Below are 57,671 nucleotides of genomic sequence, written 5' to 3' on the forward strand. Positions count from 1 at the left end.
GCCGCCGAACGGGTCGCTGCCGCCGCTGCCCGCCGACTGGATCGCGGAGTTGATGCCGATCACGTTGCCGGAGGCGTCCATCAGCGGACCGCCGGAGTTGCCCGGGTTGATCGAGGCGTCGGTCTGCAGGGCGCTCATGTACGAGGCGTTGGTGCCGCCGCCGTCGCTGGAGGCGACCGGGCGGTCCTTGGCGCTGACGATGCCGGTGGTGACCGTGCCGGAGAGGCCGTACGGGGCGCCGATGGCGATCGTCGCGTCGCCGACGGCCACGTTGGCGGACTTGCCGAGCGGGAGCGGGGTGAGCTTGGCGTCGTCGGGGTTCTTGAGCTTTATGACGGCGACGTCGTAGCCCTGGGCGCGGCCCACGACCTCGGCGGCGTACTTCTTGCCGTCGGAGAACGTCACCGTGAGCTTGCCGCCGTCCGCGGCGCTCGCCACGACGTGGTTGTTGGTGAGGATGTGGCCCTGCTTGTCGTACACGAAGCCGGTGCCCGTGCCGCCCTCGCCGCCCGCGCCCTGCGCGTCTATGGTCACGACGCTGGGCAGCGCGCGCTGGGCGATGCCGGAGACCGAGGTCGGCTTGCGGTTCAGCGCCTGGGGGTCGCCGGAGGCCGAGACGGTCGTGGAGGCCGTGTCGTCCTGGCCTGCGGCCCAGTAGCCGATGCCGCCGCCGACGCCGCCCGCGACCAGCGCTGCCACCAGTACGGCGGCGATCAGGCCGCCGCGGCGGCGGGGCTTGCCGGCGGGCGGACCGGCCGGGGCACCCCAGCCGCCACCGCCGTACGGGGGCTGCGGCGGGCCGCCCCAGCCGCCCGCGCCGCCACCGTACGGAGCGCCACCGCCGTGCGGTCCGCCGTCACCGGGCGGGACGGGGGGAAAGGCCGCGGTGTGCTGTGGGTCCTGCGACCAGCCGGAGGAGGAAGAGGAGCCGCCGCCCTGCGGACCGGTGCCGGGGCCGGAGCCGCCGCCCTGCGGGCCGGAACCGGAACCGGCGCCCAGCATCGGCTGCACCCCGGCGTCCACGCCGGCGCCCTCGGGCGGCAGAGCGCCAGCGGACGCATCGGCGCTCGGCAGCTGCTTGGTCGCGGGGGCGGACCCGGCCGCCGGCGCAAAGGCCGGCAGAGGTGGTGCGTCCTGCGGCGTGTGCGGAGCCGGCGCGCCGGACGCACGCTCGGCCGAATCCTGCGGCGTATGCGGAGCCGGCGCGCCCGACGCAGGCGCGTCCGCCCCCTGCGCCGTACGCGGAGCCGACCCGCCCGACGCAGGCACAGCCGACCCCTGCGGCGTATGCGGAGCCGGCGCCCCGGACGCAGGTGCGGCCGACCCCTGGGCCCCGGCGGGTGCCTGCGGCTCCGCCTCCGGCGGGACGGCGGCGCCCTCGTTCTCGGTGCTCACAGCTCTCTCCTCAGCTTCCTGACCATTCCGGCCTGATGACAGGGCCGGCATGTTCGAGCGATGCGTGGCGTATCGGCTTGACGGTGACATGTCGGCGTGACGTTATACGGGAGTGTCCGGTTCAAGCCTTTCCCACGGGGCGTCAGGGCACCGTAAGCCGAGGCTGTGACCTTGTCTGCATCCTTTATCCCGGACATTTGCGGCGCATCCCCGGGGAATGCTCCGGGTGCCGACCGGACGGCTTGTCACCGCGCGATGGCACGATAACTCGGTGACCACTGCGCGCTCGGTAGAAGGTGTCCACCCCGACCCGCCCGCCATTTCCGTCGTCGCACACCGCGGGGCCTCCGAGGATGCCCCGGAACACACTCTGGCCGCGTACCGCAAGGCCATCGAGGACGGCGCGGACGCCCTGGAATGCGACGTCCGGCTGACCGCTGACGGCCACCTCGTGTGCGTGCACGACCGCCGGATCAACCGCACCTCCAACGGGCGCGGCGCCGTATCCGCCCTGGAGCTGTCCGATCTGGCCGCGCTGGACTTCGGCTCCTGGAAGGACGATGCGGCCGGCGAGGCGCCGGACGGCCGCCATCCGGAGCTGGGCAGCGATCACGAAGCCGCGGGCGATACGGAACGTACGTCCGTACTGACCCTGGAGCGGCTGCTGGAACTGGTCGCCGACGCCGACCGCCGGGTGGAGCTGGCCATCGAGACCAAGCACCCGTCGCGGTGGGCGGGGCAGGTCGAGGAGCGGCTGGTCGAGCTGCTGGAGCGGTTCGGGCACACCAAGCCGCCGGCCGGCACTCCGTCCGCCGTCCGCGTCATGAGCTTCTCGGCCCGCTCGCTGCAGCGCGTACGGGCCGCGGCCCCGGCCGTGCCCACCGTGTACCTCATGCAGTTCATCATCCCTCGGTACCGGGAGGGGCGGCTGCCTCCGGGGGTACAGATCGCCGGGCCGAGCATCCGGATACTGCGCGCGCACCCCGATTACGTGGCCAAGGCGCACCATGCGGGGCACGAGGTGCATGTGTGGACGGTGAACGAGGAGGCGGACGTCGCCCTCTGCCGCGAGCTGGGTGTGGACGCAATCATTACGAATCGCCCCAGGGAGGTGAGGAAGCTACTGAATCTGACTTAAGGGGCGAGGGCTGATAAAGGGTGGCCCGGGGAAGCCCGCGGAATTCCCGCGTGGGCATATCGGCCGTTCATTGTTCACAGGGAGTGCACCGGCGCATTCAGAACGTGTCTGATCGTCCCGAGTGCGTCACCGGACACGGATTGGCCGGTTTCCGGTCCATCCCAATGGGGCATTCATCCCGTGGCGTGGGGCAAAGGAGGTCTCGGGGGTGGCGTTGGTGGTGGCACAGGAGGTGCCGACGTCGTCGACCATGGCCGTACCCCATGGTCCTGCGGGCGTGGGCTCGGCCAGGCGGCGTATGCGCGATGAGCTGCTGACAAGTGGAGTTCAGGACACGGTCGTCGACGACGCCGTACTCATTCTTTCCGAACTGCTCAGCAATTCCTGCAGACATGCGCGTCCGATATGCGCGGACGGCTCACCGGATGGCGAAGGCAATGCGGTCCGGGCCGCCTGGCGCATCGACGCGCGGGGCCAGTTGACCGTTTCGGTCACCGACGGCGGTGGCCCGACCCGACCACTTCCGGCCACTCCCTCGGTCACCGCACGCGGCGGCAGAGGGCTGGCCATCATCCGCTCGCTCGCCAAGGACTGGGGCGTACGGGACGGGCACGGCGAGGTCACGGTCTGGGCGACGCTGTCGCTGCACGACGCGTTCGCGACCCGCATGGAGCTGGCGGCCGGTCTCCCGGCCGAGCTGACGAAGGCCCTGGCGGACCTGGACGAGCCGGCATAGCGCGCCGCCGCGCGCAGCGCTCGGGGCCCGTGGCGCGGCGCCCGGCGTCAAGGCCGGGCCAGGACGCGGTACATGCCCTAGGCTCGCGCCGATACGCGTCGGAACGACCAGGAGAACCCCTCGCCATGGGCAAGAAGCGCCGTCCCCAGACCAAGGCCGCCACACCGCAGATCACGGACGGCGAGGTGCCGGTCGTCGGCGCCCGCGAGCCCTGTCCCTGCGGGTCCGGCCGCCGTTACAAGGCATGCCACGGACGGGCCGCGGCGCACGCGGTGACCGAGCTGGTGCGGCGCCCCTTCGAAGGACTGCCGGGCGAGTGCGACTGGGTGGCGCTGCGCGAGCTGGTACCGGCCGCCACGGCCGCGCTGTCCCTGAAGGGCGGCCTGCCCGAGGGCGTGCCCTCGGTGACGCTGGCGACCGTACTGCCGATGGCCTGGCCCGCGCTGCGCCGCGACGACGGTTCGGTACTGCTCGGCCTGCAGAACGACACCGCGTCCGGTGACCTCAGCCGCGACCTCGCCGACACGCTCCGGCGCGCGCTGGCCGCCGATCCGGGCACCCCGGTCGCGGCGGGCCGGGCCCCCGCCGACGGCCCGCGCCTGCAGGACCTGCTGGACCAGGACGCGGCCTTCGAGCCCACCGTGCACACCGGCTTCGAGTTCTGGATCGAGGACGCCGAGAACGCTACGCCCGAGGTCGCCGCCTCCCTGGAGCGGGCCAACGCGGCCGCCCTCCCGACCGCCCGGCTGGCCGGACTCCCGGGCGCGTACTGGTGCGACGCGGGCGAGAAGAACCACCTGCGCTGGGTGATGGACCACCCCGAGGAGCAGCTGCTGGACGCGCTCGCCCGGCTGCACGCCGCGGACGCCTCCTCGCTGGGCGAGGGCACCCGGCTGGTCGGTTCGTTCCGGGCGCACGGCCTGGTCGTACCGGTCTGGGACCTGCCGACGGACCTGACTGCCGAGGAGATCACCAAGCCGGCCACGGAGTTCGGCGAGCGGCTGGCGGAGGCGCTCGCCTCGAACGCGCCCCTCACGCCCGCCGAGCGCCGGGCGCGCGGCGGGCTCACCAACCGTCAGGTGACGCTGAGCTGACAGTAACCACGCCTGAAACGTTTGTGGTGACTCCGGTCACACCGACCGTACTCACCGGTAAATAAGCGTCCGGAATTTCGCGATCGAATTTGCGAACGGCCGATCTCTTGTTACCGTTCTAGGAGCCCGGTCGCTGGTGCATCCCCCGTCGCCAGCGACCGGGCGCTTCCATGTCCGGACCCGGTCCGGCTTCGGACCCCAGGCTCGCTCAGCGGGCCGAACCCGCTCCGGGCGGCGCGGAGTTGCTCCCCGCCCGCAGCAGCAGCCGATCACTCCGTACGTCCGCGACCTCCGCGACCGCCGCGTACGGCGCGCGCCCCCGCACGGTCGCCCCGGACGGCGTCGCACACGTACCCGGCTCGTCCGCCGCCGACAGCGCGCAGTGCGTCTGTACGGTCCGGCCGTCCGGCCGCATCAGGGTCAGCGCCGCGCGCAGCGGGCCGCCCGACGTGTTGCGGTAGTACAGGACGCCCCTCGTGCGGCCGCCCTCGGACACCACGCAGGTCTGCGCCCGGATGCCGTGCGGCGAGGAGAGTTCGGGACCGCAGCGGGCGGCGCGGCCGTTGCCCGCGTCCGCGCCGAGTCCGAGCCCGAGCCCGAGGTCCCTCAGCAGGGCGCCGGGCCTGTCGCCGTCCGGTGCCACGCCGTTCCTCGCCATGGCGCTGTGCCGTGCGCCGTCCTGGGCGGGCCCCTGACGGCCGGGCAGCGGGGCGTCCTGGGCCGAGCCCCGAGGGGAGCCCGGCGGCAGCTCAGCGGCCTGCCCGGCGGTGGTCCGGTCGGCAGTACGCCCGGCGGCCTCGCCGCGGGACTGCGACGACGCGGACGGCTTCGCCCCGGGCGACGGTTCGCCGGGCTCCGAGGGGCCGGCGATGGCGGCGGCCAGCGGCAGGGTGAGGGCGAGCGCGATGGTGCTCGCGAGCGCGATCATGCGGACGTTCGACTCGCGAACCATGGGACCCACCTGCGGTTGAGAGCGCGCGGGCCGCCCCGGTGGCCGGGGGACCGCGCACGGGCTCTGGAGAGGCCTCCGGGAGGTCCGGTGGGCCTCCGCCACGTACACGGAGGGCCGCCGGGCACCCCGAACGGCTGGACGGTGGGCCGAACATACCGAGGACGGGGCGCCCTTCCGGGGGCCTCGCACCCGTTTCCCGGGAATGGACGCCTCGCTCACACCCGTACGAGTGAATCTTCCGCGTGCCGTGCCATCCGTGAGAGGGGCGAGTGGGCGATGCCGGGCGACTGAAACGGTTCTGTCGCGCGGCGCCCGAAAACCGTTCTGTGGGGGGTGTGGGAGCGGGCGTGCGGTCAGTACGCGAGCCGGCTGCCGCCGCCCGGGGCGCCGGCGCTCGCTTCCACCAGCGCATCCACCACCGTGGCGACGTCCGGGAGCCAGGGTGCGCCGGAGCGCTTCGCGGAGGCGCGCGCGGTCGGCAGGCGCTCCCAACGCACCTTGCCCGCGCCGGTCTGCGACGGCGGCAGGACGACATAGCCGCCCTCTCCGTGGAAGCGCAGCGAGCTGGGCACCAGGTCCTGCGCGTACAGCAGTTCGCCCAGCTCCGGGAGGGAGTACGGCGCGACCAGCAGCGTCCAGCGGGTCGGGGTCGCCACGACCGGGCCGACCGCCACGCCCGTACGGTCCAGCTCGGCGAGCGCCCGGGCGCCCGCCACCGCCGGCAGGCTCACGGCGCAGGGCGCCTTGCCGCCCGTGGCCAGTACGACCGGCGCGTCCGGGCGGTTCGTCCACCACCAGCGCACCATCCGCGCGTCGGTCGTGGCGGCCAGCAGGCCGGGGTCGAAGGGATGCGCTCCGGGCACCGCACAGTCCGGGTCGGGGCAGCCGCAGGGTCGCTGCTGCTGCGCACCACGGGCGGCCTTGCCGCCCGAACGCAGGCCGACGCCGGGGAGCACGGGCCAGTGCCACTCGGTGGCGCACTGGAGCGCCGCACCGAGCAGTGCCGATCGTCCGCCGCGCCGGAGCTGGAACTTGCGTCGCCTTCCGAGGATCTCGCGCATGAGCGCTCGTTCCTTTCCGTAAACGCCGAGGGCCATGTCCATCGCACTACATGCCGGTTCATGCCGCTGTGTCGGTGCGCCGCCGCGCCGAGCGCGGGTCACACCACGTCACGTGGATCAGTCGTCACTGCGCGTACAAGGCAGCGCATCACGCCGTACGCCGAGCGTGGAACATGGCGGGGGGTGGCGCGCGCATGGCGCTTGCTGTCCTGTGGTGCAATCCCGCCACGTGGGGGTGCGGCCCGGTCGTCACCGCGTAAGACGCCCGCGCCCTTCGGAGAGTTCCGGCACGGCCCCAACTGGCCCCGCACCTATCCGAGTACGTACCCCCATGGTGGAGATGACGCGCTGTTGATCGCCGTCAGTCGACCGCAAATTGACCTTCTAGGGGCTATTTTTCGGCCAACCTGTTCGCCACACTGACACCACAATCCTCACCAGGGCAATGCTGGACACGCAACAACGGGGCGTGTACATGTGGATCCCATTAATAGCGGAGCAGCATGACATGGGGGTTTGCGATGCTATTGAGCGTAAACAACTGGCGGGCAAATCAGACAAATGCCCGCACAAAACCACTGCGAACCTCCCCGGACGACGCCGCCACCTCGGATGACGCCCGGCTCGACGTAAGCCGCCGGCCATGACAACCCCCCACGTCCCGAAAGTGGCTGGAATCGAACCCACTCTTCCGGCCCCGGCGCACACTGCGGCCCCTGCGGCCCCGGAAACCCGCCCGTTCGCTCAACTCGCCGCCGCCCATGAGCGGCTGGCCGCCCGCTTCTCCGACCTCACCGCTCTCCACGACCTCACCGGTCGGCTGGCCCGTACGGACACCCTTGAGTCGGCGCTCCACGAAGTACTGCGGGCCGGTGCCGCCCTCATCGGCGCCCGCCGCGGCCTGGTCACCCTCGAACCACCCGACGGCCTCGGCCCCGAGACCACCGTCGGCCTGGGCCTCGGCCCCGCGGACATCGGCCACCTGGAGACCGTCCCGCGCCGCGCGACGCCGCTGGGGCGGCTGCTCGACGGGGTGCGGGGGGCTTCCGGCGGGGGCACGGGTGCCGGCGCGGACGCGGGTGCGGGCTCGGGCGTAGGCGCAGGCGCGGGTGCCGGCGCAGAGGGAAGTACGGACGCGGGCGCGGCCATGGCCCCGGACGCGGGTGTTGCCGGGCAACCGCTGCCCAGTGGAAGTACCGGTCTCCCCACCGAACTCGTGCAGCCCGATCTCGCCGGCGATCCCGGGCTCGACCCCCGGTTGCGCGAGGTCGCCGCCCGTCTCGGGTACGCGGCGAGCTACGCGGTACCGCTGATCAGCGACCCGCCGGGCGACGGCCCCGAAGGGAACGAGCGAGCCGGCCGCCCCCTCGGGGCCGCGGTCTGGCTCTACGACGAGCCCGCCGAGCCCAGCGAACGCGGACGCCGCCTCCTCGCCGTGTACCGCGCCTACGCCACCCAGCACGTCTCCCGCCTGATCGAGCTGCACCGCAGGCGCCACTCCGAGCAGACCCTGCGCACCGAGATGCTGCCCGCGCGGCTGCCGCGGGCGCCCGGCATCCGGCTCGCCGTACGGCACGCCGCCGGACCGCACGGCGGCGGCGACTGGTACGACGCGCTGCCGCTCCCGGACGGTGCGCTGAGCCTGTCCGTCGGCTCCGTCACCGGCTCCGGGCCGAGCGCGGTCGCCGCGATGGGGCGGCTGCGGGCCGCGCTGCGCGCGTACGCGGTCATGGAGGGCGAGGATCCGGTCGCGGTCCTCTCCGACCTCGAACTGCTGCTGCGGCTCACCGAGCCGGCGCGCAGCGCGACCGCGCTGTTCGCGTTCGTCGAGCCGCCGGTGGCCGATCCGCTCGGCGGGCCGGCGGCCCACAAGATCGTGCTGGCCGGTGCGGGCCACTGCCCGCCGCTCATCATCGGCGAGCAGCGCACGGAGTTCGTCGAGACCTCGCTGTCCGCGCCGCTGGGCATGCTCGCGTGCTGGGAGGCGCCGAGCGTGGAGCTCGAACCGCTGCCAGGAGAGACGCTTCTGCTGTACAGCGACGGGCTGCTGCACCGCACCGGGGAACCGGTGGACCGCGCCTTCTCCCGGCTGCACGCCGCGGCGGCCGCCCTGCCGAAGTCCGTACGCCAGGACCCGGAGGTCCTCGTCGACCATCTCGTCCGGGCGGTGCTGCCCCAGGGTCTGGCGGACGAGGGCTCGCCGGAGGACGTGGTGGTGCTGGCGGTGCGCTTCGGGGGGTGAGCCCGACGGGCCCCGTAAGCGCGCCGGGTCGAAGGTCATCCGCTCCCGGGCCGGAGTGCCTGACAGGTCACGGCTTCCCGCCCCTGGACCGCTTTCCGCTCGCACATACGATGGAAAGGTCCAAAAACGACGAGGAGGCACCGTGGCCGACGAGCTCACTCCGGAGACCCCGGACGAGGACGAGCAGCCGATCAAGCAGCGCAAGAACGGCCTTTACCCGGGCGTTTCCGACGAGCTCGCCGACAACATGAAGTCCGGCTGGGCCGACACGGAACTGCGCGACCTGGAGCCCATCGAGCAGGCCGCCAACGCCGCCGAGCGGCGCGCCGCGCTCTCCCGCCGGTTCCCCGGCGAGCGCCTGGTGATCCCCGCGGGCAACCTCAAGACGCGGTCGAACGACACCGAGTACTCCTTCCGCGCCGCGACCGAGTACGTCTACCTCACCGGTGACCAGACCGACGACAGCGTCCTCGTCCTGGAGCCGCACGGGGAGACCCACCGAGCAACGCTGTACCGCCTCCCCCGCTCCGACCGCGAGAACGGCGAGTTCTGGCTCAACGGCATGGGCGAGCTGTGGGTCGGCCGCCGGCACAGCCTCACCGAGGCCGAGCTGCTGTACGGCATGCCCTGCAAGGACGTGCGGGAGCTGGCCGACGCGCTGCGCGAGGCCACCGGGCCGGTCCGCGTCGTCCGCGGCCACGACGCCGGCATCGAAGCGGCGCTGACCGACAAGGTCACCGCCGAGCGCGACGAAGAGCTGCGCGTGTACCTCTCCGAGGCGCGCGTCGTGAAGGACGACTTCGAGATCGGCGAGCTGCAGAAGGCCGTCGACTCGACCGTCCGCGGCTTCGAGGACGTCGTGAAGGTCCTCGACAAGGCCGAGGCGACCAGCGAGCGCTACATCGAGGGAACGTTCTTCCTCCGCGCCCGCGTCGAGGGCAACGACGTCGGCTACGGCTCGATCTGCGCCGCGGGCCCGCACGCCTGCACGCTGCACTGGGTACGCAACAACGGCGAGGTCCGCTCCGGCGACCTGCTGCTCCTGGACGCCGGCGTGGAGACGAACAGCCTCTACACGGCCGACGTCACCCGCACGCTGCCGATCAACGGCCGCTACTCCGACCTGCAGCGCAAGATCTACGACGCGGTGTACGCGGCGCAGGAGGCCGGCATCGCGGCCGTGAAGCCGGGGGCTTCGTTCCGCGACTTCCACGACGCCGCGCAGCGCGTGCTCACCGAGCACCTGGTGGAGTGGGGCCTGGTCGAGGGCCCGGTCGAGCGCGTACTGGAGCTGGGCCTGCAGCGCCGGTGGACGCTGCACGGCACGGGTCACATGCTCGGCCTGGACGTCCACGACTGCGCCGCCGCGCGCACCGAGGCGTACGTCAACGGCACGCTGGAGCCGGGCATGGTCCTGACCGTCGAGCCCGGGCTGTACTTCCAGGCCGACGACCTGACCGTGCCGGAGGAGTACCGCGGCATCGGCGTCCGCATCGAGGACGACATCCTCGTGACCGAGGACGGCAACCGAAACCTTTCGGCGGCGCTTCCTCGCCGGTCGGACGAGGTCGAGGAGTGGATGGCGCGGGTCAAGGGCTGACTTGCGCGTGAAGGGCTGAGCTGAGCCGGTGGCTGACAGGCCGTCGGCCGGCGCACTCACGGGTGGGCGTTCTCCTGAACGCCCACCCGTTGTGCTTGCCCGGTTTGGGCTTCGCCGGTACGGGCTTCGCCGGTACGGGCTTCGCCGGTACGCCCGCTACAGGGCTACGCGTCGCTGCGGACGTACGCGCCCGCCTTCGCCGCCGTGTACGTGGCATGCGTGGCCGACTCCACGAGCTCCAGGTCCACCGGTCGGCGCACGAGCAGCATCCGGTAGTAGAACGGCGCGCCGAGGGCGCCGACGACGGCCTCCGCGTCCGTCCCGGGCGGCAGCTCGCCGCGGTCCACCGCGCGCCGCACCATGACGCCGGCCACGTCCAGGCGGTCGTCGAAGAACTCCCGCAGCACTTCCTCCGCGCGCGGGTCGCGGGCCGCGGCGGAGACCACCGCTTCGATCATGGCCCGGTTGCGCGCGTCCTCGTAGAACGCGCCGATACCGCGGGCCAGTGTGCGCAGGTCGCCGCAGAGGGTGCCGGTGTCCGGTACGGGGATGGCCGCCGCGCTGCGCTCCGTGAGCAGCGCGCAGACCAGGCCCTCCATGGAGCGCCAGCGCCGGTAGATCGTCGCCTGGTGCACGCCCGACCGCTGCGCCACGCCCTCCATCGTGAGCGCGGCGAACCCCTTGTCCCCCAGTTCGTCGAAGACGGCGCCGAGCACGGCGGTACGCGTACGTGCGGTACGGCCCCCGGGGCGGGCCCGGCCCGGGGGGTGCTGCGCTGTGCTCATGAAGGCACTCCGGATTGCCAGCGATCGATCACAACAAGTATTGTCCAGACCGCTAACGCGAGTCACTTCGCGTTTAGCGGCGATGCGCCCTGAGGCGCGCCCACCGGGGGACGCCGAGCACGGGGGACTCGGCATGGGGGCGCGCCCGGGCGCCTTGCGCTTACGCGCCCCGGAAGCGAGCGAGGTCGGCCTCGGCCTCCAAGGTCCACGGGTGTTCAGGTCCGAGTTGTTGCTTCCGTCCTTCTACGACAGCCGCCATTTGCTCGACGGCTTCCGCCTTGTGACCAAGTGCGTTGAGCGTCTGCGCGAGCAACGATCGAGCGGCCAACGTGATGGGATAGGTAGGGCCGAAGCTTTTGTCGTGCGCGGCCAGAGCCTCGTAGGCCAGCGGCAACGCTTCAGACGGCCTCCCCGAAAAGGTCAGTGCGTTGGCGCAGTTCAGCTGAGCAATCAGCGTGATCTCGTGACTCGCTCCGAGCGTGTTCCGGCAGTCCGCAATAAGCGTCCGTCCGCCCAAAGCTTCCCGTGCCAGGGCCGGCCCGACCGGCATATCCAGCAGACACGTCCTGGCTAGAAGCGTCAACGGATGCATCGACCCGAGTTCCGCTGTACAGCCTTGCACTGCCTGGCGCACCAGTGTGACGGCCTCAGGCGATCTGTTCAGCTGCCAGAGTGGGCGTGACAATGCCAGACAGGTCTCCCACCGCACCTCGCCCTGCGGACAGTCAGTGAGCGTCTGCTGTAGGACAGCTTCCGACTCCTCGAATCGGCCCAGCCGGAACAGAGCCCGTCCGGTACGTTGCCGGAGTCGCAGCATAACTAGATCGTCTTTGCCGAGCCGCTTCTCTCCCAGTTCCAGGGCGTCTGCGGCCACTTTCAGGGCTGATGTGTACTCACCGCGGCGGTGCAGAATCAGAACCAGCCGCAGCAAACACTCGGCGACGACTTCGACCGTCGACTGGCTGATGTCCGGCCAGCCCACAGCTCTCCGCAGTAGGGCAACTGCGTGCGGGACCAGCAGGCTCGCATGTGGGTCTTTAGCGATACGTTGCGGCGTCTCTGGCAGGGCGTTCAGGAGTTGCTGACCACTTGCTGCAACGAGTGCTTCCTGTTGATCGACTGGCGTCCCGCGGGAGACGCTGTTCAGCAGCACTCCGTGGGTACGCAGACACTTCACTCTTCCAGGTATCAACTCCGTTAGCGAGTGATCGAGCAAACCGCGCAGGGCCACCTCGACGCGGCGGGGCTGAAGCCTGTCTCTCATGGAAACGCCGGACAATAATGAGACAGGCAACGGATCACCCGCCCAGCAAGCCAGCAGCCGCAGCAGTGTGACGGACTCCGGAAGTCCCTGGGCCACCAGGGCATTCAAGGAGAACTGCCATGTACTACTAACCAGATGGCGGGAGTCGCCGGTTCCCGCGGCCGGCGCCCCCTGGTCTAGAAGCTCTATCGGGTCGACGCCCTCGCCGCCGTCGAGGTTGCGGCCGTACTGAGCCATCGTCCAGGGGTCGATGACCTGGTGGGCGAGGAAGCCGCCCGCGAGGGTGAGGGCCAGGGGCAGTCGGCCGAGGCGGTCGGCCACCTCGGCGGCCTCCTCTTCCGTACCGGCCTCGGGGGCGAGGTCGCACAGGACGCGGGCCGCGTCCTCACGGGGGAGCACGCCCAGCTGCAACAGCTCCGCGCCCGGCCACCAGTGGCGGGCTGCCTGGCGGGTGGTGACCAGGACTGTGCCGCGCGGACTTGTGCGGAGCCAGCCGCCGTCCCGGAGCACCGCGGGGTCGTCGGCGTTGTCCAGGACCAGGAGCCAGGGGCGGTCGGAGTGGTCGAGGTGGTCCCAGACCAGGTCGGCGGCGGCGCGGAGACCGCTGCGGGCCGCCGTGAGCTCGCCTTCGCCTGCGCCTCGGTCCGCTGCTACCGCGAGCATGCCTGTGCGCAGGGAGGCCGTGTCGGAGGCGTTCACCCACAGGCCGATGCGGCCTGCCTGGGACGTTGCGTACTGGAACAGGGTGTAGGCGACCGCTGTTTTGCCGCAGCCGCCCAGGCCGTGGAGGACGTACACCTGGCTGCCCGGGGAGTCGGGGGCGACGGCGGCACGGAGGCGGGTCATTAGTTCCGTGCGGTCGCGGAGGACGGAGGGGGCGCGGCCTATGGAGGGCCAGCGGACGGAGTCCAGGCCGGACCACTCGCGACCGGCGCTGTCCTGGCCGCCACCGCCGCCGTAGTAGTGGTTCTCGATGATGTGCTGGTCGCCGGAGGCCTGGTAGATACGGCTGTGGCCCTCGGCCCGCGCGTCGTTGCCGCCGTTCGCCGGCCCCGCGCCGCCGTTCGCTGGTCCTCCGCCGCCGTTCACTGCTCCCCCTCCGGCTCTCCCGGCCGCTGTGGCAAGGGAGTTGGGGCCAGACTAGATCACGGCGGGCGGGGGCCGTCAGGACATGTGCAGCAGCGCGCCCTCGCGCCACTTGAGGATCTTGTCGAAGCTGACCACCGCGCCCCGGCGGCCCGTTCGGTTGCGGTAGCGGACCTGGTCGGTGAGGGCCTCGATCAAGAAGAGCCCCCGTCCGTGCTCGGCCTGGGCGGGGGCGGGGGTGTGGCGGCGGGGCACTGCGGGCTCCGTTCGCGGCGAACGGTCGTGGGGACCGGGGCCCGGGGAGCGGTCGTGGGGTCCGGGGGCCGAGGACCGGTCCTGGAAACCGGGGCCGGAGTCCGTGACCTCGATGCGGCAGGTGTCGCCGTCGATGAAGGCCGTGACGCGGTACTCCTCGGCGGCGCCGTCGCCGTGCTCGACGGCGTTCGCGCAGGCTTCGGAGAGGGCGAGCGAGAGGTCGTAACAGACGTCCGGGTCGACGCCCGCGGTCTCCATCGTCCCCAGCAGCAGCCGGCGCGCGAGCGGCACGCTCGCTGCCTCCCGCCGAAGATGGAGGGACCACCAGATGCTCATCGCTCCAGCCTCCTGGCCGCGGCTCGACATATCGATACGTATTGCCGCGCACCATGGTCGGTAAGCGTGGGTTTGACGTGACTCCGCCCATTCGGCGGACGCGGCCATTGAGCGTACCGGTGTAAAAGGCCCGTGGGCGCGCCCCTTCGCGCGCCCCTGCAATTGCGGTAGCCGGACTCCGGCCGATCTCCCGCGGATTCTCCGGGCGCGCGGGGCACTGTCGCGCCGACCGCCCTGGTCACGAGGCATGTGCGCCCCGCATCGGACGACCGTTTGAAACCGCTTACTGTCCGTCTAAGACCGTTTGCATCTTTCTACTGATTGTCGGCGCACGGGCGGTCGGGAACACCCGCGCGAAAGCGTGCGTGGCATCGCCGTCTGGATGCCCGTAGCCACCGCCGGACCGGCCGCTCGGCGGGCCGGCGGAATGTCCGGAATCGGCTACGACCTCTGGACGGGCGCGTGCGCGCGCTCTTCTTCTCCCCTATACCCCGCCGGGTACTGGATACCCCGGTGGGTACTGCCGTTCCTGTCCGGGACCGCCCGCCCTGCCGTATGCGTCCGGTACGCGCAGTGGGATGATGGCGGCCGCCATGCATACTCCCGAGGGGCGCGCCGCGGCCGATCTGCGGTTGCTCAGGGCCGCGGTGTTCACCGCGGCCTGCGTTGCGCTGGCCGCCGCGGGACACATGATCGGTTCCTGCGCCACCGTCCCGCTGTGGACGCTGGGCGCGGGCTGCGTCGGCGTACTGGCCGTCGCCGTCCCCCTCGCCGGCCGCGAACGCACGCTGCCGGGCATCGCCGCCGCCCTCGCCTTCGGACAGCTCGTGCTGCACGCGCTCTTCATGGTCGGACAGCGCGGCATGGCGGTACAGCTGCCTGCAGATGGCGTGCGGGGGCTGAGCGACCGCGCGGCGATCGGCCTCGCCCGCCAGATGACCTGTGGGTTCGGCACGGGGCGGCTGGACGCCGCGGAGGCACGGGAGATCCTCGCGGGGGCCGGGATCGACCCCGGAGCGGCCGGCCACGCGGCGCACGGCATGGCCGGGCATGACATGGCCCTGCACGGTGCGAACAGTGCGACGAGTACCGGATCCGGTACCGGCTCCGGGCTGTCCGCCGCGCTGCACCACTTCGACTTCGGTTCCCTCGTCGGGCTGCTGCCCTCGCTGCCCATGCTCCTCGGGCACCTGCTCGCGGCGCTGGCCGCCGGCTGGCTGCTGCGCCGCGGCGAGGCCGCGCTGTGGCGGCTCGTACGGCTGTCCGCACCGGCCGCGCGGGAGGCCGCGACTGCCGCTACGGCCGTGACGACCACGGTGCTGGGCGCGCTGCGTACCGCGCTGCGCCTCATGTGCGCGCTGTGCGCCGGGCTCCTGGGCGCCGCGGACGGTACCCCGCGCGCTTCCGTTTCGTACGGGCATGACAAAGCCCGGCCCGAAGAGCTCGCGCTCCAGCACAGTGTCGTCAGGCGGGGACCGCCCCGCTTCGCCCTCGCGGCCTGACGTCACGCGCAGCACCAGTACACCCGCAGGGCGGGACCCGGACGCGGTCCGGGCGGGCTGACGTGCCGTCGCCGCACGCGCGCCACCATCAGCCCCTTTCCCTCCTGCCTGAGGAGTGTCCTGCCATGTCGGACCACACCCTGCCGAGCGACAGCCCGGCCGCTGCCCCCTCCCGCCGCCGTACCGTCCTGCGCCGCCTTCCCCTCGTCGGCGGCGCCGCCGCGGGCGCCGTCCTGCTGCTCGCGGGCCCCGCGTTCGCGCACGTCACCATCCAGCCGGGGCAGGCCGCCAAGGGCGACTACGCGACCGTCGACTTCAAGGTCCCCAACGAGCGGGACGACGCCTCGACCGTGAAGGTGGAGGTCGACCTGCCCGCCGACCACCCGCTGGCGTCCGCGATGCCGCAGCCGGTGCCCGGCTGGGACGTGAAGGTCACCAAGGAGAAGCTGGACAAGCCGATCGAGTCGCACGGCGAGAAGCTCACCGAGGCCGTCACGAAGATCACTTGGACCGGCGGGAAGATCGAGCCCGGCCAGTTCCAGCAGTTCCCGGTGTCGATCGGCGCGCTCCCGGAGGACGCCGACCAGCTCGTCTTCAAGGCGCTGCAGACGTACGACAACAAGGAGGTCGTGCGCTGGATCGAGCCCGCGAAGGAGGGCGCGCCGGAGCCCGAGAACCCCGCGCCGGTCCTGAAGCTGGTCGACGCGGGCGCCGCTGAGCAGGGCGGCGGTACGGACACCGCGGGCGCCGAGGATGCCAAGGACGGCGGCGCGGACGCCGGGAAGAGCACGACCACCGCTGCCGACAGCACCGACAACACCGCCCGCGTGCTGGGCGTGGTCGGCATCGTGGTCGGCGTGATCGGTGTCGGCTTCGGCGTCTTCGCCGGTCGCCGCCGCACCAGCTGAACCGGCCGTACTGCCGCACCAGCCGTACTCGGACCGGTCGGCCGGCCCCTGTGCCGGCCGGCACGGCGCACCCGCCCCGGCGAGCCCCGCGAGCCCAGCGGCTCCGGGACGCCAGGGCGGTGCGCCCGGTCGGCACTCACCACGAATACACGGGATATCACTGAGCAATGCGCAGAACACCCAAGCTTGCCGCCGCCGCCCTCGTGGCGGTCGCGGCCCTCACCCTCACGGCCTGCGGCGGCGACGGCGGCGGTGACGAAGGCGCCCCCGCCGCCAGCGTCTCCGGCACCCAGTCGAAGCCGATCGTCACGCTCGACGACGCGATGGAGAAGCCGGATCTCGTCCTCACGGACAGCGACGGCAAGAAGTACGACCTGATCAAGGAGACCAAGGGGCGGCCGACGCTGATCTACTTCGGCTACACCCACTGCCCCGACGCCTGCCCGGCCGTCATGGGCAACATCGACGTGGCCCGCAAGCAGCTGCCGAAGGCGGAGCAGAAGAAGCTGCGGATCGTCTTCGTCACGACCGACCCGAAGCGGGACACCCCGGAGCGGCTGAAGTCCTGGCTGAACGGTTTCGGCGCCGACATCGTCGGCCTGACCGGCGACTTTGCCACCATCCAGGGCGCCGCCTCGGCCGTGAACGTCGGCGTCTCCAAGCCGGTCGAGAAGAAGAACGGCGACATCCTCGTCGACCACGGGCTGCAGGTGCTGATGGCCTCCCCGAAGGACGACAGGATCCACTGGCTCGGCATGAAGGACGCCGGGCCCGAGGACTACGCCCGCGCACTTCCCAAGATCATCAAGGGGCAGAACCCGTGAACCGCCGTACAGCACAACCCGTGAACCGCCGTACATCCGTGAACCGCCGCGCCGCATTCGCCGCCGCGCTCGCCGCCACCGCCGGGCTCGCGCTCGCCGGCTGCGGCGGGGACAGCGCGCCGCAGCTGAAGGTCTCCGGCGCGTACATGCCGCAGCCCGTCATGAAGGACATGGCCGGCGGCTTCCTCGTCATCAAGAACTCCGGGGACACCGCCGACAAGCTGACCTCCGTCACCAGCGACCTCTCCGACGACGTGACGATCCACCGGACCGTCGGCGCCAAGATGGAGCAGGTCAAGTCCCTGGACATCCCCGCGCACGGCGAGCTGAAGCTCTCCCGCGGCGGCAACCACCTGATGTTCATGGCGCTGAAGAAGAAGCCCGAGAACGGCGACAAGGTCTCCGTCGAGCTGCACTTCGGCAAGGCGAAGCCGATCAAGGCAGTACTGCCCGTCAAGGCCACCAACTACGGCCCGCAGCACGCCGGGCACCAGTAGGGGGAGAACCGCCATGCCGCTCACCGTTCCCCGCGCCGTGCCGTACGGCGGCCGCCGCGCCGCGCCCCCGGCCCGGACCGCGGCGCTGCGCCTGCTGGTCCTCGCCGCCGCGCTGCTCGGCGTCCTGCTGGGCGGCGCCGCGCCCGCGTCCGCGCACGCCGCGCTGACCGGCAGCACCCCGGCGCAGGGAGCGGTGCTGCAGAAGGCGCCCGCACAGGTCTCGCTCTCCTTCTCCGAAGGCGTCTCGATGGGCGACGACTCCATCCGGGTGCTGGACCCCAAGGGCAAGCGCGTCGACCGCGGGAAGCTGCTCGACCTGTGCAGCGGCAGCACCGTCAAGTACGGCACGGGGCTGCCGCCCGGCCTCCCCGACGGCACCTACACCGTCGCCTGGCAGGCCGTCTCCGCCGACAGCCACCCGGTCTCCGGCGCGTTCACCTTCTCCGTCGGCGCGCCCTCGAAGTCCGCCGCCGTGGTGCCCCAGCAGGAGGCCGGGGGCGGGCTGGTCGGCGCCCTGTACGGCGTCGCGCGGTACGTCGCGTACGCGGCGTTCGCGCTGCTCGTGGGCGGTGCGTGCTTCGTACTGGCCTGCCGGCCCGAGGCGGCCCGCAGCCGTCCGGTGCAGCGGCTGGTCGTCCTGAGTTGGGCGACGCTCACCGCGTCCACGATCGTGCTGCTCCTGCTGCGCGCCCCGTACACCGGCTCCGGCGATCTCGTCGACGCCTTCGACCTCGGCGCTCTCAAGGAAGTACTGGGGACCAAGCCCGGTGCGGCGCTGGTCTCCCGGCTGTTGCTGCTCGCCGCGGCCGCCCTCTTCATGGCCGTCCTCTTCGGCGCGTACGCCCGGGCCGGCGAGCAGGGCGACGACAAGCGCCGCAAGGACCTCGCCTTCGGGCTGGGCGTCGGCGGGACGGTCGTCGCGGCGGGCCTCGCCGCGACCTGGGCGATGGCCGAGCACGCCTCCACGGGCCTGCAGACCGCCGTCGCGATGCCCGTCGACGTCGTGCACCTGCTGGCCGTGGCCGGCTGGCTCGGCGGCCTGACCGCCCTGCTGGTCTCCCTCTACCGCGACCCGGCCGCCGTCTCGGGGACGGCCGTCCGCCGCTTCTCCCGCCTCGCCTTCGGGGCCGTACTCGCCCTGGTGGCCACCGGGATCTACCAGTCCTGGCGCCAGGTGGGCAGCTGGCGGGCGCTCACCGACACCTCGTACGGGCAGCTGCTGCTGCTCAAGGTCGGACTGGTCGTCGTGCTCGTCGGGGTCGCATGGATGTCGCGGCGGTGGACGGGGCGGCTGGGCGAGGCGGGCGCCGCCGCGGCCCAGGAGGACGCGGAGAAGGCCGTACAGGAGGACGCGCAGGAGGGCGCGCCCGAACCCGTGCCGGTGGCGGCCGAAGCCGCGTCCGAGACGGCGCCCTCCCCCGAGCGCGCCGCGCAGCTCGCCCGGCAGCGGGCCGCCGTCGCCGACGCGCGGCGCAAGCGCGTCCGGGACGCCGATCCGGTGCGGTACGGGCTGCGCCGCTCCGTCCTCGCCGAGAGCTGCGTCGCCGTCGTCCTGCTGGCCGTGACCACGGTGCTCACCACGACCGAACCGGCCCGTACCGAGCAGGCCGTGAAGGATTCGGGCCAGTTCGCCGAGGCGGCGCGGCCGGTCTCCGTGACCATCCCGTTCGACACGCTGGGCCCGGAGGGCAAGGGCACCGCGCGGCTCGACCTCGACCCGGCACGCAGCGGCCAGCCCAACGATCTGCACCTGCGGATCTCGCGGCCGGACGGCGCCGCGCGGGACGTCCCCGAGGTACGGGTGTCGTTCACCTCCAAGGCGAAGAACCTCGGCCCGCTCCAGGCGGCGTTCAAGCACACCGGTACCGGACACTGGACTGCGCGGAACGTCCAGCTGCCGGCCGCGGGCACCTGGCAGCTCTCCCTTGTAGTCCGCACCTCCGACATCGATCAGGTGACCGAGACCAGGAACGTGAAGATCAGCTGATGACCGAGAACGCGACCAGAAACACCAGCACGGCAGCCCGGGCGGACCGTGTTTCACGTGAAACCACCGGCAGCGACTCCACTCCCCCGATGGAGCTCTCCCGCCGCCGCCTCCTCGGTACGGTCGGCGCCGCCGGTGCGGCCGGGCTCGTCGTCGGCGGCGCGGGCGGCGCGTTCGGCGTCTCCGCGGTGCAGGACGACGCGCCCGCGCTCAGTACGCTCGGCGCCACCGAGGTCGCGTTCCGCGCCGACCGCCGGACGCCGCAGGCCGGCATCACCACCCCGATGCAGGCCCGCTGCCACCTCGTCGCCTTCGACCTGGCGCCGGGCGCCGGGCGCAAGGCGGCGGCCGCCCTGATGCGCCGCTGGTCGGCGCTGGCCGAGCAGCTGATGGCCGGGGAGGTGCCCGCCGACGACACCGGCGTGGCGCTGGACGCGGGCCCCGCCTCCCTGAGCGTCACCTTCGGCTTCGGCCACGGCTTCTTCGGCCGTACCGGGCTGACCGCGCGCCGCCCGTTGCAGCTCGACCCGCTGCCGCACTTCTCGGCCGACGCGATCGACCCGAAGCGCAGCAACGGCGACCTGTGGGTCCAGATCGGCGCCGATGACGCGCTGGTCGCCTTCCATGCGCTGCGTACGCTCCAGAAGGAGGCGGGCGACACCGCGCGGCTGCGCTGGCAGATGAACGGCTTCAACCGCAGCCCCGGCGCCACGGCGCACCAAATGACCACGCGCAACCTGATGGGCCAGATCGACGGCACGAACAACCCCAAGCCGTCGGACCCGGACTTCGACGAGCGGATCTTCGTCGGGCGCGACGCGGACCAGCAGTGGATGCGCGGCGGCTCCTACGTGGTCGTGCGCCGCATCCGGATGCTGCTGGACGACTGGGAGAAGAAGTCCCGGGCCGAGCAGGAGAAGGTCATCGGCCGGCGGAAGTCCGACGGCGCGCCGCTGACCGGCGGCGACGAGCACACCCCGATGGACCTCACCAAGAACGGGCCCGACGGCTTTCCCGTCATTCCGGCCGACGCACACGCCCGTATTGCCGCGCCCGAGTCGAACCAGGGTGCGGCGATGCTGCGCCGCCCGTTCTCGTACCACGACGGCTTCCGCGACGACGGCGCCCCGGACGCCGGGCTGCTCTTCATGGCCTGGCAGGCCGACCCGCTGCGCGCCTTCACCCAGATCCAGCGCAAGCTGGACAGGGGGGACGCGCTCTCGCCGTTCCTCCGGCACGAGGCGAGCGGGCTGTACGCGGTACCGGCGCTGGAGCCGTCGGGGTACGTGGGGCAGGCGCTGCTGGAGGGGTGAGGTCCCGCGGCCGCCGCCGGGAGGCCGAGGGGCTCGGGCCCGAGCGGAAGGTGCCGCGCGGGCGAGTACCGTAAAGGTTCCCCAGCCCCCGGGACAGCAGCGAAGCCCGGAGAAGGAGTGCACGGATGTCGGCCAGCCGCTATACGTACCTCGGACCCGCGGGCACCTTCACCGAGGCCGCCCTGCGCACACTGCCCGAGGCGGCGACCCGCGAGCTGGTGCCGATGGTGTCCGTGCCCGCCGCGCTGGACGCCGTCCGCGCGGGCGAGGCGGCCGGCGCGCTGGTGCCGATCGAGAACTCCGTCGAGGGCGGCATCACCACCACCCTCGACGAACTGGCCGCCGGCGGGCACCTGATGATCTACCGCGAGGTGCTGCTGCCGATCGCCTTCGCGCTGCTGGCCCGGCCCGGTACGACGCTCTCGGACGTGAAGACCGTGACCGGGCACCCCGCGGCCCAGGCCCAGGTGCGCAAGTGGCTCGGCGCGCACCTGCCGGAGTCGGTGTGGGAGTCGGCGGCGTCCAACGCGGACGGCGCGCGGCTGGTGCAGGAGGGCCGGTACGACGCGGCGTTCGCCGGTGAGTTCGCGGCCGCCACGTACGGCCTTACGCCGCTGGTCACGGACATCCACGACGCGCAGAACGCGGCGACCCGGTTCGTCCTGGTGGGCAAGCCCGCGCGGCCTGCCGCCCGTACGGGCGCCGACAAGACCTCGGTCGTGCTGTGGCTGCGCGAGAACCACCCCGGTGCGCTGCTGGAGCTGCTGCAGGAGTTCGCCAGCCGCGGGGTCAGCATGATGCGGATCGAGTCCCGGCCGACCGGCGAGGGCATCGGCCAGTACTGCTTCTCCGTGGACTGCGAGGGGCACATCACCGACCGGCGGGTGGGCGAGGTGCTGATGGGGCTGAAGCGGATCTGCCGGGACGTGCGCTTCCTCGGCTCGTACCCGCGCGCGGACGAGGTCACCGCCGAGGTCCGTCCGGAGACCGCCGACGACGCCTTCATGGAGGCGACGGACTGGCTGACCCGGTGCCTGGACGGGCGGGCCTGACCACCGGCCCAGCCCGGCCCGTCGCAGTGGTCCACAGGTTTCCCACAACCCTGTCCACAGAGTTATCCACAGGCGCGGTTCTCGACCTGGGGACAAGTCGATTCCGGGGCGCCGCACAGTCGACAAATCGCCCTACCGACCCCACACCCGTCCACAGGTATGCACAACCGCCCGCCATGGGGCCCGTCAGCATAATTCCTGGGAACAATCCTTTAGGGCGAGGAAATCCCACACGAAAGAGTACCCGAACGGGGTTTCAGCAAGGATTTCTTCGCCCCGGATTCACGGAACGGACCCGGGCTTTCCGACTTCCACAGCGGCAACGCACAGCCTGTGGATAACTTTTGGAAGAGCGCCGGAGCTGTGGACAAGTGGCTGTGCACAGCCCGCCAACTCCCCGCCCGGGCGGGCCCGGACGCCGCTCCAGTACAGCTGCCGGATGCGTCACGGACACCCTCGGAACATCCCGGAAACACCCCCGCGCCACTCCCCCGACAACAACGAACGGCACTCACGACCGGCACTCCGCGGGAATTCTTTCCCGCAATTCCCCGCCTTCCCAGAACACCACAGAAACAACTCTAAACCGGACAAATTGCCCCGGAGCGGAATATCGCGTCGAGCGCCCCGGTCCGGCCCCGGTAGCCTGGTGGGGTGATTGACCTTCGCCTGCTCCGTGAGGACCCCGACCGTGTGCGCGCCTCCCAGCGCGCCCGTGGAGAGGACGTCGCGCTCGTCGACGCGCTGCTCTCCGCCGACGAGCGGCGCAGGACCTCCAGCGTCCGCTTCGACGAGCTGCGTGCCGAGCAGAAGTCGCTCGGCAAGCTCATCCCCAAGGCCACCGGCGACGAGAAGGCCGAGCTGCTGAAGAAGGCCGGCGAGCTCTCCGCCGCCGTCAAGGCCGCCGACGCCGCCCAGGACGAGGCCAAGGAAGAGACCCAGGCGCTGCTCCTGAAGCTGGGCAACTTGGTGCACCCCGACGTCCCCGTCGGCGGCGAGGAGGACTTCACGGTCCTGGAGACGCACGGCACGATCCGCGACTTCGGCGCCGAGGGCTTCGAGCCCAAGGACCACCTGGAGATCGGCGAACTGCTCGGCGCGATCGACGTCGAGCGCGGCGCCAAGGTGTCCGGCTCGCGCTTCTACTACCTGACGGGCATCGGAGCGCTCCTGGAGCTCGCGCTGGTCAACGCCGCGATCGCGCAGGCCACCGAGGCCGGCTTCACGCCGATGCTGACCCCCGCGCTGGTCCGCCCGCGCGCCATGGAGGGCACCGGCTTCCTCGGCCAGGCCGCGGAGAACGTGTACCACCTGGAGAAGGACGACTACTACCTGGTCGGCACCTCCGAGGTCCCGCTCGCCGCGTACCACATGGACGAGATCGTCGACGCGGCCAAGCTGCCGCTGCGGTACGCCGGCTTCTCGCCGTGTTTCCGCCGCGAGGCCGGCACGTACGGCAAGGACACCCGCGGCATCTTCCGGGTGCACCAGTTCGACAAGGTCGAGATGTTCTCGTACGTCGCGCCCGACGACGCCGAGAACGAGCACAAGCGGCTCCTGGACTGGGAGAAGCAGTGGCTCACCGGCCTGGAGCTGCCCTTCCAGGTGATCGACGTCGCCACGGGTGACCTGGGCTCTTCCGCCTCGCGCAAGTTCGACTGCGAGGCGTGGATCCCGACCCAGGGCAAGTACCGCGAGCTGACCTCCGCGTCGAACTGCGACGAGTTCCAGGCCCGCCGCCTGTCCGTACGGATGCGCGACGGCAAGAAGGTGCAGCCGCTGGCCACCCTGAACGGCACGCTGTGCGCCGTACCGCGCACGATCGTGGCGATCTTCGAGAACCACCAGCTGGCGGACGGCTCGGTGCGCGTCCCCGAGATGCTGCGCCCGTACCTGGGCGGCCGGGAGATCCTGGAGCCCGTCGCCAAGTGACCGTCTCCTCCCCCGCGGGGTCCTTCCCGTACAAGCTCGTCGCGACGGACCTCGACGGCACGCTCCTGCGTCCCGACGACACCGTCTCGGCGCGCACCCGTGAGGCGCTCGCCGCGGTCACCGCGGCGGGCGCGGCGCACATCGTCGTCACCGGCCGTGCGGTCCCCTGGACCCGGCACATCCTGGCCGACCTGGACTACCAGGGCCTCGCGGTGTGCGGGCAGGGGTCGCAGGTCTACCACGCGGGGGAGAACCGGCTGCTCACCTCGGTGACGCTGGACCGCCGGCTGGCCGGGCTGGCGGTCGCCAAGATCGAGGCGGAGGTCGGACCGCTGTACCTGGCGGCGAGCCGGGACGGGCTGGACGGCGCCGTAGTGGTGGCGCCGGGCTACCGGGTCCACGAGGGCCCGCTGCCGAACGTCATGATCGACACCCCGGCCGATCTGTGGGCCGACCCGATCAACAAGGTCTACCTCCAGCACCCCGAGCTCTCGGACGACGCGCTCGCCGCGACCGCCCGCGAGGTGGTCGGCGACCTGGTCGGAGTGACCATGGCAGGCCCCGGGATCGTCGAACTGCTCCCGCTCGGCCTGAGCAAGGCCACCGGCCTCTCCCTCGCGGCCCGCAGGCTCGGCGCCAAGGCCGCCGACACCATCGCCTTCGGTGACATGCCGAACGACATCCCGATGTTCGCCTGGGCCGCCCACGGTGTGGCCATGGCCAACGCGCACGACGAGCTGAAGGCCGTCGCCGACGAGATCACCACGTCGAACGAGGACGACGGGATCGCGGCGGTACTGGAGCGCTTCCTGACGGCGTGAGCCGTCCCGAGTTGCCCGCACACAAGCTGTGGGTAACTCCGCCGACCGTCAGTTGTAGGATGACTGGGCAACCGGGGGACTGGAGCTATACGGACTGAGGAGCGGGATGGCGTTGCAGGCCGCGGGTCGGCAGTCACTGGTGGACACCGTGGTCGACGCGCTCCGGGCGCAGCTGAGCGCCGGGGAGTGGAAGGTCGGCGACCGCATTCCCACGGAGCACGCGCTCGCCGAACAGCTTCAGGTGGGGCGGAACACCGTGCGCGAGGCCGTGCGCGTCCTCGTGCACGCCGGGATGCTGCGGTCGCGCCAGGGCGAGGGCACCTTCGTCGTCTCGGCCACCGACCCGGCCGCCGTCATGCGCCGGGTGCAGCGGTCGGGCGTACGGGACGTCCTCGAAGTACGCATCGCGCTGGAGGCCGAGGCCGCCCGTCTCGCGGCCTCGCGGCACGAGCCGGCGGATCTGGACCGGATGCGGGCCGCGCTGGACGCACAGCGGGCGCTGGAGGACGCGGAGGGGCAGCCCCTGCCCGACAGTCTGGAGCAGTACGCCGACCACGACGTGGCCTTCCACCGGGCCGTCGTCGCCGCCGCGCACAACGCCGCGCTGAGCGCCACGTACGAATGGTTCAGCAGTTCCGTGCGCGAGGCGCTCGTATCGGGGCTCGGCGACCGGGACATGCCGCAGATCCTGCACGGCGATCACCACGCCGTCCTGGACGCGATCGCCTCGGGTGACCCGGACGCCGCGGAGGCGGCCGCCCGCACGCTGCTGGACCGGCCGAAACGCGCGGTGGAGGCGCTGCTCGCCGGACGGTGAGCCGTACTGCCTGCCGTGCCCGCTCCGCCGCCCGTACGCGGGCCCCGCACGCCCCACTCGTACCGCACCGCACCCACCGACAGGAGAGCCACCCCACCATGCCCGGGACCAGCCCCGAAGCCCCGCCGACCGCCGGCGCCCCGCCGCGCGACGGAGTGCCGTTGATCGACGCCGAGGAAGACCTGACCCCGGCGCCGCAGCTCGCCGCCGCCCGCCGCCGGCTGCGTACGCATCCCGCGCTGCTCCTCCTGGGCATCGTCCTCGCGTCCCTCAACATGCGGGCCGCGCTCGCGGGCGTTTCGCCGCTGCTCGGCGAGATCGGCGAGCACTTCGGGCTGAACGCGACCACCGGCAGCCTGGTGACCGTGATCCCGCTGGTCTTCATGGGGCTCGGCTCCTACGTGGCACCGAAGCTGGCCGGGCGCTGGGGTACCGAGACCGTCCTGTTCAGCGCGCTGGTACTGCTCTGCGCCGGCATCGTCGTCCGCGTCGCGCCGCCGCTGGTGGCGCTGTTCGCCGGCTGTGCGCTGGTCGGCGGGTCCATAGCCCTGCTCAACGTGCTGATGCCCGGCCTGATCAAGCGGGACTTCCCCGACCGGGCCGCGCCCATGACCGCGCTGTACTCCACGGCGATGATCCTCGGCGCAACCGTTTCGGCGGCCACCTCGGTGCCCCTGGAGAACGCGCTCGGCAGCTGGCAGGGATCGCTGGTCTCCTGGGGGCTGCTCGCCGCGGTGGCCGCGCTCGTGTGGATTCCGCAGGTGGTCCTCGCACGGCGCGGCGCGCGGCACGGGAAGGCCGCCGCGGTCCCGAAGCACAGCGCCGAGTCCGGCCCGAAGCTCAGCCGCTCGCCGCTGGCCTGGCAGGTCACGCTCTTCATGGGCTCGCAGTCGCTGATCGCCTACGTGGCCATCGCCTGGCTGCCCACGCTCTTCACCGACCACGGGATGGACAAGGCGCAGGCCGGACTGGTCTTCGCGTTCAGCACGCTGGTGCAGATGGCCGGTTCGTTCGTGGTGCCCGTACTGGCCGGGCGGATGCGGCGGCAGCGCCTTCTGGCGGCGTGCGTCGCACTGCTGATGGCGCTCGCCTGCACGGGCCTGCTCGTCGCCCCGGTGGCCGGGGCCTGGGTGTGGGCCGCGCTGCTCGGCATCGGGCAGGGCGGCGCGCTGGGCCTGGCGCTGACGATGATGGTGCTGCGGGCCGGCGATCCGCACACCGCCGCACGGCTGTCCGGCATGGCCCAGACGTGGGGCTATCTGCTCGCCGCCGTCGGCCCGTTGGCGCTGGGCGCGGTGCACCAGGCGACGGGCGGCTGGACGCTGCCGGTCACGCTGCTGCTCGTGGTCTGCGCGGCGCTGGTACTGCTGGGGATGGGCGCCGGGCGGGACCGCCGCATCGGAGCCTGAGCTCCGCGTTCCTGTAGGAGAGCGCGCAGCGTCGCTTCGTGCACGGCGCGCGCCAGCCGTGCGCCCCAGAGGGAGCGCGGCCCGGCGAACTCCTCCACGGGCTGCTCCGCTTGCGGTACTCGTGCGGCGACGCACACCGCGTCCGTAGGCGTGCCCGAGGCGTCCAGCCCGTGATCGAGCAGCGCCTGGACCTTCGCTTCGGTCGCTGTCATCACGGAGTTGACCAGAGCGGCGTCGGAGAGGGCCACGGGCAGCCTGACGAGGATGTTGATCGTGCCGGGGCGGTACGGGGCGTCCGCTGTGCCCGGTGTCGTGTCCGCGGTGCCCGGGGCTGTGTCCGCGGCCCAGCCGTGCACGCCCGTTCCCGTCGTGACGAGCGCCTGTGCGCCCCCGTCGTACGCCGACGAGCGGGTTCCCAGGATGTCCGCGGCCGTCATCATGCCGACGCCCGGCCCCGTCGCCCCGGCAGCGGCGGTGATCTCCGCGAGGTGCGCCTGCGGGTCGCGGCGCGTATAACCGTGCGCGACCTGGGCGTTGAGTACCCAGGAGCGGGCTCCGATGCCGCCGCCGAGCACCGCGCTGGAGATCATCCGGTGACCCGGGCCCGGTCGCCACAAGAGGGCGGGAAGGGTCCGGCCGTCCGTGGTGTCGCGGTGCCGCACGGTGCGTACCGGGAGCGGCGGTATGAGCGTGGTCACCCACGCCACCCTACGGTCTGGCCTACCGTGCCCCCATGAGCGATGTGCACGATACGCAGCACTCCGGTGGCCGGCGCCGCACACGCCTCACCCGGAGGGCGCGGCTTCTCCTGATCGGCGGCGCCGCCCTCGTCGTCGCCCTCGTCCTCCTCCTGGTGCTCCTCCCCGGGGACGAGCGGTCGGCGCGGGCCGAGAAGCTCACCCTCCCGGAGGGCCGGCGGGCCTCCCAGACGTATGCCGCCGTCGACAAGGCGCTCCACGTCGCCTCGGGGACCACCGAGAAGGCCGCCAAGAGGGCCGCCACGGCCCGGAATCCGGCGAAGCGGCTGCGCCTCCCGGCCGAGGCGAAGGGCAACCCCGAGGGGTACCTCTACCCGGCGACGTATCCGGTCGACGAGGACACCACCCCGGCGGGCCTGCTGTCCTTCATAGTGAACACCGCGCGCCAGAGGTACGCGGCGGACGGCCTGCCGCCGACGGCCCGCCCCGGGGGCCTGAGCGCGTACGAGACGGTCGTGGTGGCCTCCGTCGTGCAGGCCGAGGCGGACACTCCGCGAGACATGGGCAAGGTCGCCCGGGTCATCCGCAACCGGCTCGCCAAGGGAATGCCGCTCCAGATGGACTCGACGCTCAACTACGGTCTGGGCCGGTCCACTCTGCGCACCAGCCACGCGGACACCCGTACGGACAGCCCGTACAACACCTACCGGCACGAGGGGCTGCCGCCGACGCCGATCGGCAATCCGGGCCAGGACGCGACGCGGGCCGCGATTTCGCCCCCGAAGGGCGACTGGCTGTACTTCGTCACGGTCCGGCCCGGCGACACCCGCTTCACCGCCGACTACGAGGAACACCGCAGGAACGTACGGGAGTTCAACAAGCACCAGGAGGCGAGCAGTTAGCCGGTGCCTACGGGTGCCCCGCTCCGCCGCCCTACTGGGGCTTACTCCTCCCCCGCCAGCGTCAGCGACTTGAGCCGGCGGGCCGCGTACCAGGTCGCCGCGCCGGTGACCGCGACGAGCAGTACGACGGCGGGCACGAGGCCCACGTCCGAGGTGACCGCGCCCTCGGCGCCCGCCTTCTGGGCCAGCGCGAGTGCCCACTGCTGGACGCTGAGGGTGCGCGCCCCGGGGACGAGGTTGCCGAAGACCGCCTCCCAGACCAGCGCGTAGACCAGCCCGATGACGACGGCATGCCGGGTGACCGTGCCGAGGAACAGGAAGAGGGCGCTGTAGGCGACGGAGGCCACCGCGGCGGCGAGCGCGTAGGCGACCGCGAGCTGCTGACTGTTGCCGTTCAGCACGAAGCCCGCGATCAGTACGGGCACGGCGGAGAAGGCGACGCTCACGCCGATCGCGACGAGCAGCTTGGTGAGGATGACCGTCGACCGCCGTACGGGCTTGGACAGGAGGTACACCACCGAGCCGTCGTCGATCTCCGGGCCGATCGCGCCCGTACCGGCGATCACACCGATCAGCGGCACCATCGTGGCCAGCGCGAAACCGCCCAGGACGGTGTTGGCCGTGGTGTCGTCGGCGCCGGTCAGCGCCCGTACGGCGATGGCGATGACGAGCAGCAGAACGGGCAGCGCGAAGAGGATGGCGGCGCGGCGGCGGCCGAGCAGCGCCCGGTAGGTCAGCCGGGCGACGGTGGGATGGACGAGCGATGACATCGCGTCAGGGCTCCTTTCAGGTCGTATGCGACCGCTTCTGTACGGCTTCAGGCCGCTACGAGATAGGAGAAGACCGATTCCAGCGACTCGTCCGAAGGCGAGACGGCGAGGAGCCGGATGCCGTGGTCCCGGGCGACGCGCGGCAACAGGGTGGTGAAGCGGCCGAAGTCGACGGCCTGGATGCGCAGCGCGCCCTCTTCGAGGTCGACCTCGATGCCGGACGTCGAGGGGTCGGCGATCAGCGCGGCGGCCAGCGCCCGGTCGTCGTCGGACCGTACGAGGTAACGGTGCGGCCGGTCCGTCATCAGCCGGCGGATCCGGCGGAAGTCACCGGAGGCGGCGTGCCGGCCGGCCACGATGACCTCGATGTGGGACGCCAACTGCTCGACCTCTTCGAGGATGTGGGAGGAGAACAGCACGGTGCGGCCCTCGTCGCCCATCCGCCGCAGCAGCTCCATCAGCTGCATGCGCTGGCGCGGGTCCATGCCGTTGAACGGCTCGTCGAGCAGCAGCACGGACGGCTCGTGCACCAGCGCGGACGCCATCTTCACGCGCTGCCGCATGCCCTTGCTGTACGTGGAGATGCGGCGGTCCTGGGCGTGCTCCATGTCGACGGTGGCCAGCGCGCGGGCCGCCTCCTTGCGGCCCAGGCCGTGCAGTTCGGCGTTGGCCAGCACGAAGTCGCGCCCCGTGAGGAAGTCGTACATGGCCTCGCGCTCCGGCACGATGCCGATGTCGCGGTAGATCGACTCGTTGCGCCAGACGGTGCGGTCGTCGAGGGTGACGGTGCCGCTGGAGGGCGCCAGGAAGCCGCCCATCATGTTGAGCAGCGTGGACTTGCCCGCGCCATTGGGGCCGAGCAGACCGGTCACCCCGGGGCCGATGGTCATCGTGATGTCGTTCACGGCAACGACATTTCCGAACCAGCGGGAGACATTTTCCATCTTGACCGTAGTCACAGTCCGGCCTTTCGGTAGCGGCGCATCAGTAGGGCCAGCGAGCCGGCGATGAGGCCCAGCACGACGAGGAGGTACACGAATCCGGCGCCCGTGGACGGGCCGATGCCGTTCGGGGCCGCCGAGGTCGCGCCCAGGAAGGCGCTCTGCACGCCGTCGATGAGAGTGATCGGGGAGAACAGCCCCAGCCAGCCGATGACATCGGTGTTGCCCTGGGCGAAGGCGATGCCCTGGATGGCGCTGACCGCGGCGTACGGAATGGTCAGCACGGCGATGACGGCGGCGACCCCGAAGCCGCGGCGCGGCGTGAGCGCGGCGATGACCAGCCCGATCGCGGCGAAGAGCAGCGAGAGCAGGGCCACCGACACCAGGCCCTGGGCGAACCCCTTCGTCTGCTCGGCGAAGTCGAGTTTCGCCAGCAGCGCGCCCGCGTACAGGATCAGCAGCGGCACGGCGGTGAGGAGGAACAGCGCGCCGCTCATCGCGGCGTACTTGGCCGCCACGTAGTCGGCGCGCTCGATCGGCCGCGAGAAGTACAGCGGCACGGTCTTGAAGCGCAGGTCGCGGGAGACGGACTGGGGCGCCTGCGCGGCCAGGAAGAGGCCGATGACCGCCTGCAGATAGACCGCGTAACGGGTGTAGTCCAGCGGCAGGTCGCGCGCCTTGGTGAAGACCGTGACCGCCACGAGGATCGCGGCCGGTACGCACATCACCGCCAGCAGGATCATCGGCAGCACCTTCGTGCGCGCCGAGCGGCCCAGCCCGTAGGCGCCGCGCAGGCTCTGGGAGAAGAGCGAGCGGCGGGCGTACGCGCGTCCCAGCCGGGCGCCGTCGTAGTGGCGATAGCCGATGTCGTGGATCGAGGCGGCGGGGCCCGGGCCGCCCGTGGGGGCGGTGGTGGACTCAGGCATCGGGGGCTCCTGCGGGGGCTGCTTCGGGGGCTGCGGGGCGCGCGGTGGCGTCCGTACGGGCCGGGGCGGCGGCGTGGCCGCTCTCGGGCCCGCTCTCGTGGTCGCTCTCCTGGTCGCGGTCGCGGAAGACCTCCGCGATGCGGTGCCGGCGCTGTTCCATCCGGACCAGGCCGAGGCCGAGCTCCGCGACGGTGTCCCGGACCAGGTCGTACGTCTCCTCGCCGGCGGCCTCGACGTACAGCAGACGGCCGGTCGCGGCCGGGTGCCCTTCGCCGGGGCCGGCCGCGGGGCCGGTCACCGCGCCGGCCGCCGTCAGGGCCTCGCGCAGCGCGCGCAGCCCGTCCGGATGCGCGTCGGTGTCGGTGACCTCGATGGCGAGCGAGGTGGTGGCCTGGGTGAACTCGTCCGTGGCCGAGGAGCGCAGCAGCTTGCCGCCGTCGATGACGACGACGTGGTCGCAGGTGCGCTCCAGCTCACCGAGGAGATGCGAGGTGACCAGTACGGAGATGCCGAAGTCGCGGTGGACGCGGCGGATCAGGCCGAGCATCTCGTCGCGCCCCGCCGGGTCCAGGCCGTTGGTGGGCTCGTCCAGGAAGACCAGCTGGGGGTCGTGGACGAGCGCCTGGGCCAGCTTGACGCGCTGCTTCATGCCGGTGGAGTAGCCCCCGATGGGGCGGTAGCGCTCTTCGTAGAGGCCGACGTGGCGCAGGGTGTCGGCGGTCCGCTCCCGGGCGGCGGTCGGCGGCAGCCCGGACATCCGCGCCATGTGGACGACGAACTCGGTCGCCGAGACGTCCGGTGGCAGGCAGTCGTGCTCGGGCATGTAGCCGACCCGCTCGCGGATGGCGCCGCCTTCGGTGGCCACGTCCAGGCCGAGGACCGCGGCGGTGCCTTCGCTGGCGGGCGACAGGCCCAGCAGGATCTTGATCAGGGTGGACTTTCCGGCGCCGTTGGCACCCACCAGGCCGGTCACGCCGGGGGCGATGTCAACGGAGAGCCGGTCCAGGGCGGTCACCCGCGGGAACCGCTTGCTGAGGCTTTCGGTCGCGATCACAGTCACGCACTCGACGCTAGTGTCGCGCGCCACACCGGGCGTCACCCCAGACGGCTGGATGTCCGTCCGACTCCAGGCGTAGCGCCCCGTAGGGGGTCCTGCGAGGGGCTGAGGGCTCCGGCGGGAAGTTTTCCACAGGCCGACGACGGACCCTTGACGCAGCCGTCGACCATTGTCACATTCATCAGTGTCAAGTTACGCGCACGTACCGCGACGGAACGGTTGGCGATGACCACAGCAGCGACGGCGACCACAGCGGCGGCCAGGGGCCCGGCCGCGGAGCTCGGCGGGTTCAGGGAGGTCCAGCGGCTGGCGTATGCCTGCGCCGAAGCGGTGGCCGCGCAGCTGAAGCCGGGGGTGACCGAGCGGGAGGCGGCCCGCATGCAGCGCCACTGGCTGCGCGAGCGGGGCGTCACGGACTGGTTCCACCTGCCCTTCGCCTGGTTCGGCGATCGCACGGCCTTCGCGAACTTCCGCGTCCCGCTGCAGTTCTTCCCGACGAACCGGGTGCTGGAGCCGGGGATGCCCTTCATCCTCGACATGGCGCCGGTGTACAAAGGCTTTACGGCGGACATCGGGTACTCCGGCTGCCTCGGCCTCAGCCCGCTGCACGACCGGCTGCTGGCCGATCTGGAGGCGCACCGCGAGCTGATCCTGCGCGAGGTGCGCGAGCGTCGCCCGCTGCGCGAGATATACGAGGACGTCGAGCGCCTCATGGTCCGCCAGGGATATGCGAACAGGCACCGCGCGTACCCCTTCGGCGTGATCGCCCACAAGGTCGACCGCGTACGCGAACGCCGTTGGTCGCCCACGCTGTTCGGGTTCGGCACCCAGTCGCTCAAGGGCCTGGCGTCCGACGCACTGCACGGCCACCGCGAGGGCTGGTCCCCGCTGTGGAGCCCGTACCGCTTCTCCGACCATCCCCCGCAGCCCGGGCTGTGGGCGGTCGAACCGCACCTCGGATTCCGGGGCACCGGCGCGAAGTTCGAGGAGATCCTGGTCGTCACCGACTCCCGGGATCCCGAGGAGAGCGCCTTCTGGCTGGACGACGATCTGCCGCATGTGCGGCGCTGGCAGGAGGAGAAGGCGGCGTGAGCAGGGCACGTAGGGAGAGCGGGGAAGCGATCGTGAGCACGGGACTCGGGAGCGCGCGGGAGCGCTGGGTCCGCACGGGCGGCGTGGAGCTGTGCGTGGCGGAGCTGGGCGATCCGTCCCGGCCCACGGTGCTGCTGGTGCACGGCTATCCGGACAGCAAGGAGGTCTGGTCGCGGGTCGCGCCGCTGCTGGCCGAGCGCTTCCATGTGGTGCTGTACGACGTCCGGGGCTGCGGCCGGTCCACGGCGCCGCAGCCGCTGCGCGGCGGGTACACCCTGGAGAAGCTGACCGACGACTTCCTGGCGGTGGCCGACGCCGTCAGCCCGGACCGGCCAGTCCATCTGGTGGGGCACGACTGGGGTTCGGTGCAGTCCTGGGAGTTCGCGACGGTCGAGCGCACGCAGGGCCGGATCGCGTCCTTCACCTCGATGTCCGGCCCGTCCCTGGACCACTTCGGGCACTGGATCAAGAAGCGCATGGTCCGGCCCACCCCGCGCCGCGCGGCCCAGCTGCTGAACCAGGGCGCCAAGTCCTGGTACGTCTACATGCTGCACACCCCGGTGCTGCCCGAGCTGGCCTGGAAGGGCCCGCTGGGCAAGCGCTGGCCGAAGATCCTGGAGCGGGTCGAGAAGGTCCCGGCCGGGGAGTACCCGACCGCGTCCCTGCCCACCGACGCCGCGCACGGCGCCTGGCTGTACCGGGACAACGTCCGCTCCCGGCTGCGCCGCCCGCGCCCGGACGCGTTCGCGCACTGCCCGGTCCAGCTCATCACCCCGACCGGCGACGCCTTCCTGTCGGAGCGGCTGTACGACGAGCTGGAGCAGTGGGTCCCGCAGCTCACCCGCCGCACGCTGCCCGCCAAGCACTGGGTGCCGCGCACCCGCCCGGATCAACTGGCCGCCTGGATCGAGGAGTTCGTCACGGCCAAGGAGGAGGGCGATCCGGCCAAGGAGGCCGCGCCGCGCGGGCGGTACGCGGACCGGTTCGGCGGCAGCCTGGTGCTGGTGACCGGCGCGGCGAGCGGCATCGGGCGGGCCACGGCGTTCGCGTTCGCCGAGGCCGGCGCGCGGGTGGTCGCGGTGGACCGCGATGCCGAGGGGGCGGCCCGTACGGCGGATCTGGCGCGGCTGATCGGAGCGGGCGCCGCCTGGTCGGAGGCGGTGGACGTCAGCGACGAGGCGGCCATGGAGAAGCTCGCCGAGAAGGTCGCCGCCGAGTACGGCACGGTCGACGTCCTGGTGAACAACGCGGGCATCGGCCTGTCCGGCTCGTTCCTGGAGACCACCACCGAGGACTGGAAGAAGGTCCTGGACGTCAATCTCTGGGGCGTCATCCACGGCTGCCGGATATTCGGCAGGCAGATGGCCGAGCGCGGTCAGGGCGGTCACATCGTCAACACCGCCTCGGCCGCCGCGTTCCAGCCCTCCCGGACGCTGCCCGCGTACAGCACGTCCAAGGCGGCGGTGCTGATGCTCAGCGAGTGCCTGCGCGCCGAGCTGGCCGGGCAGGGCATCGGGGTCAGCGCCATCTGCCCCGGCCTGGTGAACACCAACATCACCAGCACGTCGCACGTCGCCGGGGTCTCGGCCGAGGAGGAGCAGCGCCGCCAGTCCAAGGCCGCGCGCCTCTACGGCCTGCGCAACTACCCACCGGAGAAGGTCGCCGACGCCATCCTGCGCGCGGTGGTCCGCAATCAGGCGGTGGTGCCGGTCACCCCCGAGGCGCGCGGCTCCCGCGCCCTGTCCCGCTTCGCACCGCGCGCCCTGCGCGCACTGGCCCGGATCGAGCCGCTGTAGGCAGCGGCACGGCGGTCCGTGCGGGGACGATGCCGGGATGGCGCGAGTCGGCCGGAGCGTTACCGCGCCGCCGCACGCGGTCGTACCATCCCTCGCAGGAAGGGGCACCGCGCAGTACCGCCCTGTACCTCGCGTACTCCCCGGCCGCCCGGGCCGCCGGGGGCACGGCCGGGCGGCGCGGGCCATCTCGTGAGGAGCACCGCATTGACCGAGCAGCACGGCCCCGCGGCCGAGTACCGCATCGAGGAGCTGGCGCACCGGAGCGGCACGACGGTCCGTACGATCCGCGCGTACCAGGACCGTGGGCTGCTGCCCAAGCCGGAGCGCCGGGGCCGGGCGAACGTCTACGCCGACGCACATCTCGCCCGGCTGCGGCAGATCTCGGACCTGCTGGACCGCGGGTACACCCTGGCCAGCATCAAGGATCTGCTGGAGGCATGGGACGCGGGGCGGGGGCTGAGCGGGGTGCTGGGCCTGGTCGCCGAGATCGACGGGCCGTGGACGGACGAGGAGAGCGGCCGGATCTCCCGCGAGGAGCTGAACGCGGCCTTCGGCGGCAGCCCCGACGAGGCGGCGGTGGCCGACGCGGTGGAGCTGGGGGTGCTGGAGCCGGTGCCGGGCAGCCCGGAGGAGTTCCTCGTGCCCAGCCCGCAGGAGCTCGCGGTCGCGGCCGAGCTGCACTCCGCGGGCGTGCCGCTGCCCGCCATCTCGGGACATCTGCGGGAGCTGCGGGTGCAGGTGGAGCACATAGCCTCGCGCTTTCTGGACTTCACCACCGAGCATGTCTTCCACCAGTACTTCGACCACCCGCCGAGCGACGCCGAAGCGGAGGAGGCGGCGGGCCTGGTCCGCAGGCTGCGGCCGCTGGCCCAGCAGACCGTGGACGCCGAACTCGCCCGCGCCATGCGGACGTTGGCGAGCCGCTATCTGCGCCATCAGCTGCACAGCGAGGCCCCGGAGCGGCAGGCCGCGGCCGAGCAGGTGGCGTTGCCGGCCGCCACGGTGCAGTCCGTCCGCGACCTCGTCGGCCCGGCGGGCGTCGCGGCCTTCGTCGCCGCGGCCACCGACCGCGAGGTGAGCGCCCGCCGGATGGACTCCTTGGTCACGCACGCCGACCGCACGGGACCCGACAGGCCGGCGAGTGCGAGTGACCGATGAGAGGGTCCGTCCGTTTCACGTGAAACATCCGGCGCGCGGAGATACCTCCGCAGGTCTCCCCTAGAGCCCCGGCGCTCCCCACACCGGGAACCAGCGGCTCAGATCCTTCTCCACGGTCAGGTCGTCACCGAGCAGGGACCGTACTTGGAGTTCGAGCGGGTTGTCGCGCTTCTCGCCGGAGCCGGAGAGCGGGGCGAAGGGGTAGAACGTGCCGCGCTTGTAGAGGTAGACGAGGGCCAGCGAGCGGCCCCGCTCGTCGCGGAAGCCGATCAGTGAGCAGAGCAGCTGCGGCCCGAAGCCGCCCTCCTGGAGCGCGGTGTTGACCGCGTGCAGGTCGTTGACCAGGCCCGCGGTGTCCTCCGCGGCATGCCGGGCGAGCATCCAGGTGTAGCCGTACTGGTCCTGGCTGAACTCCACCGGCGGGCCGAGCAGCGCCCGTACATCGGCCCGGATGCGGGCGAAAGCGCCGCCCTCGACGCTCGCGAAGCAGACCGACCCCCGGCCGGTCGGCGTGAACCCGGTCGCCGCCTGCAAGGTGATCGCGGCGGACGGCAACGCGAAGAGCTGGTCGAGGTCGGGCCGCACCGCCTTGCTGCGGCCGAGGATCACGTCCAGAAAACCCATGCGGTGGCTCCTAGAGGCGGGAAGAAGGGCGGGACAGAGGCCGTCCCGGCCCGGCTCACGGGCGGCCCAGCTGGGCGGAGATGCGGCCGAGCTGGTCCAGGCGCTGTTCCAGCGTCGGGTGGGAGGACAGCAGCTGGACGGCGTTCGCCATGGAGAACGCCGGGGCGAAGTAGAACGCGTTGAACGGCTCGGCCTTGCGCAGATCGCGGGTGGGAATCCGCGCCATCTGGCCGGTGACCTTGGTGAGCGCTGCGGCCAGCGCGGACGGCCGCCCGGTGAGCAGTGCGGCGGCCCGGTCGGCCGACAGCTCGCGGTAGCGGGACAGCAGCCGGGTGAGCAGGAAGCTGATGACGTAGACGACCGCGCTGACGGCCGTGACGATCACGATGGCGAGGGCGGCGTTGTTGTCCCGGTTGCTGCGCCCCACACCGCTCCAGAGCGCCGCCCGGGTGATGATCCCGGCCAGTACGCCCAGGAACGAGGCGATGGTCATCACCGCCACGTCGCGGTGGGCGACGTGCGACAGCTCGTGCGCGAGCACCCCCTCCAGCTCCTCGGGCTCCAGTCGGCGCAGCAGTCCGGTAGTGGCACAGACCAGGGAGTTCTTCTGGTTGCGCCCGGTGGCGAAGGCGTTCGGTACATCGCTGTCGGCGATGCACACCTTCGGCTTGGGCATGTCCGCGAGCGCGCACAGCCGGTCCACGGCGCCGTGCAGCTCGGGCGCCTGCTCGGGGGTGACCTCACGCGCGCCCATGGCGAATGCCGCGATCCGGTCGCTGAACCAGAACTGGCCGATGAACAGCGCGGCCGAGATCAGCAGCACGAACAGCCACGCGCCCTTGAGCAGCACCACCAGCACGCCGACGACCACGACGTACAGCAGGCCGATGAAGAACATCGTCACGACCATGCGCGAGGTCAGCCCGCGGTCCGGGGCGAATCGGGTCTGTGCCATGAGGTCCTCCAGCCGGACGGTCCAGCCGACCGCCCGTACGACGACGCCTCTGCCCCGATTCTCCCTCTTGATTCCCCTTTGGGCACCGCCCGCTACGCCGCCAGCTGTGCCGGGCCCTCCACCGCGATCCGCTCGAACACCGACAGGTCCGCGGCGAAGATCGTGTCGTCGATCGGCCAGTGCAGAACGATCTCGTCGATGCCCAGCTCGCCATGGCGCCCGGCGAAGTCCACGAACGCGTCGACGGAGTCCAGCGGCCGGTCCGGCGTGAAGCCGGTCAGCAGGGTCTTCGGCAGCTTCCCGGCGTCCCGGCCGACGGCCTCGCACGCCGCGCCCAGCTTCTCGATCTGCCCGGCGATCGCGGCGTACGACTGCTCGGGCGTCCCGGCGGCGGACACCTTCGGGTCGCCCGTGGTGACCCACGCCTGGCCGTACCGCGCCGCCAGCCGCAGCCCGCGCGGCCCCGTGGCCGCCACCGCGAACGGCAGCCGCGGCCGCTGCACGCACCCGGGGACATTGCGCACCTCGTGCGCGTTGTAGTGCTCGCCCTCGTACGTGACCGCGTCCTCGGTGAGCAGGCGGTCCAGCAGGGCGACGAACTCGGCGAAGTGATCGGCGCGTTCGCGCGGCGTCCACGGCTCCTCGCCCTCGCCGAGCAGGGCGTACGCGTCGAAGCCGTTGCCGCCGGCGCCGATGCCCAGCGTGATCCGGCCGTCGCTGATGTCGTCCAGCGAGATCAGCTCCTTGGCGAGGGTGACCGGGTGCCGGAAGTTGGGGGAGGTCACGAGGGTGCCCAGCCGCATACGTGAGGTCGCGGCGGCGGCCGCGGTCAGCGTGGGCACCGCACCGAACCACGGCCCGTCCCGGAAGGGCACCCGCCAGGAGAGGTGGTCGTAGGTGTACGCGGCGTGGAAGCCCAGCTCCTCGGCGCGCTGCCACACCTCCCTTCCGCCTTCGGACCAGCGGCGGACGGGCAGGATCACGGTGCTCAGTCGCATGCCACCGAGCCTACGGTGGACACGGGCCGGAAGCCCGTAAAGCTCATGCGGGCAACCCAACGCACGCCTGTGCGCGCATATGCGGGAAGATGGCCTGGTGACTGATGGCCCTGTGACAGACGATCCCGCCGCCGCGCCACCGCTGCCCGGCCGCCGCACCCGGCTGATCGCCACGGACCTCGACGGCACCCTGCTGCACGACGACAAGACCGTCTCGGACCGTACGATCGCCGCGCTCGCCGCCGCCGAGGAGGCCGGCATCGAGGTCTTCTTCGTCACCGGCCGGCCGGCCCGCTGGATGGACGTCGTCAGCGACCATGTGCACGGACACGGCCTGGCGATCTGCGCCAACGGCGCCGCCGTCGTCGACCTGCACCGCGGCCGCCGCATCGTCGAGGTCCGCGCGCTGCAGCGGAGCGCGGCGCTCGGCGTCGTGGAGGCGCTGCGCGCCGCGGCACCCGGCACGTCGTTCGCCGTCGAGCGAACCGGCGGCATCCACTACGAGCCGCAGTACCCGCCGTTCCACCTCGACCCGGGTGCGCTGATCGCGCCCGTCGAGAAGCTGCTCGACGACGCGTTCGAGAAGGCCGGCGAGCCCGTCCTGAAGGTCCTCGCGCACCACTCCGAGCTGGACCCGGACGCGTTCCTCGCGCTGGCCCGCGATGCCGCCGGGCACCTCGCGTCGTTCACCCGGTCCAGCCCCACCGCGCTGCTGGAGATCAGCGGCGCGGGCGTCAGCAAGGCCGGCACGCTCGCCCGCTGCTGCGCCGAACGCGGCATCGCGCCGCACGAGGTGGTCGCGTTCGGCGACATGCCGAACGACCTCGAAATGCTGACCTGGGCGGGGACGTCGTACGCCATGGCCAACGCGCATCCGGACGTACTGGCCGCGACCACTCACCGCACGGCCGGCAACAACGAGGACGGCGTCGCTCTCGTCATCGAACGTTTGATCGACCAGCTGCTGAAGGAACGATCCAGCGGCTGACCCGGCGATGCCGCACACCCGTACCGCTGAGAGCCGGCGCGTCACACTCGTACGCCGCGTCCGCGCAACCAGTGGAGCGGCTCGACCGCCGCGTCGGCACCGGGGCCGCGCCGCACTTCGAAGTGCAGATGCGGCCCGGTGGAGTTGCCGGTGTTCCCGGACAGGGCGATCGGCTGCCCGGCGCGTACCCGCTGCCCCGGGCGCACCAGTACCGCCGAGAGGTGCGCGTACTGCGTGTACGTGCGCCCGCCGTGCCGCACCACCACGCTGATCCCGTACGGGCCGCCGCACTCCACCGCCGTCACCCGGCCGCGGCCCGCCGACCGCACGGGCGTGCCGACCGGCACCGCGAAGTCCTGCCCGGTGTGGCGGTGCGCCCAGTGCGCACCGGCGCCGCCGTACGAGGCCGACAGCGCGTACCCCGTCACCGGCCGGGTCCAGCCCCGCGCGGGCACGGCAGCGGGCGCGAGGAGCCCAGCGGCCGAGGCCACCCGATCCGGCGGCCCGGCGCAGCCGGACCCGGCAGCGCCGGTCACCAGCCGCCACAGCCGCCCGCGCGCCCGGTCCAGGCTGCGCCCGATGCGCGCCCGCTCGCCGGCCAGCCGCTGCTGCCGGGCGTCGAGGGCCTGCGTACGGCCGGCCGCCGCCGCGCTCCCCGCCGCCAGTTCCCGGCTCGCGCGCAGCGCCGTGCGCGCCCGGGCCGCCACGGCACGCTCCCGCCGCTCGGCCAGCCGGTGGCCGCGCAGCAGGTCCTCCGGGGACGCCGCGGCCAGCACGCGCACGGCGTAGGACAGCCCGCTGCCCGTGCGGTACTGCTCGGCCGCGATCCGCCCGGCGGTACGGCGCAGCGCCGCCGCGGTACGGCGTTCCCGGCGCAGCCGCTCGGTCAGCCGCGCGGCGCGGGCCCGCTCCGCCCTGGCGGCGCGCAGGCCCTCCCTGTACGACCGGCCGGCCCGGCTCGCGGCCGCGTCGAGCAGGGCCACCTCCAGGCGCGCGCGGGCGAGTCGGCCGGCGCGCCCGCGCGTGGCCGTACGGTCGCGCGCCGCCGTACGGCCGGACCCGCCGCTCTCGTACCGCGCGCCGCCCGCACGCCGTACCTCGGTACCGTGCCGTGCCGCGCTCTCGTGGCGAGCCACCTGCCCCGGCAGCGCCGCGCCCTCGTACGCGGTGGCAGCCACGGCCGGGCCCACGGGCGCGCCGCCCGTGGGCAGCCCACCGGGCAGCAGCCCGCCCAGCACGATCGTGAACACGCACACGACGGCACCGCGGCGGCGGGCGCGCGGCCGGCCGGCGCGGCCCCTGCGTGGCGCGCGTGCCTCCGGACGGCACGACAGACCTGGATGCATGGGCAGATCGTTGCGCGCTCAGGACGCCGGGCGAGGGAGCGTGGTTCCCGCTCCGGCACGTAAGCCACCGAACGGAGCACAGGCGTCCGGCCACCTGGGGGACGCTGCCGTACGCACCACCTGGAGCAGCTGCGCCGCCGCCCGTTACAGCGGTGCCTCCCACGTGACCATCGTGCCCGCACCCTCCTCGCCGAGCCCCGGCCCGTACGTACTGGACCCGCCCAGCGCCTCCGCCCTCCGGGCGAGGTTCTTCAGGCCGCTGCGCCGGCCGCCCTCGGGGATGCCCACGCCGTCGTCGGCGACCGTCAGCCGTACCGCGTCCCGCCCGTCCGGCAGCGTGGCCGTGGCGTCCACGACGACCTCGATACGGGAGGCGTGGGCGTGCCGGAAGGCGTTGGACAGCGCCTCACGGAGCGCGGCGATCAGATTCTTGCCGGTCGACTCGCCGACCCTGGCGTCCACCGGGCCGACGAAGTTCACCGACGGCTGGAAGCCCAGCGGCACCGCCGCCGTGCCGATCTCGCGCAGCACCCGTGTACGCAGCCCCGCGGGCGCCTCGGCGGGCCCCTGCTGCAGGGCGAAGATCGCCGTACGGATCTCCTGGATCGTCACGTCCAGCTCGTCGACGGCCTTGCCGACGCCGTCCCGCACCTCGGGCACCACCGCCTTGCGCGCGGCGCCCTCCAGCATCATCCCGGTCGCGAACAGCCGCTGGATGACCAGGTCGTGCAGGTCCCGGGCGATCCGGTCGCGGTCCTCGTAGACGGCCAGCCGCTCGCGGTCGCGCCGCGCATCCGCCAGGACCAGCGCCAGCGCGGCCTGTTGGGCGAACTGGGTGGCCAGCGTGCGCTCCGCGGCGGTGAACTGCCGCGCGCCGCGGGCCCGTGGCGTGGCGAGGGTGCCCAGGACGCGGCCGCCGCTCTTCAGGGGCAGCAGCATGCTGGGCCCGAAGTACGGCGCGACCTCGGTGACCATGCGCGGATCGGTCGCCGAGTCCTCGACGAACACCGGTTCCCCGGCGAGCAGGGTGGCGGTCACCGGGCTGTCGGGCGGGATGTGCGTCCCCGTGAGCCGCACCGGGTCGTCCGCGGCCGCGGCCACGATCTCCAGTCCGCCGTCCGCCTCGGGCAGCAGCACGATCCCGGCCGCCGAGTCCGCCAGCCGCCGGGCCTGCTCGGCGACGACCGCCAGCGACTCGTCCACGTCGCTGCCCGCGAGGAGCGCGGTGGTGACGGCGGCGGCGCCGTCGATCCAGCGCTCGCGCTGCCGGGTCGCCGCGTACATCCGGGCGTTGCCGATCGCCAGGCCCGCCTCGGTCGCGAGCACCCGCACCATGTGCAGGTCGCCCTCGCTGAACTCGCCGCCGCCGCGCTTCTCCGTCAGGTAGAGGTTGCCGAAGATCTCCCCCTGTACGCGGATCGGCACCCCGAGAAACGTGCGCATCGGCGGGTGTCCGGGCGGGAAGCCGGCCGCGCGCGGGTCCTGCGTGAGGTCGCTCAGGCGCACCGGCCGAGGGTCGTGGATGAGCGCGCCGAGCAGGCCTTTTTGGCCGTCGGGCAGCGCGCCGATGCGCCGGTGGTCCTCCCCGGTCACGCCGTACGTCACGAAGTCCGACAGACCCTCGCGCGCCTCGTCGACGATGCCGATGGCCGCGTACCGGGCGTCGGCCAGCTCGGCGGCGGTCTCCACGATGCGGTCCAGCGTGATGTGCAGGTCCAGGCCCGCGCCGACGGTCCGCATGGCCTCCAGGAGGCGCGGCAGCCGGGCGGTGATCTGCGGTGCCAGCCCCTGGAGGCTGCGCGTCGCCTCCGTGGCGGCGTCCATGGTGCCGGCATCGGAGTCCTGCGCGGGGCCCTCCGCCGGTCCGGGCCCGCTCGCTGATCCTGCCGTGGCTGCCATGCCCCGAGCCTAGTAAGTCCCTTTTGTCGAGGAAAGTCGCGCTCGACTACTGAGGACGGACCCGGCGCCGCGTGGCGCTACGGCCGGGCCGCCGCCGCGTACCGCGCGTCCGTCGCCCGCTCGCGGTCCCGCATCCGGCGGAACGGGCCGTCGGCCGCGGCCAGCTCCTCGTACGGGCCGCGCTGCACCACGCGCCCGCGGTCCAGTACGAGAATCTCGTCGACCGCCTCCAGACCCGCCAGCCGGTGCGTGATCAGGACCGTCGTCCGGCCGCTGGTCACCTCCAGCAGGTCGGTGGTCAGCGCGTCGGCGGTGGCCAGGTCCAGGTGCTCGGCCGGCTCGTCCAGTACCAGTACCGGGAAGTCCGCGAGCAGCGCGCGGGCCAGCGCAAGGCGCTGCCGCTGCCCGCCGGACAGCCGCGCTCCGTGCTCGCCGACCAGCGTGTCCAGCCCGTCCGGCAGCCCGCGCACCCAGTCCGCGAGCCGGGCGCCGGCCAGCGCCGCCCAGAGATCCGCCTCGTCGGCGTCCGGCCGGGCCAGCCGCAGGTTCTCCCGCACCGAGCTGTCGAAGAGGTGGGCGTCCTGCGCGCACAGGCCGACCCGCCGCCGTACCGCGTCGCCGTCCGCCTGCTGCGCGTCCACCCCGCCGAGCGTGTACGTACCGGACTCCCGGTCCAGGAAGCGCAGCAGCACCTGCGCGAGCGTCGTCTTGCCCGAGCCCGACGGGCCGACGACCGCGATCCGGCGGCCGGGCGCGAGCGTGAAGCCCACCCCGTCGAGCGTCGGCCGCACCTGCCCGGGGTGCCGGGCCGTCAGCCCGCTCACCATCAGCGGGAACGGCGACTCCGGTACCGCCACCGGCTCCGCCGGCTCGGAGACCGGCGCCGGCGCGTCCAGTACCTCGAAGACCCGCTCGGCGGCGCGGCGGGTGCGCTGCCGGTACTGCACGGCCAGCGGCAGCCCGGCGACCGCCTCGAACGCGGCCAGCGGCGTCAGTACGACCACCGCCAGGCTCACCCCGTTCAACCGCCCGTCGTGCACGGCCTGTACGCCGACGACCGCGGCGGCCGCGACGGTCAGCCCGGTCAGCAGCGCGATCAGCCCGGCACCGGCACCGGCCGCCGCGGCGGACCGGGACGCCACCGCCGTCAGCTCGCGGTCCGCGCGCCGGGTACCGGCCAGCCGCTCCCGCAGCGCGCCCGCGACCGTGAGTTCGGCCGTACCGGTGAGGAGGTCGACGACGCGCGCGGAGAGCACGCCGCGGGCCGGGGCCAGCCGCCGCTCGGCCCGCCGCGCCAGCGCGCCGGACACCAGCGGTACGACGACGCCCGCCAGCAGCAGCCCGACGGCGAGCACCGCGCCGGCCTCCGGCAGCAGCCAGGCGGTGAACCCGGCCGAACCCGCGCCGACCACGACGGCCGCGCCCGCCGGCAGCAGCCAGCGCAGAAAGTAGTCCTGCCCGGCGTCCACGTCCGCGACCAGCCGGGACAGCAGGTCGCCGCGGCTGCGGTCGCGCAGCCCGGCGGGCGCGAGCTTCTCCAGCCGCCGGTAGACCGCCACCCGGGCGTCCGCCAGCATCCGGAACACCGCGTCGTGCGCGACCAGCCGCTCGGCGTACCGGAAGACGGCCCGGCCGATGCCGAACGCGCGGGTCGCGGTGACGGCGACCATCAAGTAGAGGACCGGCGGGTGCTGAGAGGCCCGGGAGATCAGCCAGCCGGAGGTGGCCATCAGGCCTACGGCGCTTCCGAGGGCGAGGCTGCCGAGCAGCAGCGCCAGGGCGAAGCGGGAGCGGTGGGCTCGTGCCTGCGTTCGGAGGCGGGCCAGGGCGGGGGCCCGGGTCTCCGCCTCGGCGTCGTTGTCGGTGCCGGGCCCGGGACTCCGGGGGTGGTCGTCGGACTGCTTCGCTTTACGTCCGACGACCACCCCCTCCGCCCCGGACCCTTCCGTCGTCTCGGCGGGTGCCGGTGCGTCGTGGTGTCCGGTGAGGTGAACGACCCGGTCGGCCGCCCGCAGCAGGGCCGGGCGGTGGGCCACCAGCAGAACCGTGCGGCCCCGGGCCAGGCGGCGCACCGCGTCCACGACGGACGCTTCCGTCGCGCCGTCGAGGTTCGCGGTGGGCTCGTCGAGCAGCAGTACCGGGCGGTCGGCGAGGAACGCGCGGGCGAGGGCGAGCCGTTGGCGCTGTCCGGCGGAGAGGCCCGCGCCGGACTCGCCGAGCCGGGTGTCGGGGCCGTCGGGGAGCGCATCGACGAAGCCGAGCGCGCCGGCGTCGCGCAGCGCGGCCCGCACCGCCGCGTCATCGGCGTCCGGCCGGGCCAGCCGCACGTTCTCGGCGACCGTGCCGGCGAAGAGGTACGGGTGCTGCGGCACCCAGGCGATACGGCTGCGCCAGCTGTCGGGGGAGAGGGTGGCGAGGTCCACGCCGTCGATCAGCACCCGGCCGGCGGCCGGCTTCGCAAAGCCGAGCAGGACGTTCAGCAGCGTGGTCTTGCCCGCGCCGGACGGCCCCGTCAGCGCCACGGTCTCCCCGGCCGCGACCTCGAACGACGTCTGCGCGAGCGAGGGTTCGGGGCGCCCGGGGTGGCGTACGACCAGACCGTCCACGACGATCCCGGTCCCCGCCGGGGCCTCGCGCGTCCCGCCGTGCCCGGTCCCCGCTTCCGTCTCCAGTACCGCGAAGATCTCCTCCGCGGCCGCCAGCCCCTCGGCCGCCGCGTGGTACTGCGCGCCCACCTGCCGCAGCGGCAGGTACGCCTCGGGCGCCAGGATCAGCACCATCAGCCCGGTGGACAGGTCGAGGTCGCCCTTCACGAGCCGCATGCCGACGCCGACCGCGACCAGCGCGACCGAGATCGTGGAGAGCAGTTCCAGGGCGAAGGAGGACAGGAAGGCGATGCGCAGCGTGCGCAGCGTGGCCCGGCGGTACTCGCCGGTGATGGTGCGGATCGCGTCCGCCTGGGCCTTGGCCCGGCCGAAGACCTTCAGCGTGGGCAGTCCCGCGACGACGTCGAGGAAGTGGCCGGACAGCCGGCTCAGCAGCTTCCACTGCCGGTCCATCCGCGACTGGGTCGCCCAGCCGATGAGGATCATGAAGAGCGGGATGAGCGGGAGCGTGACGACGATGGTCGCCGCGGAGATCCAGTCGCCGGTCACGATCCGTACGAGCACGGCGATGGGCACGACGACCGCGAGGCCGAGCTGCGGCAGGTAGCGCGCGAAGTAGTCGTCGAGCGCGTCGATGCCGCGGGTGGCGAGGTTCGTGAGCTCACCGGTCCGCTGAGTACCGAGCCAGGACGGGCCGAGCCCGGTGGCCTTCGTCAGCAGTCGCGTCCGCAGCTCGGACTTCACCGCCGCGCTCGCCCGGTGCGCGGCCAGCTCGGTCAGCCAGGAGACGATCCCCCGGCCGACCGAGACCAGCGCGAGCAGTAGGAGCGGCGTGCTCAGGCCGCCGAGGTCGAGGTCGCGCTGGAAGGCGCCGACGACGACCTCGGCGATGAGCATCGCCTGGCCGATGACCAGGCCCGCCCCGGCAAGGCCGAGGATCACCACCGCGACGAGGAAGAAGCGGGTGGCACGGGCGTACCGAAGCAGGCGCGGGTCGATCGGTTTCACGTGAAACATCCGTCCTGGCGTACGTAACGGAAGGGGATCAGTGCGCGTCGGCGATGTGCTGCGTGCCGATGCGCTTGCGGAACACCCAGTACGTCCAGCCCTGGTAGAGCATCACGAGCGGGGCCGCGATGGCCGCGCACCAGGTCATGATCTTCAGGGTGTACGGGCTGGACGCGGAGTTGCTGACCGTGAGGTTCCAGCTCTCGTTGAGCGAGGACGGCATGACGTTCGGGAAGAGCGTCAGGAACAGCATCACGACCAGGGCCGCGATGGTGACGCCGGAGAAGGCGAAGGACCAGCCCTCCCGCCCGAACATGTTCGCCACCAGCGCGGCGAGCAGCGCGACCCCCGCCACGACCAGCGCGACCACGCTCTTGCCGTTGCCCGTGTCGATCTGCGTCCAGACCATGAAGGCGAGCGCCAGCCCCATGGCGGTCATGCCGAGGAACGAGGCCGTGACACGCGCCCGTTCCCGGATGTCGCCCACCGTCTTCAGCGAGGCGAAGACCGCGCCGTGGAAGGTGAACAGCGCCAGCATGGCCAGGCCGCCGAGGAGCGCGTACGGGTTCAGCAGGTCGAGCAGGGACCCGGCGTAGTTCTTGTCGGCGTCGATCTTCACGCCGCCGACGATGTTGCCGAAGACCACGCCCCACAGCACCGGCGGGAGCAGCGAGGTCCAGAAGATCGCGTTCTCCCAGTTGTTCTGCCAGCGCTCCTCGTCCCGCTTGTGGCGGTACTCGAAGGCCACACCGCGCACGATGAGGCAGAGCAGGATCAGCAGCATCGGCAGGTAGAAGCCCGAGAAGAGCGTGGCGTACCACTCGGGGAAGGCCGCGAAGGTCGCGCCCGCCGCGGTGATCAGCCAGACCTCGTTGCCGTCCCAGACCGGGCCGATGGTGTTGATGAGGACCCGCCGCTCGCGCCGGTCACGGGCGAGCAGCTTGGTGAGCACGCCGATCCCGAAGTCGAACCCTTCGAGGAAGAAGTACCCGACCCACAGGAAGGCGATGAGGACGAACCAGACGTCGTGAAGGTGCACAGCTGCTCCCTAGTACGAGAAGGCCATGGGCCGGTCGGCATCGCTGTCGTTGCCGCCGATCTTCGTGGGCGGGTTGAGGTCGGACTCCGACAGCTCCTGCGGTCCGGCCTTGACGTACTTGACGAGCAGCCTGACCTCGACCCAGGCGAGGATCGCGTACAGCGCGGTGAAGACGGCCATCGAGGTGATCACCTCGCCCTGCGAGACGCCGGGGGAGACCGCGTCGGAGGTGCGCAGCACGCCGTAGACGACCCAGGGCTGACGGCCCATCTCGGTGAAGATCCAGCCCCAGGAGCTCGCGATCAGCGGGAAGCCGATAGTGACCACGGCGAGCCGCCAGGCCCACTTGGACAGCCCGTCCCCGAGCGCCTTGTCCTTGGTGAGCGCGAGGTGCGGTACCTCCTCGTCGCCCGTCCGCAGTCGTTGCGAGAGCCAGAACTTCTTGCGGGTGAGCCAGAGGCCGGCCACGCCGAGGGCGAAGGAGGTCATACCGAAGCCGATCATCCAGCGGAAGCCCCAGTAGGCGACCGGGATGTTGGGCCGGTAGTCCCCGGGCCCGTACTTCTCCTGCTCGGCCTTGTTCACGTCGTTGATGCCGGGCACGTGCGAGGAGAAGTCGTCGTGGGCGAGGAACGAGAGCAGGCCGGGTATCTCCACCTCGACGGTGTTGTGGCCCTTGGACACGTCCCCGTAGGCGAAGACCGAGAAGGGCGCGGGTGCCTGCCCGTCCCACAGCGCCTCGGCCGAGGCCATCTTCATCGGCTGCTGCTGGAACATGACCTTGCCCAGCAGGTCGCCGCTGACGGCGGTGAGCAGGCCGGACACGACCAGCGTCACCAGGCCGAGGCGGAGCGAGGTCCGCATGACCTTGACGTGCTTCTTGCGCAGCAGGTGGTACGCGGCAATGCCGACGATGAAGGCGCCGCCCGCGAGGAAGGCCGCCGTGAGGGTGTGGAAGACGACGACCAGGGTGGTGTCCTGCGTCAGCACCTTCCAGAAGTCGGTCAGCTCCGCGCGCCCGGTGGCCTTGTTCAGCTTGTAGCCGGTGGGGTGCTGCATCCAGGAGTTGGCCGCGAGGATGAAGTACGCCGACAGGATCGTGCCGATCGAGACCATCCACATGCAGAAGCAGTGGATCTTCTTGGGCAGCTTGTCCCAGCCGAAGATCCACAGGCCGATGAAGGTGGACTCGAAGAAGAACGCGATGAGGGCTTCGAACGCGAGCGGGGCGCCGAAGACATCACCGACGAAGCGCGAGTAGTCGGACCAGTTCATGCCGAACTGGAACTCCTGGACGATGCCGGTGACGACACCCATCGCGATGTTGATCAGAAAGAGCTTGCCCCAGAACTTCGTCGCCTTGAGGTACTGCTCCTTGCCCGTGCGGACCCATGCCGTCTCCAGTCCGGCCACCAGGGCGGCGAGAGAGATCGTCAGGGGCACGAAGAGGAAGTGATAGACGGTCGTGATGCCGAATTGCCATCGCGCCAAGGTCTCTGGCGCCAACGCCAGTTCCACGTCGATGTCTCCTTACGGTCGCCGTTCCCGCCACACCTCCTGTCCCTTTTGTCCTGCATAAAGAGGGACAAAAGCGGAGGTGCTTGTGAACGCGTTCACATTCACAAGCAATTATCTCCCATGGGTTTTCGTTCAATCGATCGGGGGTGCGTGACCGCGGTCACGTGGTTTTCCGTGGTGCGGAAAACCTTGTTACGGCCTGCCGAGCGGCCGCGGGACGGGCTGTTAGTGAACGTGTACACGCCGTTTTTCGTCGACGCCTCTTCCGCCCAGCTTCAACATATTGTTGAATTTGGCGCCATGCAGATACGCATCTCATGGCCCGCAGGTCACCTGACCGCCACCCTGGAGGACACGCCGACCACCACCGCCCTGGAGGCCGCGCTGCCGCTCGCCTCCACCGCCCGCACCTGGGGCGAGGAGGTCTACTTCGCCACCCCCGTCTCCCCCGCGCTGGAGGCCGGCGCCCAGCAGGTCGTCGAACCGGGCACCGTCGCGTTCTGGACCGACGGCGACGCGCTGGCCCTGCCGTACGGCCCCACGCCCATCTCCCACGGGGACGAGTCCCGGCTCGCGTCCCCCTGCAACATCCTCGGCCGCGTCGACGGCGACCCGCGCCGCCTCGCCACCGTCCGCGACGGCGACCCCATCCGGGTGGAACGCGCCTGACGCACGCAAAAGCGGGGTGGCCGCGGACCACAAGGACCGCGGCCACCCCGCCGCACTCACACCCGCCGGTCACAGCTCCTTGCGGAATGCCTCCGCCGTCTGCAGGAAGATGTCGTTGCCCTCGGTCTCGCCGATCGAGACCCGCACGCCCTCGCCGGGGAACGGCCGCACCACGGCGCCCGCCTCTTCGCACGCCCGCGCGAAGTCCACGGTGCGCTCCCCCAGCCGCAGCCACACGAAGTTGGCCTGCGACTCCGGCACGGTCCAGCCCTGAGCGGTAAGCGCCTCGGCCACCCGGGTCCGCTCGGCCACCAGCGCGTCCACCCGCTCCAGCAGCGCGTCCTCGCTGCGCAGCGAGGCGACCGCCGCGTCCTGCGCGAGCTGGCTCACGCCGAAGGGCACCGCCGTCTTGCGCAGCGCCGCCGCGACCGGCTCGTGCGCCACCGCGAAGCCCACCCGCAGCCCGGCGAGCCCGTACGCCTTGGAGAAGGTGCGCAGCACGCAGACGTTCGGGCGGTCGCGGTAGAGCTCGATGCCGTCCGGCACGTCGGCGTCGCGGATGAACTCGCGGTACGCCTCGTCCAGCACGATCAGTACGTCCGAGGGCACCGCGTCCAGGAAGCGCTCCAGCTCGGCGCGGCGCACCACGGTGCCGGTGGGGTTGTTCGGGTTGCACACGAAGATCAGCCGGGTCCGCTCGGTGACGGCCGCGAGCATCGCGTCCAGGTCGTGCACCTCACCCGCGTCCAGCGGGACCTGCACGGACGTGGCGCCGGAGATCTGGGTGATGATCGGGTACGCCTCGAAGGAGCGCCAGGCGTAGATCACCTCGTCGCCCGGCCCGGCCGTCGCCTGGATCAGCTGCTGGGCCACGCCCACCGAGCCGGTGCCGGTCGCCAGGTGCTCGGCCGGCACGCCGAACCGCTCCGACAGCTCCGCCATCAGCCCGGTGCAGGCCATGTCCGGGTACCGGTTGAAGGCGCCGGCGGCGGTCACCGCGGTCTCCAGCACGCCGGGCAGCGGCGGATAGGGGTTCTCGTTGGAGGACAGTTTGTACGCCACCGGGCCATCCGCGGCGGCCGGCTTCCCGGGCTTGTAGGTGGGGACGCCGTCCAGCGCCGCACGCAGCTTCGGGGTCTTCTCGCTCACCGCAGGTCCTCCTCGACCGTCCCGCTCGTCACCAATACTGCACACCTTATGAGGATTGAGCCGTGCGGCGTAGGGTCCGCCGCCCTCCGGTCCCTCCGGGAGCTCGTACGGGCATGCGCATGTCATATACCGGCGCCATGCCCCAGCTCAGGGCGCAGGGCCTTTGCGGAGCGCCTCCCCCTGTGTCACGCGCCGGTGGCTCGCGCCGTGGCGCGCGTCACCCGTGAAGGTGACTTGAGACCTCTTCGATACCTGGCGCAATCTGCAGGTCAAGCCCGACGATCACCGGCCAGAACCACGTCCTGACCCCCAACCTCCTTTCATTCCAAGGAGGTTGACGGCCTTTCGGCATGCAGAAACGTGCCTTTCGCCTGCGCATAAGGGAGCCCCGCGATGGCCCCCTCCGAGCCCTACTATCGGCTCGCCATGACAGCAGCAGGGAAGCACCAGGTGAGCCGGTCGACCGGACGCCGGTTGGGGCGGGCAGGCATCCGGGACGTGGCCGCCGCAGCCGGTGTCTCCATCACGACTGTCTCCGACGCGCTCAACGGCAAGGGCCGGCTTCCGGACGCCACCCGTCGCCACGTCCGCGAGGTCGCCGACCGGTTGGGCTACCGCCCCTCCGCCGCCGCCCGCACGCTCCGTACCGGCAAGTCCGGCCTGATCGGGCTGACCGTCACCACGTACGGGGATGAACCTTTCACCTTCACCGAGTTCGCGTACTTCGCCGAGATGGCGCGCGCCGCCACCTCCGCCGCGCTGGCCCGTGGCTACGCCCTGGTCATCCTCCCCGCGACCTCCCGCCACGACGTCTGGTCCAACGTCGCCCTGGACGGCACGGTCGTCATCGACCCGGCCGACGGCGATCCCGTCGTCACCGAGCTCGTCCGGCACGGCATCCCCGTCGTCTCCGACGGCCGCCCCGGCGGCACCCTCCCCGTCACCGGCTGGGTCGACAACGACCACGAGGCAGCCGTCATCGGCCTCCTGGAGCACCTCGCCGACGCCGGCGCCCGCCGCATCGGCCTCCTCACGGGCACCACCACCGACACCTACACCCGCCTGTCCACCACCGCGTACCTCCGCTGGTGCGAGCGGGTCGGCCAGGACCCGGTGTACGAGTCCTACCCGGCGCACGACCCGTGCGCGGGCGCCGTCGCCGCCGACCGGCTGCTGGCCCGCCCGGACCGCCCGGACGCCGTCTACGGCCTCTTCGACCCGAACGGCACCGACCTGCTCGCCGCCGCCCGCCGGTACGGCCTCCGGGTCCCCGACGATCTCCTGCTGGTGTGCTGCAGCGAGTCCACGGTCTACGCCACGACCGAGCCCCCCATCACGACCCTCTCTCTCAAGCCCCGGCGCATCGGCACCGCCGTCGTCCAGCTGCTCATCGACGCCATCGAGGGGCTCGACAGCGGACGCCCGGTCGAGCAGGTAATACCGACCGACCTGATCGTGCGCACCTCCTCTCAACGGAGGTCCCCACGTACGACGGTCAGCCCACCGCGCGGCCCGTCCGGCGACTGAGCGTTCCGCCGGACGGCCATGGCCGCGCAGGGAAAAAGAGGGCGAAGCCGGGAGAAAATAGCAGGGAACGCCGGGCTCCGAACGATTGACCACCCCCGGGTGCGTCACAACCTGCGAGCGGCATTCCTATGATGGGCGCACGACACCACGGACCGCCGTCGACCAGGCAAGGTCCGCGAGGTGCACGGCGGCGCGACGGTGGAGGGGTCGATGACTCAGGGGGCCGGTCTGGGACCCATGGTGCGGACCATGGCAGCACAACCTCCTGCGCCCGTTCCTCCTGGAACTCCCGGGGCCGCACTGGACGGTCGCCCGCAGGACCCGTACGCCGCCGATGGCGCGTACGCACCGCAGGAGGGATACGTCCCGCAGGACGGTTACGGCCTGCCATCCGGCCAAGTCCCCCAGGACCTGGCCGTTCCCCAGGAGATGCCCGTTTTCCAGGAGCACCTGGCCCCGGAGGTCCGCGTACGGACCAGGACCCGGCCGTACGCGCGCCTCACGTACGGCACCGGCCCGCAGGCCACGCTGCCGCAGGACGAGCTGCCCGCCGACTACACCCCCACCGAGCGCGACATCCCGGTCGTCGGCCCGAACGGCGCCCCGACCGCGTATACGGACACGCTCGTCGACCAGCCCATGGTGGAGCTCCAGCAGGTCGGCGAGGGCGAGCCCGGCGGCCCGCTGTACGTCGTCGGCGACGTGCACGGTTACTACGACGAGCTGCGCGCGGCGCTGTTCACCGAGGGGCTGATCGACGCCGAGGGCCACTGGGCGGCGGGCAACACCCGGCTGTGGTTCCTCGGCGACTTCACCGACCGCGGCCCCGACGGCATCGGCGTCATCGACCTGGTCATGCAGCTGTCCGCCGAGGCCGCCGCGGCCGGCGGCTACTGCAAGGCCCTCATGGGCAACCACGAACTGCTCCTGCTCGGCGCCAAGCGGTTCGGTGACACCCCCGTGCAGTCCGGCGCGGGCACCGCCTCCTTCCAGGCCGCCTGGCTGCTCAACGGCGGCCAGAAGACCGACATGGACCGCCTCCAGGACCACCACCTGCAGTGGATGGCCCGGCTGGACGCCGTCACGCAGGAGGACGGCCACCTCCTCGTGCACTCCGACACCACCGCGTACCTCGACTACGGCGACTCCATCGAGGCCGTCAACGACGCCGTCCACGAGGTCCTCACCCGCAGCGACGCCAACGAGGTCTGGGACCTCTTCCGCAAGCTCACCAAGCGCTTCGCCTTCCGCGACGAGTCCGGGCCGCAGGCCGTGCGCGAACTGCTCGCCACGTACGGCGGCGAGCGCATCGTCCACGGTCACAGCCCCATCCCGTACCTCCTCGGCGAGGTCGGCACCGAGGACGGCGAGGGCGAGGACCCCATCGTCGAAGAGCCGCACGTGTACGCCGACGGGCTCGCGGTCGCCATGGACGGCGGCGTCACGATGGCCGGAAAGCTGCTCGTCGTTCAACTCCCCCTGACTGTCTGACCCGTATCGGGGCAGGGGTACCACAGGCCGGCGGCGGGACGTGCCGGGCGGTCGGGGGGCTTGTCACGGGCGGAGCGAATTTCCGAAATCCTCTGTCACGCCGTGCTGGAGGCGCTCTACCATCGGTCTATCCGTAGCAGGCTCTCCTCCGTTTCCCGCCAACTGCCCGGCCCACGCCGGCCCGTACGGCCCTACGGAGCATCGGGGGATGCACATGAACAGCAGCGCTCCGCACCTGCTGAACGAGGACCGCGAGGAATTCCGGCGGGCCCTCGACGAGGCACTGCGCACCGCGGCCGACCGCCCGGATCTCGCCGCGACGGGCATGCGCCTCAACACCGAGCAGCTGCGCACCATGGCGCTCAGCGCCACGACCGCCATCGCCGCGTGCGCGACGGCCGAGTACCAGCATTACGTCGCGCTCCGCGCGGAGTTGCGTGCGCCCGCCGCCGCGCGCCCGGCCACGGCCGGTGGTGAAGCGGGCGAGGGCGGCGGTGACGGCGCGGGCGGTACCGGCGTCGGCTTCGCCACGATGGGCGAGGTCTCCGAGGCCACCGGCGCCGGACTGGCCGCCATGGTCACGGTCCTCGCGCCCGTCCTGGCCGGCATCGCCGCGGTCCTCTTCCTCCTCATCGGCTACGTCCTGCACACCGTCAGCCCCGACGAGCCCCTGGCCCAGCCGCTGATCAGCGTCGGCTGGGTCTTCGCGGCCCTGACCGCGGCGACGATCCTCATCGCGATGGGCGGCCTGGTGGTCACCGCGCTCCGGAACGGCGCCACGTCCCTGCGCGCCTCCCACCCCACGGAACTGGCCCAGGAGGTCGAACGGGCAAAGGCCCGCTGGCTCCAGGCCCTCCAGGAACGCGGCCTGAAGCCCTTCCTCCTGGAAGCCCTGACGGCTCCGGAGCCGCCTCCGGAGCCGGACGTCCGGAAAAAGGAGAAGGGCCCGACGGTCCCCGCGAGCACGGCGGCACCCGCCGAAGCGAGCACGGTGGCACCCGCCGAACCGACGGTCGCGGACACCCCGGACAGCGGCCGGATGCCCACCCTCGGCTACACCCACCCGCGCTTCTCGGGCCCCGAGGACGACCACCGCACCACCACCCGCCCCCGCTTCACCAGCCCGGACTTCACCAGCCCGGACTACGGGGGACCGGATCATCAGCCGGAGTAATTCCGCATGACGAGGAGGCCCCGGGCATTCCCGGAGCCTCCTCGTCATGTGTTCAGATCGTGCCGGCGGTCAGTCCGCGATCGGCAAGTACACCCGGTTGCCCGCTGCCGCGAATTCCTTGGACTTCTCGGCCATACCGGCCTCGGGGTCCACGGCCAGGTCGCCGCCGTGTTCGCGGCGGATGTCCTGGGAGATCTTCATGGATGTGAGGTGCAGGGCACATGAGGCATCGCCTGATCCATCGCGACCTGCCATGGAGCGGTGCTTCACCCCTCGGATCGGCCGCTGTGCCCCGCCGCCCACACCAGCAGGAGGCCGATGCTGCGGCGAGCGCCCCGTACAACGTGGGCGCCAGCGCCCGGTCCGCCGGCCGGCCGGCCAGGCCTAGCCCACGTGGCCGACCCTTCCAAGGTCGTAGGCCGCACCGCTGGTGACGTCCTCCTCCAGCTTCTCCAGCGACACTCCGCGGGTCTCAGGCACCTGGGTGACGACGAAGATCAGCGCGACCACACCGATGCCGGCGAACAGATAGAACACCCCGGTCATACCGATCCCTGCGACCAGCGACGGGAAGAACAGGGCGAGCAGGGCGTTCATGAGCCACCCGAAGAACACGGCGACGCCGATCCCCAGGCCGCGCATGTGCAGCGGGAAGATCTCCGCCAGCCACACCCATACCGCAACGTTGAGGAATGACTGCATCGAGAAGACGAACGCCACGACGAGGAACAGGAGGACATACGGGCGCAGCGGGCTCCCGACCGGCAGCAGCATCGAAGCAGTGCCGATGAGGACATGGCAGGTCGTGGTCAGCGAGAGGCCGATGGCGAAGGTCTTGCGCCGGTCGATCCTGTCCATGTTGTGGAGCGCGATCACGCCACCGATGACGGCGAAGACGCCCGAGGCGATGTTGGCGATGAGTGCCGCGCCTGCGGTGAATCCTGCCTCGATCAGCACCCGCTGGCCGTAGTACATAATCGAATTGATGCCGGTGAGCTGCTGGGTCATGGCGACCCCGATGCCGACGAGCACGATCCGGATCAGCCACTTGTTCGTCAGGATCGCCCCCACGCCGACCCGGTGCTCCTCCTTCGCTTCCGCGGCGACGCGCTCCACCTCGGCCAGTTCGGCGATGGCCCGCTCCTCTGAACGAACGGTTTTCAGTACCGCCAGAGCCCGGTCGTGGTGTCCCTTCTCGACCAGCCAGCGCGGCGACTCGGGCATCCGCAGCATGCCGACGAACAGGGCCACGGCAGGGAGCGCGCAGATGGAGAACATGATGCGCCAGACGCCGTCCAGATCGCCGAAGACGGTGCCGATGATCGCGTTCATCACGAACGCCGCGAGCTGGCCGGTCACGATCGCCAGCTCGTTCCGCCCGGTGATCGAGCCCCGGATCTCCACTGCGGCGAGCTCAGCGAGGTAGACCGGGACCACGGTCGATGCACCACCGACCGCGAGCCCGATCAGAATCCGCCCGGTCACGAGGACCCCGAAGCCCGGCGAGAACACCTCGAACAGTGTGCCGACGAAGAACAGCACCGCAAACAGGAGGATTGCCCTGCGGCGGCCCCATGCGTCGGAGACCTGCCCGCCGAGCAGTGCGCCCACCGCGGCGGCGAAGACCAGTGAGCTGATGACGATGCCCAGCGACAGATTGTCCAGCCCGAGCTCGATCTGCATCGGGTGCTCCGCACCGTTGCTCACACCGGTGTCGTAGCCGAACAGCAGGCCGCCGAAGCAGGCGACGATCGAGATGAGGCCCAACCGCTTGCGGTGCGGACCGGGAGTGAGCGGCGGAAGCGCGGATGCGCGCGTGCTTACGGGATGTGCCATGGGAGAACTCCTTCGTCCAAGCATCGGGGCGTCCCGCAGCTACGGGCCGGCGGGTAGACCAACCCACCCCTGCTCGGGGACTTGGTCATGAAGGGCAGCGCGCCGGCAGTCACGCCGATGCCGTATCCGAACCTCGGACCGTCCAGCGTGGTGACAGCGGCGATAGCGGTCATCGACCACCGGCCGGTGATCGGTGGCTCCGATGCGAGGGAAGCCGCTCCCGGAGTGAGGGCGCTCAGCATGGATGCTCCTCTCGGCGCATGCCCATAGCGGGCGGCATGTCTGATGGGGGATCGACCGCGGGCAGCGCAGGAGAAGCCGAGTGAGCGGCAAGGGTCCGAGCCCGCAGGCGGCAAGAACCGGTGCCGATAGGGAACTAGTACGTTCTAATTCATGTCAAGACATACGCACGAAATAATTCCGACGTCGGCGTGAAGTACTTCGACGGTGCGGTTCAGGAGGGGGCGGGTCCCGTGGTCGCGCGTTCCACCAAGCGCG

General features: G+C 72.0%; 47 protein-coding genes and 1 pseudogene (2 of these 48 running past the window's edge). 25 read left to right on the forward strand and 23 right to left on the reverse strand.

The genetic code is table 11. The features are described from left to right. A protein-coding gene (locus AB0I82_RS23845; RefSeq protein WP_363259373.1) for a trypsin-like peptidase domain-containing protein crosses the window boundary here: on the reverse strand, nucleotides 1–1,446 show its 5' portion. The gene continues 393 nt to the left of window position 1, outside the view; 1,446 of the gene's 1,839 nt are visible here — the first part of the coding sequence; the start codon lies at nucleotides 1,444–1,446; its stop codon lies beyond the left edge, outside the window. 220 nt (nucleotides 1,447–1,666) lie between these two features. On the opposite strand from AB0I82_RS23845, the gene AB0I82_RS23850 reads away from it, so the two are divergent. The 3 genes from AB0I82_RS23850 (at nucleotide 1,667) to AB0I82_RS23860 (ending at nucleotide 4,363) form a co-directional block, all read left to right on the forward strand. Beyond that, a complete protein-coding gene (locus tag AB0I82_RS23850) occupies nucleotides 1,667–2,533 on the forward strand; it encodes a glycerophosphodiester phosphodiesterase (protein WP_363259374.1) in 867 nt (288 codons plus the stop codon). A 121-nt stretch (nucleotides 2,534–2,654) separates the two neighbouring features. Next, the gene (locus AB0I82_RS23855; protein ID WP_363259375.1) at nucleotides 2,655–3,269 is read left to right on the forward strand and encodes an ATP-binding protein; all 615 of its coding nucleotides are present in this window, start codon (nucleotides 2,655–2,657) and stop codon (nucleotides 3,267–3,269) included. 125 nt (nucleotides 3,270–3,394) lie between these two features. Next, on the forward strand, nucleotides 3,395–4,363 hold the full coding sequence (locus tag AB0I82_RS23860) for a DUF5926 family protein (RefSeq protein ID WP_363259376.1): 969 nt from the start codon (nucleotides 3,395–3,397) through the stop codon (nucleotides 4,361–4,363). Nucleotides 4,364–4,571: 208 nt separating this feature from the next. On the opposite strand, the gene AB0I82_RS23865 is transcribed toward AB0I82_RS23860, so the two are convergent. Beyond that, the gene (locus AB0I82_RS23865; protein WP_363259377.1) at nucleotides 4,572–5,315 is read right to left on the reverse strand and encodes a hypothetical protein; all 744 of its coding nucleotides are present in this window, start codon (nucleotides 5,313–5,315) and stop codon (nucleotides 4,572–4,574) included. A 353-nt stretch (nucleotides 5,316–5,668) separates the two neighbouring features. Further along, the gene (locus AB0I82_RS23870) at nucleotides 5,669–6,376 is read right to left on the reverse strand and encodes a bifunctional DNA primase/polymerase (RefSeq protein ID WP_363259378.1); all 708 of its coding nucleotides are present in this window, start codon (nucleotides 6,374–6,376) and stop codon (nucleotides 5,669–5,671) included. 643 nt (nucleotides 6,377–7,019) lie between these two features. Here AB0I82_RS23870 and AB0I82_RS23875 point away from each other — a divergent pair. Together AB0I82_RS23875 and AB0I82_RS23880 are read left to right on the forward strand one after the other, a co-directional pair. Further along, entirely contained in the window at nucleotides 7,020–8,618 is a 1,599-nt protein-coding gene (locus AB0I82_RS23875) for a PP2C family protein-serine/threonine phosphatase (RefSeq protein ID WP_363259379.1), read from the forward strand. A gap of 142 nt (nucleotides 8,619–8,760) precedes the next feature. Beyond that, the gene (locus tag AB0I82_RS23880; RefSeq protein WP_363259380.1) at nucleotides 8,761–10,218 is read left to right on the forward strand and encodes an aminopeptidase P family protein; all 1,458 of its coding nucleotides are present in this window, start codon (nucleotides 8,761–8,763) and stop codon (nucleotides 10,216–10,218) included. A gap of 164 nt (nucleotides 10,219–10,382) precedes the next feature. Here the strand turns inward: AB0I82_RS23880 and AB0I82_RS23885 are convergent, their stop codons facing one another. The 3 genes from AB0I82_RS23885 to AB0I82_RS23895 all read right to left on the reverse strand — a co-directional run bounded on the left by AB0I82_RS23885 (nucleotide 10,383) and on the right by AB0I82_RS23895 (nucleotide 13,944). Beyond that, a complete protein-coding gene (locus tag AB0I82_RS23885) occupies nucleotides 10,383–11,003 on the reverse strand; it encodes a TetR/AcrR family transcriptional regulator (protein ID WP_363259381.1) in 621 nt (206 codons plus the stop codon). Between the two features lie 160 nt (nucleotides 11,004–11,163). Then, nucleotides 11,164–13,356: a tetratricopeptide repeat protein gene (locus AB0I82_RS23890; RefSeq protein WP_363259382.1), complete on the reverse strand. Its 2,193-nt coding sequence runs from the start codon at nucleotides 13,354–13,356 to the stop codon at nucleotides 11,164–11,166. 75 nt (nucleotides 13,357–13,431) lie between these two features. After that, complete coding sequence (locus AB0I82_RS23895) at nucleotides 13,432–13,944, reverse strand: ATP-binding protein (protein ID WP_363259383.1); 513 nt, start codon at nucleotides 13,942–13,944, stop codon at nucleotides 13,432–13,434. Nucleotides 13,945–14,537: 593 nt separating this feature from the next. Between AB0I82_RS23895 and AB0I82_RS23900 the strand changes: the two genes are divergently transcribed. The 11 genes from AB0I82_RS23900 (at nucleotide 14,538) to AB0I82_RS23950 (ending at nucleotide 27,006) form a co-directional block, all read left to right on the forward strand. Then, nucleotides 14,538–15,446, forward strand: coding sequence for a hypothetical protein (locus AB0I82_RS23900; protein WP_363259384.1), 909 nt, complete (start codon nucleotides 14,538–14,540; stop codon nucleotides 15,444–15,446). A 125-nt stretch (nucleotides 15,447–15,571) separates the two neighbouring features. Next, on the forward strand, nucleotides 15,572–16,354 hold the full coding sequence (locus AB0I82_RS23905; RefSeq protein WP_363259385.1) for a YcnI family protein: 783 nt from the start codon (nucleotides 15,572–15,574) through the stop codon (nucleotides 16,352–16,354). 167 nt (nucleotides 16,355–16,521) lie between these two features. Then, on the forward strand, nucleotides 16,522–17,178 hold the full coding sequence (locus AB0I82_RS23910) for an SCO family protein (RefSeq protein WP_363259386.1): 657 nt from the start codon (nucleotides 16,522–16,524) through the stop codon (nucleotides 17,176–17,178). Nucleotides 17,179–17,198: 20 nt separating this feature from the next. After that, entirely contained in the window at nucleotides 17,199–17,675 is a 477-nt protein-coding gene (locus tag AB0I82_RS23915; RefSeq protein ID WP_363259387.1) for a copper chaperone PCu(A)C, read from the forward strand. Nucleotides 17,676–17,688: 13 nt separating this feature from the next. Next, nucleotides 17,689–19,662 carry a copper resistance protein CopC gene (locus AB0I82_RS23920; RefSeq protein WP_363259388.1) on the forward strand — a complete coding sequence of 658 codons (1,974 nt, stop codon included), beginning with the start codon at nucleotides 17,689–17,691 and terminating at the stop codon, nucleotides 19,660–19,662. Nucleotides 19,663–19,751: 89 nt separating this feature from the next. Continuing rightward, nucleotides 19,752–20,975: an iron uptake transporter deferrochelatase/peroxidase subunit gene (gene efeB, locus AB0I82_RS23925; protein ID WP_363259649.1), complete on the forward strand. Its 1,224-nt coding sequence runs from the start codon at nucleotides 19,752–19,754 to the stop codon at nucleotides 20,973–20,975. 125 nt (nucleotides 20,976–21,100) lie between these two features. Beyond that, on the forward strand, nucleotides 21,101–22,027 hold the full coding sequence (pheA, locus tag AB0I82_RS23930; RefSeq protein ID WP_363259389.1) for a prephenate dehydratase: 927 nt from the start codon (nucleotides 21,101–21,103) through the stop codon (nucleotides 22,025–22,027). A 654-nt stretch (nucleotides 22,028–22,681) separates the two neighbouring features. Next, the gene (gene serS / locus AB0I82_RS23935) at nucleotides 22,682–23,959 is read left to right on the forward strand and encodes a serine--tRNA ligase (protein ID WP_363259390.1); all 1,278 of its coding nucleotides are present in this window, start codon (nucleotides 22,682–22,684) and stop codon (nucleotides 23,957–23,959) included. Further along, complete coding sequence (locus AB0I82_RS23940; RefSeq protein WP_363259391.1) at nucleotides 23,956–24,780, forward strand: HAD family hydrolase; 825 nt, start codon at nucleotides 23,956–23,958, stop codon at nucleotides 24,778–24,780. Before serS ends, AB0I82_RS23940 begins: the two co-directional genes overlap by 4 nt. 106 nt (nucleotides 24,781–24,886) lie before the next feature. Beyond that, the gene (locus tag AB0I82_RS23945) at nucleotides 24,887–25,597 is read left to right on the forward strand and encodes an FCD domain-containing protein (protein ID WP_363259392.1); all 711 of its coding nucleotides are present in this window, start codon (nucleotides 24,887–24,889) and stop codon (nucleotides 25,595–25,597) included. A 98-nt stretch (nucleotides 25,598–25,695) separates the two neighbouring features. Next, complete coding sequence (locus tag AB0I82_RS23950; RefSeq protein WP_363259393.1) at nucleotides 25,696–27,006, forward strand: MFS transporter; 1,311 nt, start codon at nucleotides 25,696–25,698, stop codon at nucleotides 27,004–27,006. A gap of 32 nt (nucleotides 27,007–27,038) precedes the next feature. Here the strand turns inward: AB0I82_RS23950 and AB0I82_RS23955 are convergent. After that, nucleotides 27,039–27,704, reverse strand: a pseudogene (locus AB0I82_RS23955) (adenosylcobinamide amidohydrolase); the annotation flags it as partial. Nucleotides 27,705–27,739: 35 nt separating this feature from the next. On the opposite strand from AB0I82_RS23955, the gene mltG reads away from it, so the two are divergent. Further along, nucleotides 27,740–28,606 (forward strand): endolytic transglycosylase MltG, encoded by an 867-nt coding sequence (gene mltG, locus AB0I82_RS23960; protein WP_363259394.1) that lies wholly within the window; start codon nucleotides 27,740–27,742, stop codon nucleotides 28,604–28,606. A 41-nt stretch (nucleotides 28,607–28,647) separates the two neighbouring features. On the opposite strand, the gene AB0I82_RS23965 is transcribed toward mltG, so the two are convergent. The 4 genes from AB0I82_RS23965 to AB0I82_RS23980 are packed head-to-tail and all read right to left on the reverse strand — an operon-like array spanning nucleotide 28,648 to nucleotide 32,303. After that, a complete protein-coding gene (locus AB0I82_RS23965; RefSeq protein ID WP_363259395.1) occupies nucleotides 28,648–29,376 on the reverse strand; it encodes an ABC transporter permease in 729 nt (242 codons plus the stop codon). Between the two features lie 47 nt (nucleotides 29,377–29,423). Next, a complete protein-coding gene (locus AB0I82_RS23970) occupies nucleotides 29,424–30,335 on the reverse strand; it encodes an ABC transporter ATP-binding protein (protein ID WP_363259396.1) in 912 nt (303 codons plus the stop codon). Continuing rightward, nucleotides 30,332–31,243: an ABC transporter permease subunit gene (locus AB0I82_RS23975; RefSeq protein WP_363259397.1), complete on the reverse strand. Its 912-nt coding sequence runs from the start codon at nucleotides 31,241–31,243 to the stop codon at nucleotides 30,332–30,334. Before AB0I82_RS23975 ends, AB0I82_RS23970 begins: the two co-directional genes overlap by 4 nt. Continuing rightward, entirely contained in the window at nucleotides 31,236–32,303 is a 1,068-nt protein-coding gene (locus AB0I82_RS23980) for an ABC transporter ATP-binding protein (protein ID WP_363259398.1), read from the reverse strand. The genes AB0I82_RS23975 and AB0I82_RS23980 overlap by 8 nt, the downstream gene beginning before the upstream one ends. Nucleotides 32,304–32,525: 222 nt before the next feature. On the opposite strand from AB0I82_RS23980, the gene AB0I82_RS23985 reads away from it, so the two are divergent. From AB0I82_RS23985 to AB0I82_RS23995, 3 genes are all read left to right on the forward strand, one after another. Further along, entirely contained in the window at nucleotides 32,526–33,392 is an 867-nt protein-coding gene (locus AB0I82_RS23985) for a M24 family metallopeptidase (protein ID WP_363259399.1), read from the forward strand. Nucleotides 33,393–33,424: 32 nt separating this feature from the next. Further along, on the forward strand, nucleotides 33,425–35,188 hold the full coding sequence (locus tag AB0I82_RS23990) for an SDR family oxidoreductase (protein WP_363259400.1): 1,764 nt from the start codon (nucleotides 33,425–33,427) through the stop codon (nucleotides 35,186–35,188). Between the two features lie 204 nt (nucleotides 35,189–35,392). Continuing rightward, complete coding sequence (locus AB0I82_RS23995) at nucleotides 35,393–36,346, forward strand: MerR family transcriptional regulator (protein WP_363259401.1); 954 nt, start codon at nucleotides 35,393–35,395, stop codon at nucleotides 36,344–36,346. 60 nt (nucleotides 36,347–36,406) lie between these two features. On the opposite strand, the gene AB0I82_RS24000 is transcribed toward AB0I82_RS23995, so the two are convergent. From AB0I82_RS24000 to AB0I82_RS24010, 3 genes are all read right to left on the reverse strand, one after another. Then, a complete protein-coding gene (locus AB0I82_RS24000; RefSeq protein WP_363259402.1) occupies nucleotides 36,407–36,970 on the reverse strand; it encodes a hypothetical protein in 564 nt (187 codons plus the stop codon). Nucleotides 36,971–37,025: 55 nt separating this feature from the next. Next, the gene (gene htpX, locus AB0I82_RS24005; protein WP_363259403.1) at nucleotides 37,026–37,925 is read right to left on the reverse strand and encodes a zinc metalloprotease HtpX; all 900 of its coding nucleotides are present in this window, start codon (nucleotides 37,923–37,925) and stop codon (nucleotides 37,026–37,028) included. A gap of 92 nt (nucleotides 37,926–38,017) precedes the next feature. Next, on the reverse strand, nucleotides 38,018–38,923 hold the full coding sequence (locus AB0I82_RS24010; protein ID WP_363259404.1) for an LLM class flavin-dependent oxidoreductase: 906 nt from the start codon (nucleotides 38,921–38,923) through the stop codon (nucleotides 38,018–38,020). 142 nt (nucleotides 38,924–39,065) lie between these two features. Here AB0I82_RS24010 and AB0I82_RS24015 point away from each other — a divergent pair, with 142 nt between their 5' ends. Then, nucleotides 39,066–39,911, forward strand: coding sequence for an HAD family hydrolase (locus AB0I82_RS24015; protein ID WP_363259650.1), 846 nt, complete (start codon nucleotides 39,066–39,068; stop codon nucleotides 39,909–39,911). Between the two features lie 41 nt (nucleotides 39,912–39,952). On the opposite strand, the gene AB0I82_RS24020 is transcribed toward AB0I82_RS24015, so the two are convergent. From AB0I82_RS24020 to AB0I82_RS24040, 5 genes are all read right to left on the reverse strand, one after another. Beyond that, on the reverse strand, nucleotides 39,953–41,161 hold the full coding sequence (locus AB0I82_RS24020) for a M23 family metallopeptidase (RefSeq protein ID WP_363259405.1): 1,209 nt from the start codon (nucleotides 41,159–41,161) through the stop codon (nucleotides 39,953–39,955). Between the two features lie 240 nt (nucleotides 41,162–41,401). Next, nucleotides 41,402–43,081: a GAF domain-containing protein gene (locus AB0I82_RS24025; protein ID WP_363259651.1), complete on the reverse strand. Its 1,680-nt coding sequence runs from the start codon at nucleotides 43,079–43,081 to the stop codon at nucleotides 41,402–41,404. A gap of 152 nt (nucleotides 43,082–43,233) precedes the next feature. Continuing rightward, nucleotides 43,234–46,770, reverse strand: a complete 3,537-nt coding sequence (gene cydD, locus AB0I82_RS24030; protein ID WP_363259406.1) for a thiol reductant ABC exporter subunit CydD — start codon at nucleotides 46,768–46,770, stop codon at nucleotides 43,234–43,236. A gap of 37 nt (nucleotides 46,771–46,807) precedes the next feature. Next, nucleotides 46,808–47,809 carry a cytochrome d ubiquinol oxidase subunit II gene (gene cydB / locus AB0I82_RS24035; RefSeq protein ID WP_363259407.1) on the reverse strand — a complete coding sequence of 334 codons (1,002 nt, stop codon included), beginning with the start codon at nucleotides 47,807–47,809 and terminating at the stop codon, nucleotides 46,808–46,810. 9 nt (nucleotides 47,810–47,818) lie between these two features. Further along, a complete protein-coding gene (locus tag AB0I82_RS24040; RefSeq protein ID WP_363259408.1) occupies nucleotides 47,819–49,327 on the reverse strand; it encodes a cytochrome ubiquinol oxidase subunit I in 1,509 nt (502 codons plus the stop codon). Nucleotides 49,328–49,627: 300 nt separating this feature from the next. On the opposite strand from AB0I82_RS24040, the gene AB0I82_RS24045 reads away from it, so the two are divergent. After that, the gene (locus tag AB0I82_RS24045) at nucleotides 49,628–49,996 is read left to right on the forward strand and encodes a cyclophilin-like fold protein (protein WP_363259409.1); all 369 of its coding nucleotides are present in this window, start codon (nucleotides 49,628–49,630) and stop codon (nucleotides 49,994–49,996) included. Nucleotides 49,997–50,065: 69 nt separating this feature from the next. Here the strand turns inward: AB0I82_RS24045 and hisC are convergent, their stop codons facing one another. After that, on the reverse strand, nucleotides 50,066–51,145 hold the full coding sequence (hisC, locus tag AB0I82_RS24050; protein WP_363259410.1) for a histidinol-phosphate transaminase: 1,080 nt from the start codon (nucleotides 51,143–51,145) through the stop codon (nucleotides 50,066–50,068). A gap of 426 nt (nucleotides 51,146–51,571) precedes the next feature. Between hisC and AB0I82_RS24055 the strand changes: the two genes are divergently transcribed. The 3 genes from AB0I82_RS24055 (at nucleotide 51,572) to AB0I82_RS24065 (ending at nucleotide 55,337) form a co-directional block, all read left to right on the forward strand. Then, nucleotides 51,572–52,672 (forward strand): LacI family DNA-binding transcriptional regulator, encoded by a 1,101-nt coding sequence (locus AB0I82_RS24055; protein ID WP_363259411.1) that lies wholly within the window; start codon nucleotides 51,572–51,574, stop codon nucleotides 52,670–52,672. A 249-nt stretch (nucleotides 52,673–52,921) separates the two neighbouring features. Next, nucleotides 52,922–54,163: a metallophosphoesterase gene (locus tag AB0I82_RS24060; protein ID WP_363259412.1), complete on the forward strand. Its 1,242-nt coding sequence runs from the start codon at nucleotides 52,922–52,924 to the stop codon at nucleotides 54,161–54,163. A 208-nt stretch (nucleotides 54,164–54,371) separates the two neighbouring features. After that, nucleotides 54,372–55,337 carry a hypothetical protein gene (locus AB0I82_RS24065; protein ID WP_363259414.1) on the forward strand — a complete coding sequence of 322 codons (966 nt, stop codon included), beginning with the start codon at nucleotides 54,372–54,374 and terminating at the stop codon, nucleotides 55,335–55,337. A gap of 69 nt (nucleotides 55,338–55,406) precedes the next feature. On the opposite strand, the gene AB0I82_RS24070 is transcribed toward AB0I82_RS24065, so the two are convergent. From AB0I82_RS24070 to AB0I82_RS24080, 3 genes are all read right to left on the reverse strand, one after another. Next, complete coding sequence (locus AB0I82_RS24070; RefSeq protein ID WP_363259415.1) at nucleotides 55,407–55,538, reverse strand: hypothetical protein; 132 nt, start codon at nucleotides 55,536–55,538, stop codon at nucleotides 55,407–55,409. Between the two features lie 183 nt (nucleotides 55,539–55,721). Continuing rightward, the gene (locus AB0I82_RS24075) at nucleotides 55,722–57,173 is read right to left on the reverse strand and encodes a sugar porter family MFS transporter (RefSeq protein ID WP_363259416.1); all 1,452 of its coding nucleotides are present in this window, start codon (nucleotides 57,171–57,173) and stop codon (nucleotides 55,722–55,724) included. Between the two features lie 454 nt (nucleotides 57,174–57,627). Beyond that, nucleotides 57,628–57,671, reverse strand: partial view of a LacI family DNA-binding transcriptional regulator gene (locus AB0I82_RS24080; RefSeq protein ID WP_363259417.1) — the final stretch only. Its footprint extends 1,027 nt past the window's final position; only the last 44 of its 1,071 coding nucleotides appear in the window; the start codon falls outside the window, past its right edge — the gene reads right to left on this strand; the stop codon is at nucleotides 57,628–57,630.

It is taken from the genome of Streptomyces sp. NPDC050315 (assembly GCF_040655775.1).
Taxonomy (GTDB): Bacteria; Actinomycetota; Actinomycetes; order Streptomycetales; family Streptomycetaceae; genus Streptomyces.

Bases quoted from the DNA above. Each gene is read 5' to 3' on its own strand.
- AB0I82_RS23860 (WP_363259376.1), top strand. From the start codon at position 3,395: ATGGGCAAGAAGCGCCGTCCCCAGACCAAGGCCGCCACACCGCAGATC.
- AB0I82_RS23865 (WP_363259377.1), bottom strand. From the start codon at position 5,315: ATGGTTCGCGAGTCGAACGTCCGCATGATCGCGCTCGCGAGCACCATC.
- AB0I82_RS23870 (WP_363259378.1), bottom strand. From the start codon at position 6,376: ATGCGCGAGATCCTCGGAAGGCGACGCAAGTTCCAGCTCCGGCGCGGC.
- AB0I82_RS23875 (WP_363259379.1), top strand. From the start codon at position 7,020: ATGACAACCCCCCACGTCCCGAAAGTGGCTGGAATCGAACCCACTCTT.
- AB0I82_RS23885 (WP_363259381.1), bottom strand. From the start codon at position 11,003: ATGAGCACAGCGCAGCACCCCCCGGGCCGGGCCCGCCCCGGGGGCCGT.
- AB0I82_RS23895 (WP_363259383.1), bottom strand. From the start codon at position 13,944: ATGAGCATCTGGTGGTCCCTCCATCTTCGGCGGGAGGCAGCGAGCGTG.
- AB0I82_RS23900 (WP_363259384.1), top strand. From the start codon at position 14,538: ATGCATACTCCCGAGGGGCGCGCCGCGGCCGATCTGCGGTTGCTCAGG.
- AB0I82_RS23905 (WP_363259385.1), top strand. From the start codon at position 15,572: ATGTCGGACCACACCCTGCCGAGCGACAGCCCGGCCGCTGCCCCCTCC.
- AB0I82_RS23910 (WP_363259386.1), top strand. From the start codon at position 16,522: ATGCGCAGAACACCCAAGCTTGCCGCCGCCGCCCTCGTGGCGGTCGCG.
- AB0I82_RS23920 (WP_363259388.1), top strand. From the start codon at position 17,689: ATGCCGCTCACCGTTCCCCGCGCCGTGCCGTACGGCGGCCGCCGCGCC.
- efeB (WP_363259649.1), top strand. From the start codon at position 19,752: ATGGAGCTCTCCCGCCGCCGCCTCCTCGGTACGGTCGGCGCCGCCGGT.
- pheA (WP_363259389.1), top strand. From the start codon at position 21,101: ATGTCGGCCAGCCGCTATACGTACCTCGGACCCGCGGGCACCTTCACC.
- AB0I82_RS23945 (WP_363259392.1), top strand. From the start codon at position 24,887: ATGGCGTTGCAGGCCGCGGGTCGGCAGTCACTGGTGGACACCGTGGTC.
- AB0I82_RS23950 (WP_363259393.1), top strand. From the start codon at position 25,696: ATGCCCGGGACCAGCCCCGAAGCCCCGCCGACCGCCGGCGCCCCGCCG.
- mltG (WP_363259394.1), top strand. From the start codon at position 27,740: ATGAGCGATGTGCACGATACGCAGCACTCCGGTGGCCGGCGCCGCACA.
- AB0I82_RS23965 (WP_363259395.1), bottom strand. From the start codon at position 29,376: ATGTCATCGCTCGTCCATCCCACCGTCGCCCGGCTGACCTACCGGGCG.
- AB0I82_RS23975 (WP_363259397.1), bottom strand. From the start codon at position 31,243: ATGCCTGAGTCCACCACCGCCCCCACGGGCGGCCCGGGCCCCGCCGCC.
- AB0I82_RS23985 (WP_363259399.1), top strand. From the start codon at position 32,526: ATGACCACAGCAGCGACGGCGACCACAGCGGCGGCCAGGGGCCCGGCC.
- AB0I82_RS24000 (WP_363259402.1), bottom strand. From the start codon at position 36,970: ATGGGTTTTCTGGACGTGATCCTCGGCCGCAGCAAGGCGGTGCGGCCC.
- htpX (WP_363259403.1), bottom strand. From the start codon at position 37,925: ATGGCACAGACCCGATTCGCCCCGGACCGCGGGCTGACCTCGCGCATG.
- AB0I82_RS24010 (WP_363259404.1), bottom strand. From the start codon at position 38,923: ATGCGACTGAGCACCGTGATCCTGCCCGTCCGCCGCTGGTCCGAAGGC.
- AB0I82_RS24025 (WP_363259651.1), bottom strand. From the start codon at position 43,081: ATGGACGCCGCCACGGAGGCGACGCGCAGCCTCCAGGGGCTGGCACCG.
- AB0I82_RS24045 (WP_363259409.1), top strand. From the start codon at position 49,628: ATGCAGATACGCATCTCATGGCCCGCAGGTCACCTGACCGCCACCCTG.
- AB0I82_RS24055 (WP_363259411.1), top strand. From the start codon at position 51,572: ATGACAGCAGCAGGGAAGCACCAGGTGAGCCGGTCGACCGGACGCCGG.
- AB0I82_RS24060 (WP_363259412.1), top strand. From the start codon at position 52,922: ATGGCAGCACAACCTCCTGCGCCCGTTCCTCCTGGAACTCCCGGGGCC.
- AB0I82_RS24065 (WP_363259414.1), top strand. From the start codon at position 54,372: ATGCACATGAACAGCAGCGCTCCGCACCTGCTGAACGAGGACCGCGAG.
- AB0I82_RS24070 (WP_363259415.1), bottom strand. From the start codon at position 55,538: ATGAAGATCTCCCAGGACATCCGCCGCGAACACGGCGGCGACCTGGCC.
- AB0I82_RS24075 (WP_363259416.1), bottom strand. From the start codon at position 57,173: ATGGCACATCCCGTAAGCACGCGCGCATCCGCGCTTCCGCCGCTCACT.